49 protein-coding genes, 1 riboswitch and 1 other annotated feature (1 of these 51 cut by a window edge) are annotated in these 57,671 nt (G+C 47.9%); of the genes, 44 read left to right on the top strand and 5 right to left on the bottom strand.

The window, feature by feature from the left end; translation table 11 throughout:
- Nucleotides 1-135 precede the first annotated feature (135 nt).
- The 16 genes from DWY89_RS14600 to DWY89_RS06380 all read left to right on the top strand — a co-directional run bounded on the left by DWY89_RS14600 (nucleotide 136) and on the right by DWY89_RS06380 (nucleotide 17,981).
- A complete protein-coding gene (locus tag DWY89_RS14600) occupies nucleotides 136-369 on the top strand; it encodes a GntR family transcriptional regulator (RefSeq protein ID WP_243022766.1) in 234 nt (77 codons plus the stop codon).
- A 71-nt stretch (nucleotides 370-440) separates the two neighbouring features.
- Nucleotides 441-869 carry a UTRA domain-containing protein gene (locus tag DWY89_RS14595; protein WP_243022764.1) on the top strand — a complete coding sequence of 143 codons (429 nt, stop codon included), beginning with the start codon at nucleotides 441-443 and terminating at the stop codon, nucleotides 867-869.
- A 259-nt stretch (nucleotides 870-1,128) separates the two neighbouring features.
- Nucleotides 1,129-1,986, top strand: coding sequence for a fructoselysine 6-kinase (locus DWY89_RS06445; protein ID WP_022360186.1), 858 nt, complete (start codon nucleotides 1,129-1,131; stop codon nucleotides 1,984-1,986).
- 39 nt (nucleotides 1,987-2,025) lie between these two features.
- Nucleotides 2,026-3,003, top strand: coding sequence for an SIS domain-containing protein (locus tag DWY89_RS06440; protein ID WP_118523858.1), 978 nt, complete (start codon nucleotides 2,026-2,028; stop codon nucleotides 3,001-3,003).
- A gap of 391 nt (nucleotides 3,004-3,394) precedes the next feature.
- Nucleotides 3,395-3,805, top strand: a complete 411-nt coding sequence (locus DWY89_RS06435) for a cupin (protein ID WP_118523857.1) — start codon at nucleotides 3,395-3,397, stop codon at nucleotides 3,803-3,805.
- Nucleotides 3,806-3,836: 31 nt separating this feature from the next.
- Complete coding sequence (locus DWY89_RS06430; protein ID WP_118524489.1) at nucleotides 3,837-5,204, top strand: sodium:glutamate symporter; 1,368 nt, start codon at nucleotides 3,837-3,839, stop codon at nucleotides 5,202-5,204.
- 108 nt (nucleotides 5,205-5,312) lie between these two features.
- Nucleotides 5,313-6,149 carry a sugar phosphate isomerase/epimerase family protein gene (locus DWY89_RS06425; RefSeq protein WP_022360182.1) on the top strand — a complete coding sequence of 279 codons (837 nt, stop codon included), beginning with the start codon at nucleotides 5,313-5,315 and terminating at the stop codon, nucleotides 6,147-6,149.
- A 29-nt stretch (nucleotides 6,150-6,178) separates the two neighbouring features.
- Complete coding sequence (locus DWY89_RS06420) at nucleotides 6,179-7,015, top strand: sugar phosphate isomerase/epimerase family protein (RefSeq protein WP_107001654.1); 837 nt, start codon at nucleotides 6,179-6,181, stop codon at nucleotides 7,013-7,015.
- 14 nt (nucleotides 7,016-7,029) lie between these two features.
- Nucleotides 7,030-7,851: a BtpA/SgcQ family protein gene (locus DWY89_RS06415; RefSeq protein ID WP_107001653.1), complete on the top strand. Its 822-nt coding sequence runs from the start codon at nucleotides 7,030-7,032 to the stop codon at nucleotides 7,849-7,851.
- A gap of 3 nt (nucleotides 7,852-7,854) precedes the next feature.
- Entirely contained in the window at nucleotides 7,855-9,381 is a 1,527-nt protein-coding gene (locus tag DWY89_RS06410) for an FGGY-family carbohydrate kinase (protein WP_118523856.1), read from the top strand.
- A 256-nt stretch (nucleotides 9,382-9,637) separates the two neighbouring features.
- A complete protein-coding gene (gene ruvA, locus DWY89_RS06405) occupies nucleotides 9,638-10,261 on the top strand; it encodes a Holliday junction branch migration protein RuvA (protein ID WP_118524488.1) in 624 nt (207 codons plus the stop codon).
- 158 nt (nucleotides 10,262-10,419) lie between these two features.
- A complete protein-coding gene (gene ruvB, locus DWY89_RS06400; protein ID WP_107001650.1) occupies nucleotides 10,420-11,442 on the top strand; it encodes a Holliday junction branch migration DNA helicase RuvB in 1,023 nt (340 codons plus the stop codon).
- Nucleotides 11,443-11,530: 88 nt separating this feature from the next.
- Nucleotides 11,531-12,751 (top strand): hypothetical protein, encoded by a 1,221-nt coding sequence (locus DWY89_RS14375; protein WP_182434511.1) that lies wholly within the window; start codon nucleotides 11,531-11,533, stop codon nucleotides 12,749-12,751.
- A gap of 13 nt (nucleotides 12,752-12,764) precedes the next feature.
- Complete coding sequence (locus tag DWY89_RS06390) at nucleotides 12,765-15,149, top strand: DUF3656 domain-containing protein (RefSeq protein WP_118523855.1); 2,385 nt, start codon at nucleotides 12,765-12,767, stop codon at nucleotides 15,147-15,149.
- 47 nt (nucleotides 15,150-15,196) lie between these two features.
- Nucleotides 15,197-16,537 carry an FtsW/RodA/SpoVE family cell cycle protein gene (locus tag DWY89_RS06385; protein ID WP_118523854.1) on the top strand — a complete coding sequence of 447 codons (1,341 nt, stop codon included), beginning with the start codon at nucleotides 15,197-15,199 and terminating at the stop codon, nucleotides 16,535-16,537.
- Nucleotides 16,521-17,981 (top strand): penicillin-binding transpeptidase domain-containing protein, encoded by a 1,461-nt coding sequence (locus DWY89_RS06380; RefSeq protein ID WP_118523853.1) that lies wholly within the window; start codon nucleotides 16,521-16,523, stop codon nucleotides 17,979-17,981. The genes DWY89_RS06385 and DWY89_RS06380 overlap by 17 nt, the downstream gene beginning before the upstream one ends.
- A gap of 74 nt (nucleotides 17,982-18,055) precedes the next feature.
- Here DWY89_RS06380 and aroA read toward each other — a convergent pair whose 3' ends face one another.
- Together aroA and DWY89_RS06370 are read right to left on the bottom strand one after the other, a co-directional pair.
- A complete protein-coding gene (aroA, locus tag DWY89_RS06375) occupies nucleotides 18,056-19,333 on the bottom strand; it encodes a 3-phosphoshikimate 1-carboxyvinyltransferase (protein WP_118524495.1) in 1,278 nt (425 codons plus the stop codon).
- Nucleotides 19,334-19,399: 66 nt separating this feature from the next.
- A complete protein-coding gene (locus DWY89_RS06370; protein ID WP_118523852.1) occupies nucleotides 19,400-20,506 on the bottom strand; it encodes a prephenate dehydrogenase in 1,107 nt (368 codons plus the stop codon).
- A gap of 335 nt (nucleotides 20,507-20,841) precedes the next feature.
- Between DWY89_RS06370 and DWY89_RS06365 the strand changes: the two genes are divergently transcribed.
- The 3 genes from DWY89_RS06365 (at nucleotide 20,842) to DWY89_RS06355 (ending at nucleotide 24,778) form a co-directional block, all read left to right on the top strand.
- Entirely contained in the window at nucleotides 20,842-22,932 is a 2,091-nt protein-coding gene (locus DWY89_RS06365; RefSeq protein WP_118467340.1) for an elongation factor G, read from the top strand.
- A 380-nt stretch (nucleotides 22,933-23,312) separates the two neighbouring features.
- Entirely contained in the window at nucleotides 23,313-24,260 is a 948-nt protein-coding gene (locus tag DWY89_RS06360; RefSeq protein ID WP_118523851.1) for a hypothetical protein, read from the top strand.
- Entirely contained in the window at nucleotides 24,257-24,778 is a 522-nt protein-coding gene (locus DWY89_RS06355) for a hypothetical protein (RefSeq protein WP_107001643.1), read from the top strand. The genes DWY89_RS06360 and DWY89_RS06355 overlap by 4 nt, the downstream gene beginning before the upstream one ends.
- 158 nt (nucleotides 24,779-24,936) lie before the next feature.
- Here the strand turns inward: DWY89_RS06355 and DWY89_RS06350 are convergent, their stop codons facing one another.
- Nucleotides 24,937-26,256, bottom strand: a complete 1,320-nt coding sequence (locus tag DWY89_RS06350) for an acetyl-CoA hydrolase/transferase C-terminal domain-containing protein (protein ID WP_022360166.1) — start codon at nucleotides 26,254-26,256, stop codon at nucleotides 24,937-24,939.
- A 393-nt stretch (nucleotides 26,257-26,649) separates the two neighbouring features.
- On the opposite strand from DWY89_RS06350, the gene DWY89_RS06345 reads away from it, so the two are divergent.
- The 6 genes from DWY89_RS06345 to DWY89_RS06320 all read left to right on the top strand — a co-directional run bounded on the left by DWY89_RS06345 (nucleotide 26,650) and on the right by DWY89_RS06320 (nucleotide 35,254).
- On the top strand, nucleotides 26,650-28,005 hold the full coding sequence (locus DWY89_RS06345) for an MATE family efflux transporter (protein WP_118523850.1): 1,356 nt from the start codon (nucleotides 26,650-26,652) through the stop codon (nucleotides 28,003-28,005).
- Nucleotides 28,006-28,035: 30 nt separating this feature from the next.
- A complete protein-coding gene (locus DWY89_RS06340; RefSeq protein WP_118523849.1) occupies nucleotides 28,036-29,094 on the top strand; it encodes an MBL fold metallo-hydrolase in 1,059 nt (352 codons plus the stop codon).
- Between the two features lie 233 nt (nucleotides 29,095-29,327).
- Entirely contained in the window at nucleotides 29,328-29,540 is a 213-nt protein-coding gene (locus tag DWY89_RS06335) for a ferrous iron transport protein A (RefSeq protein WP_022360163.1), read from the top strand.
- A gap of 128 nt (nucleotides 29,541-29,668) precedes the next feature.
- Nucleotides 29,669-29,907, top strand: a binding site (T-box leader).
- 195 nt (nucleotides 29,908-30,102) lie between these two features.
- On the top strand, nucleotides 30,103-32,514 hold the full coding sequence (gene leuS, locus DWY89_RS06330; protein ID WP_022360162.1) for a leucine--tRNA ligase: 2,412 nt from the start codon (nucleotides 30,103-30,105) through the stop codon (nucleotides 32,512-32,514).
- 475 nt (nucleotides 32,515-32,989) lie between these two features.
- A complete protein-coding gene (locus DWY89_RS06325) occupies nucleotides 32,990-33,883 on the top strand; it encodes a hypothetical protein (protein WP_118523848.1) in 894 nt (297 codons plus the stop codon).
- Between the two features lie 474 nt (nucleotides 33,884-34,357).
- Entirely contained in the window at nucleotides 34,358-35,254 is an 897-nt protein-coding gene (locus DWY89_RS06320) for a transposase (protein WP_118523847.1), read from the top strand.
- A gap of 292 nt (nucleotides 35,255-35,546) precedes the next feature.
- On the opposite strand, the gene DWY89_RS06315 is transcribed toward DWY89_RS06320, so the two are convergent.
- Entirely contained in the window at nucleotides 35,547-36,887 is a 1,341-nt protein-coding gene (locus tag DWY89_RS06315) for an MATE family efflux transporter (RefSeq protein ID WP_118523846.1), read from the bottom strand.
- 300 nt (nucleotides 36,888-37,187) lie between these two features.
- Between DWY89_RS06315 and DWY89_RS06310 the strand changes: the two genes are divergently transcribed.
- Both DWY89_RS06310 and DWY89_RS06305 read left to right on the top strand, forming a co-directional pair.
- Complete coding sequence (locus tag DWY89_RS06310; protein WP_243022763.1) at nucleotides 37,188-37,913, top strand: DUF6198 family protein; 726 nt, start codon at nucleotides 37,188-37,190, stop codon at nucleotides 37,911-37,913.
- A gap of 89 nt (nucleotides 37,914-38,002) precedes the next feature.
- Nucleotides 38,003-38,743, top strand: coding sequence for a L,D-transpeptidase family protein (locus DWY89_RS06305; RefSeq protein WP_118523845.1), 741 nt, complete (start codon nucleotides 38,003-38,005; stop codon nucleotides 38,741-38,743).
- A 140-nt stretch (nucleotides 38,744-38,883) separates the two neighbouring features.
- A riboswitch (TPP riboswitch) is annotated at nucleotides 38,884-38,989 on the bottom strand.
- A 44-nt stretch (nucleotides 38,990-39,033) separates the two neighbouring features.
- On the opposite strand, the gene DWY89_RS14590 is transcribed toward DWY89_RS06305, so the two are convergent.
- Nucleotides 39,034-39,834, bottom strand: a complete 801-nt coding sequence (locus tag DWY89_RS14590; protein ID WP_022359240.1) for a hypothetical protein — start codon at nucleotides 39,832-39,834, stop codon at nucleotides 39,034-39,036.
- A 543-nt stretch (nucleotides 39,835-40,377) separates the two neighbouring features.
- On the opposite strand from DWY89_RS14590, the gene DWY89_RS06290 reads away from it, so the two are divergent.
- The 17 genes from DWY89_RS06290 to lon all read left to right on the top strand — a co-directional run.
- The gene (locus DWY89_RS06290; RefSeq protein ID WP_107001617.1) at nucleotides 40,378-42,006 is read left to right on the top strand and encodes a response regulator; all 1,629 of its coding nucleotides are present in this window, start codon (nucleotides 40,378-40,380) and stop codon (nucleotides 42,004-42,006) included.
- Complete coding sequence (locus tag DWY89_RS06285) at nucleotides 42,006-43,805, top strand: sensor histidine kinase (protein ID WP_118523844.1); 1,800 nt, start codon at nucleotides 42,006-42,008, stop codon at nucleotides 43,803-43,805. Before DWY89_RS06290 ends, DWY89_RS06285 begins: the two co-directional genes overlap by 1 nt.
- Nucleotides 43,806-43,824: 19 nt before the next feature.
- Complete coding sequence (locus DWY89_RS06280) at nucleotides 43,825-44,811, top strand: substrate-binding domain-containing protein (RefSeq protein ID WP_182434509.1); 987 nt, start codon at nucleotides 43,825-43,827, stop codon at nucleotides 44,809-44,811.
- A 25-nt stretch (nucleotides 44,812-44,836) separates the two neighbouring features.
- Entirely contained in the window at nucleotides 44,837-45,865 is a 1,029-nt protein-coding gene (locus DWY89_RS06275; protein ID WP_118523843.1) for a galactose ABC transporter substrate-binding protein, read from the top strand.
- 247 nt (nucleotides 45,866-46,112) lie between these two features.
- On the top strand, nucleotides 46,113-47,204 hold the full coding sequence (locus tag DWY89_RS06270) for a substrate-binding domain-containing protein (RefSeq protein WP_181357250.1): 1,092 nt from the start codon (nucleotides 46,113-46,115) through the stop codon (nucleotides 47,202-47,204).
- 112 nt (nucleotides 47,205-47,316) lie between these two features.
- Nucleotides 47,317-48,825 (top strand): sugar ABC transporter ATP-binding protein, encoded by a 1,509-nt coding sequence (locus DWY89_RS06265; RefSeq protein ID WP_107001613.1) that lies wholly within the window; start codon nucleotides 47,317-47,319, stop codon nucleotides 48,823-48,825.
- Between the two features lie 14 nt (nucleotides 48,826-48,839).
- Entirely contained in the window at nucleotides 48,840-49,832 is a 993-nt protein-coding gene (locus tag DWY89_RS06260; RefSeq protein ID WP_107001612.1) for a beta-methylgalactoside transporter, read from the top strand.
- Nucleotides 49,833-50,207: 375 nt separating this feature from the next.
- Nucleotides 50,208-50,495 carry a hypothetical protein gene (locus tag DWY89_RS06255; protein ID WP_243022760.1) on the top strand — a complete coding sequence of 96 codons (288 nt, stop codon included), beginning with the start codon at nucleotides 50,208-50,210 and terminating at the stop codon, nucleotides 50,493-50,495.
- Nucleotides 50,496-50,547: 52 nt separating this feature from the next.
- Nucleotides 50,548-50,820: a hypothetical protein gene (locus DWY89_RS06250; RefSeq protein WP_107001611.1), complete on the top strand. Its 273-nt coding sequence runs from the start codon at nucleotides 50,548-50,550 to the stop codon at nucleotides 50,818-50,820.
- Nucleotides 50,804-51,082: a DUF4160 domain-containing protein gene (locus DWY89_RS06245; RefSeq protein ID WP_107001610.1), complete on the top strand. Its 279-nt coding sequence runs from the start codon at nucleotides 50,804-50,806 to the stop codon at nucleotides 51,080-51,082. Before DWY89_RS06250 ends, DWY89_RS06245 begins: the two co-directional genes overlap by 17 nt.
- Before the next feature lie 36 nt (nucleotides 51,083-51,118).
- Nucleotides 51,119-51,592, top strand: coding sequence for a CYTH domain-containing protein (locus tag DWY89_RS06240; protein ID WP_118467392.1), 474 nt, complete (start codon nucleotides 51,119-51,121; stop codon nucleotides 51,590-51,592).
- A 47-nt stretch (nucleotides 51,593-51,639) separates the two neighbouring features.
- Nucleotides 51,640-52,308, top strand: a complete 669-nt coding sequence (locus DWY89_RS06235; RefSeq protein WP_182426615.1) for a phosphatase PAP2 family protein — start codon at nucleotides 51,640-51,642, stop codon at nucleotides 52,306-52,308.
- 127 nt (nucleotides 52,309-52,435) lie between these two features.
- Nucleotides 52,436-52,990: a DJ-1 family glyoxalase III gene (locus tag DWY89_RS06230; protein WP_118467396.1), complete on the top strand. Its 555-nt coding sequence runs from the start codon at nucleotides 52,436-52,438 to the stop codon at nucleotides 52,988-52,990.
- A 199-nt stretch (nucleotides 52,991-53,189) separates the two neighbouring features.
- The gene (tig, locus tag DWY89_RS06225) at nucleotides 53,190-54,476 is read left to right on the top strand and encodes a trigger factor (protein ID WP_118481874.1); all 1,287 of its coding nucleotides are present in this window, start codon (nucleotides 53,190-53,192) and stop codon (nucleotides 54,474-54,476) included.
- Nucleotides 54,477-54,725: 249 nt separating this feature from the next.
- Nucleotides 54,726-55,307, top strand: coding sequence for an ATP-dependent Clp endopeptidase proteolytic subunit ClpP (gene clpP / locus DWY89_RS06220; RefSeq protein WP_022359226.1), 582 nt, complete (start codon nucleotides 54,726-54,728; stop codon nucleotides 55,305-55,307).
- A 43-nt stretch (nucleotides 55,308-55,350) separates the two neighbouring features.
- A complete protein-coding gene (gene clpX / locus DWY89_RS06215; RefSeq protein ID WP_117795072.1) occupies nucleotides 55,351-56,649 on the top strand; it encodes an ATP-dependent Clp protease ATP-binding subunit ClpX in 1,299 nt (432 codons plus the stop codon).
- A gap of 141 nt (nucleotides 56,650-56,790) precedes the next feature.
- Nucleotides 56,791-57,671: the 5' end (the start) of an endopeptidase La gene (gene lon, locus DWY89_RS06210; RefSeq protein WP_118523865.1), read on the top strand. It continues 1,441 nt past the right edge of the window; the window shows 881 of its 2,322 coding nt (coding positions 1-881); the start codon lies at nucleotides 56,791-56,793; its stop codon lies beyond the right edge, outside the window.

Below are 57,671 nucleotides of genomic sequence, written 5' to 3'. Positions count from 1 at the left end.
TGCCAAGTTTTCGAATAGTCCTGGAAGTAGATTTTCCATTGGCATCAATGTAGGATTGCTTTTTATTTAGATATAGTTTATATTGTTATATAAAGAGTTATATCATTCATGTTATTAGGAACAGGGAGAAAGAGAATGTTAAATAGTAGTGCCGCAGTGCCTCTGTATGTCCAATTAAAAGAAAAAATTGAACAAAAAATAAGTAATGGTGAATATAAACCAGGAGAAAAGCTGCAAACGGAAGGTGAAATGGCAAAATCGTTTGGAGTCAGTATCATTACAGTTCGAAAAGCAGTCAGCGAATTGGTGGAAAAAGGACTTGTAGAAAAAAACAAGGAAAAGGAACATTTGTCTGCCAGCGCAAAGTAACTAAGGATATGAAAAAATTGCAGAGTTTTTCGGAAATGTGTGCTCATATGGGAATGAAGGCCGGAGGACGTATGCTTGAAAACAGGCTGGAACCGGCGAGTGAAAAGATAGCCCGGCTTTTGAATGTGGAAAAAGGCAGCCAGGTTATCTATATATCCAGAGTCCGCTATGCGGATGGTATGCCGATGGCGATTGAGCGTAACTATTTTCCACTTAAATATGCATTTCTTCTGGAAGAACGATTTGAGGACAATTCATTGTTTACATTTTTGAAGGAACACTCTCATACAGCAGTGGCAATTTCAGAAAAATGGATTGAACTTTGCAAGGCGACAGCAGCGGAAGCAGAGCTTTTGCAGATGGCGAAAGGAACTTCGATGCTTTTTATCAAAAGTGTGGCATATACGGCTGAGAAGGAACCCATTTATGTAGGGCATCAGGTGTTTAATGGAGAAAAATGCTCATTTTATGTCTGTGAATCTACAATAGAAATAGAGTAAATTAATTGAAAAGAAAAGGCTGATTCAGGTTAGGAAGCAAGAAAAATTTGCGCTAACAGGAGTCAGCCTTTTCTTTTTATCAGGAACATGGAAACGGAGATGATAGAAATTCCATTACTGGGCACGTATGCGTGAACAGTACCTAGAAAAAAGTGATGTAAAAAAATGCAGAAATCACTTGACAAAATACATACATAAGTATAATATGATATCATAACATTATATAATGATATATAATCAATACAAAGGAGATGAAAAAGTGCGGGTCATTGGAATTGGGGACAATGTGTGCGACAAATATGAACATCTCAGGCTTATGTTTCCGGGAGGTCAGGCTGCAAACTTTGCGGTTTATGCAGGGATGCTGGGGGCAGAGTCAGCTTATATGGGAGTGTTCGGACGGGATGAGGTTGCAGAACATGTGATAGCAACACTCGATGAGCTGCAGGTAGAACACAGCCGGTGCCGTCAGTATGAAGGAGAAAATGGTTATGCGAGGGTTACGCTGGTAGACGGAGACCGTGTCTTTCTCGGAAGCAACAAAGGCGGCGTATTAAAAGAAAATCCGTTAAATCTGGACGTGGAAGATCTGGAGTATATTAAAACATTTGATCATGTGCACACGACCAATAATAGCTATTTTGATGAACAGCTTCCTAAATTGGCAGAACAGGGAATCTCTGTATCGTATGATTTTTCGGGTCAGTGGATCGATGAAGAACGAGTAAAAAAGGTTGCTCCGTATATTACGTATGCGTTTCTTTCATGTGGTTCCGTTTCGAGAGAGGATGCGGAAGAAATTTGTAAGAAAATGTTTCGTGCTGGATGCCCAATGGTAATTGCAACAAGAGGAAGCTATGGAGCAGTTCTATTTGATGGAACGCAGTTTTATGAGCAGCCGCCGCATCTGGTTGAAGCAGTAGATACGCTGGGAGCAGGGGATTCATTTGCAACGGCATTTCTGCTTTCGTTTCTGGAGAGCCGGAAAAAGTATGGCATACAGATGAAAGAAAGCATTTATGAAAAAGAGATAAGGAAAGCACTGGAAGCAGGGGCAGAGTTTTCTTCGAAAACCTGTATGGTTCAGGGGGCTTTTGGACATGGAAAGTCATTTTGACAAATAATTGATACAAAAAAAGAAAAGGAGATCAGAAAGATGGAAAAATCAGTAAAAGAAATTGTAGCAGAGATCAAAGAAAAGATGGACAAACTGGGTGGATTAAAGCATGTGTATTTTGTAGCTTGCGGCGGATCTAAGGCAGCTATTTTCCCAGGGCTGTACCTTCTTCAGAGTGAGGCAAAAACTTTTAGCGCTACTACATATACAAGCAATGAGTTTGTTCATGCAACCCCAAAAGAACTGGATGAGCGATGCGTCGCAGTTATTTGTTCATTAAAGGCAACGCCTGAGACCGTGGAGGCAGTAAAAACAGCCAATGCTGCAGGTGCAGTGACAATCGCTATGACAGGAAATATGCAGACAGGTATGGCAAAAGTTGGACAGTATATTGTGACATATTCAAATGGAGATGATCAGGTATATAGTGATTCTAACCAGGCGAACTCCCTTCGGATTGGTTTTGAGCTGTTAAAACAGTTTGAAAACTGGGAGAATTATGACAAGGCGATGGAAGCATACCGTTACATTGATGAAATTATAGAAGAAGGCAAGAAAAATGTTTTGGCGGATGCAAAAGCCTGGGCAGAAAAATATAAAGATGAACCTGTATTTTACGTGCTGGCATCTGGCTCAAACTATGGAGTTGCATATTCCATGTGCTGCTGTCATTTCATGGAGATGCAGTGGAAGCATGCTGTGTGCCTGCACACGGGTGAGTACTTCCATGGTCCATTTGAAACAACGGATAAGAAGCTTCCGATGATCCTTCTGATGAGTGAGGGAAGAACCCGCGCATTGGATGAACGCTGCTTAAAATTCCTGCGTACTTATGCGGAAAATTATATTGTAATTGATTTTGAAAAATTAAATGGCGGTAAAATCGATAAGAGCGTCGTAGAATTCTTTAATCCGGTTGTTATGATTCCGATTGAGAGATACTATGTTTCCCAGATGGCGGAAGTGCGTGGCCATTCTATGGATGAAAGACGTTATATGTGGAAAGTGGAATACTAAAGATCCTCCAATTAAATATTTTCTTAGACAGACAGCGAGGCCTGACCGTATGGAGCAGACCTCGCTGTTTTGTCTATACGGGTAAGTTAATTTAGAGTGAGCATAGTGTAAGTAAAAAATCAGAACGTTTGGCATCAAAGAATTGCTGAAAAAGATAACAGACAAGTGAAAAAAATTGTGAAAATTGATATGGATGTGTGTGATGAAAAAAGAAAACGTAATAAAAATATGATAGGGAGAGAGGCTGACCCCCTAAAAAAAATATGTAAAATGACAAATTAGCATTGACAATATAATGATATATGATGTATTATAATGACATGACATGAAGTAATTCGCTTGAAACCTGCAGGAACAAGAAGAATTTGAAAAGAAGGTAGGAGGAAATGTCATGAAAGCAGATGTGTTTGAGTATGAAGGGGAAGGTATTCAGTGTGTATATGACAATAAAAAATGGGTCGTATGTATTAAAAACTGGAAGCCTAATAATGATATTGAGAAGATTCAGTATCTGGAAGTGCATCACGCAACCGATGAGCAGTTTATTCTGGTTCAGGGAAAAGCAGTTCTTTTGACAGCGTCCCGCGAGAATGATGCATTTAAGATTGATGTAATTCCGATGGAGCCAAATAAAGTTTACAATGTTTTGCAGGGAACATGGTTTAATACGATCACACAGAAGGATACAAAGCTGATATATGTGCAGGATGCGGGGACGACAACAGAAAACAGCGAATACTGTGATATGACAGAAGTGGAATTGAGTATGGTTAGGGAAAAAGCAAAAATAGCATTGCAGTAGCATCATAAAAAAGAAATGAGGAGGACAAAAGATGGAGTTTAATGCGTATTCCATGTTGGTGGATTTCATGTGGGCAGGTATTTTCCTGTTTGTGGCGAAAATGCTGAGGGAAAAAATCAAGATTCTGCAGAGCCTGTTTGTTCCGGTCAGTCTGCTGGCTGGATTTATCGGGCTTGCGTTAGGACAGAATGGTTTTGGAATTATCAGTTTTTCTTCACAGTTTGGTTCTTATGCAGGTCTGCTGATTATTGCAGTATTTGTATCAATTGGGCTGAGGGGCTTTAATTTTTCAGCTGGTGGCTGGAAAACAAATTTTGATCGGATTGGCAGCTACTACTGCTTCCGCAATATTGGCTGGGCGTTTCAGTATGCAATGCCGATTATTTTTGCAATGGTAGTCCTGAAAATGTTTGCTCCTGATTTAAATCCGGCATTTGGAATGTTGATTCCTGCAGGCTTTCAGGGAGGTCATGGTACAGCAGCAGCACTTGGCGCGACACTCGGCACACTTGGATGGGAAGATGCAACGGATCTGGCGATGACAAGTGCAACGGTGGGTATTTTAACCGGTATTTTTGGTGGAATTATTTTGATCAAACTTGGAACAAAAAGAAACTATACCAAGTTTGTAAAAGATTTCAGCCAGCTTCCTGACGATATGCGCACGGGACTCATTGAAGAAGGAAAACGCCCGGTATTAGGCGAAGAAACCGTTTCACCGATGGCAATTGATCCGCTGGCATGGCATCTTCTTCTGATTCTGATTCCAACCGGTATTGGATATCTTTTAACAAATGTAATTCAGGGAGCAACCGGACTTGGCGTTCCGAGCTTCTCTGTCGGCTTCCTGGTAGCAATTGTATTTCATTTTGTATTAAAAGGAATAAAAGCCGATAAATATGTAGATAACCGCATCATTTCCCGTATGGGAAGCTGTGCAACTGATTTCCTTGTATTTTTCGGTGTGGCATCAATTAAGATTCCGGTTGTTATTGAGTACGCAGTTCCGTTTGGCCTGCTGATGTTATTTGGAATTGTCTGGGTTGTATTCCACTTTACAGTGATTGCGCCGAGACTCTTAAAACAGGAGTGGTTTGAGAGAGGCATCTATGTATATGGTTACTCGACCGGTGTAACAGCAATCGGCATGGCGCTTTTAAGAATTGTAGATCCGGAGAACAAGAGCTGTACACTGGATGATGCAGCAATTGTAACACCGATTGAGTCAATTATTGAAATTTTTGCATTAGCGGCAGTTCCGGTTGCCTGTGTTCAGGGAAACTGGATTGCAGCTGTAACACCAATTTTGATTTACCTGGCAGCGCTTTGCATTGTCCCGGTTGTATTCAAATGGTGGCATAAACATCCAGGTAAAGTATGGGATGAAAGTGAGTCTTAGGGAAAGACAAAAAATGTAAATATAATCTGTAAATAAGCGGGCACTGTGAAATCTGATAGAGCGAAGTTTTTTGCAGTGCCTTTGTGTATAGAGAGGAGGAACAACTGGATGATAAAGATAAGGCGGGAACAGATTGCAGGAATGAATATGCACTATAAATACAGAACTTTGGATTATTTCTTTAAAACGCAGCAGGCTCTCGGAATAAAAAATATAGAGTTTTGGTGTGCAAGACCGCATTTCCTGCTAGATGATTATGGGTTTGAGGATGCGGCTGAATTAAAAAAGAATGCAGCAGATTATGGATTGACAATCGGAGCTTTTTCACCGGAGTGTACGATTTATAATTATGCACTTTGCTGTCATGACGAGACGGCAAGAAAGCATTCAATCGGATATTTTGAAAATGGAATCCGTGCAGCGGCAGAAGCTGGTGCGAAAGTGATGGTACTCAATTGCTGCGGCGGTGCAAGAAATGAAGATCCGAGACGTATTTTTGAACGTGCGGTTCAAACCTTGCGTCGGCTTTCAAAAACTGCTGCGGAAGAGGGGGTTATTCTTGCAGTGGAAACAGTACGGCCAGAAGACGCAACGGTTATTAATATGCTTCCAGAACTAAAAAAACTTTTGGAGTCGGTTAATGAGCCGCAGATACAGGCTGCCCTGAATTTGACGAGTGCTGGAGTGGCAGGAGAGTCGATGAAAGACTGGTTTGAAGCATTTGGAGACAAAATATACCATATCCGTTTTGTGGATGGACGTCCGCAGGGATGCCTTGCATGGGGAGATGGTTTGAGACCGTTAGAGGATCAATTGATTTGTCTGGATCAGTACAAATATAAAGGATTGCTAAGCCTGGCACTGAATGATGCACGCTACCTGGAGGATCCGGCTGCAGCCGATCGGCAGAATATGCGTGAATTGGAACCGTTTATAATGGATTAATGGAGTAATTGTATGAGGAGGAAGCGAAAATGAAAATAGTTGATTTTGATAAACTTTCGGTATTGAATCTTCATTATTGCCAATATACGTTGGATTATTTCCTGGATTGTATGCAGGAACTGGGAATCAAAAATGTAGAATTGCTGGGAGGACATCAAGGACTTTGGCTGGATCCAAAGGAATATCAGGATCCAGAGCCAGTCCGTAAAAAATTACAGGAACACGGTTTGAAGTGTCCGGTATTTACACCACAGAATTGCCGGTTTGGTTACCAATTTGGTGTAAAAGAACCAGAACTGAGAGAAAAAACATTTGGATTTTTTGCAAATGGGATACGTCTGGGGGCTGCGCTGGGGGCAGAGAAGATAGAAGCAAATTCCGGATGGGGTTACTGGGATGAAGCGGAGGAGGATGGATTGAAACGGGCAGCTGAGATGCATCAGAGACTTTGTGAGGTCGCAGAGGAAAATGGCGTGACAATTGTGGCAGAGTCTTTACGGCCGCAGGAATCAAGAATTGGGTATAGTTTGCGGCAAATGAAACAGTTATTTGATTTAGTCGATCATCCGCGCTTTAAAGTTATGATTGATTTGACAGCAATGTCGGTTTCTGGTGAAACGATTCAGCAGTGGTTTGATGTTTTTGGAAAGGAAAACATTGTACATTCACATTTTCAGGATTGTGATCCCTATGGGCATTACATCTGGGGTGAAGGGAAGAGAAACTTAAGAAAAGATTTAGAGGACATGGTAAAAAATGGATATGAGGGATATTTTACGCAGGAACTGACAGCACCGGCGTATTACCTGGATCCATTTCGTTATGACAAAAGAAATGTGCAGAATTTGAGAATGTACATGGAATAGAGGAGAGAAAGAATATGTGGACAGATGAATTATTTCATGTAAAAAAACCGATCATTGCACTGTTGCATTTGCGGGCGCTGCCGGGGGATCCTCTGTATGAAAAAGATGCAACGATGGGAGAGGTAATTAAAAATGCAGCCAGAGAGCTTCAGGCGCTCCAGGAGGGAGGAGTAGATGGAATTTTGATTGCCAATGAATTCAGCCTTCCGTATGAAAAAAAGGTTTCCTACGTAACTGTGGCAGCGATGGGACGGATTGTGGGAGAATTAAAAAAAGAGATAAAAGTTCCATTTGGTGTCAATATTGTTTCTAATCCATTGGCGACGATCGATTTGGCAGCGGCAGTCGAGGCAGATTTTGTAAGAAGTACATTTACGGGTGCCTATATAGGTGAAAATGGAATTACAGATACGAATATTCCAGAAGTCTTGCGTAGAAAAAAAGCACTTGGACTAGATAAAATGAAATTGCTATATAAGGTAAATCCAGAGTCGGATGTATATCTAGCAGAGAGAAGTCTGGAAAAAATAACAAAATCCATGATTTTTCATTGCTTTCCAGATGGTCTGTGTGTTTCTGGAAGTAGTGCTGGTCAGGAAACGGATTCAAGTTTGGTACGCAGGGTCAAGGCAGTTTCTGGATTTGTTCCTGTTTTCTGTAATACAGGGTGTACGAAGGAAAATGTGGTTGAAAAACTTAGTGAATGTGATGGCGCTTGTGTAGGGACTGCTTTTAAGAAAGATGGTAAATTTGAGAACTTTGTTGAAAAACAGAGAGTCATGGAGTTTATGGATGTAGTTAAGGCGTATCGCTGTACAATGAAAGAAGGCGTATAGACGTTGCATTATTTTTTAGGAATTGACGTTGGTACATATTCAAGTAAAGGAGTTCTAACAGATGAGTCTGGAAAGGTGGTAAGTCGGGCAGTTACTCATCACGGAATGGAAAATCCAGAACCTGGTTATTATGAGCAGGACGCGGATAAGGTATGGTGGAATGATTTTTGCATTTTGTCAAAAATGCTCTTACAGCAGAGTGGTGTAGAACCAGAAAAAATTGCTTGTGTAGGGGGAAGCACATTGGGAGCAGATTGCCTTCCAGTTGATAAGGATGGGCATCCTTTACGAAAAGCAATTTTATATGGTATTGATGCACGTTGCGTGGAAGAAATGGAGTATCTCTCACAGTATTATGGCACAGAAAAAGTAAAAAAACTATTTGGACGTCCAATTTGCAGTGGAGATGTGTCTGCTAAAATTTTATGGATAAAAAATCATGAACCAGAGGTATATAGACGCACACACAAGTTTTTGACAGGTTCTTCTTATCTAACATTTAAACTAACTGGAAAATATGTAATAGATACATTTTTGGGGATGGCTTCATTTCGTCCGCTGTATTATCCGGATGGGAGCATCCATAAAGAAATGTGTAAACCGATTTGTATGCCGGAGCAGTTGGCAGAAGGAATGCCGGTTACCCATATTTGTGGAACGGTAACAAAGCAGGCAGCTAAGGAGACAGGACTCAAAGAAGGAACGCCAGTTATTACTGGAACTGGAGATTCAGCAGCTGAGGCAATCAGTGTAGGAGTACTTGCACCAGGCGATCTGATGGTACAGTTTGGATCGTCCTTATTTTTCTATTGTTGTGCAGATCGGCTGATTCAGGATGAGCGAGTGCGCGGAAATCCATTTTTAATTCCAGAAACTTATAGTGTAGCAGCAGGAACTAATAATGGAGGCACACTTCAAAAATGGTATTTGGAACAGTTATTTTCTGAATGCTTGGAAAAGGAAAAAACAGCAGGATTGAATGCATATGAAGAAATGATGAAAGGAATTTCTGAGATTGCACCCGGATCGGATGGTTTGATAACTTTACCCTACTTTGCGGGAGAAAGGACACCGCTGAATGATCCGGACGCAAGAGGAATGATTGTGGGACTTTCATTGAGCCATACAAAAAGGCATTTGTATCGCTCGGCACTGGAAGGAATTGGGTATTCAGTTGCACAGCATATTGACATATTCCGTGAAAATGGTTTGCCTGTAAAACGGATTGCAGCGGCGGGGGGAGGAACGAAAAACGCAGTTTGGATGCAGATGGTGGCGGATATATCAGGAGTATCGTTGGAAACACCAAAGGAAGACATAGGGGCAGCTTATGGAGATGCACTGATGGCAGCGATTGGAGTCGGATTCTACCAAGGTTTTTCAGATTTGCGCCAAGTAATCCAAAAGAAATGTATTTATAAGCCGGATTTAGAGAGGCATGAGTTATACAAGCCGTTTAGAAAGCTATTTGATGAATTATATAGGTGTAATCAGGAAATATTACATAGTTTATCTAAGCATAACAAGTAAATAAAAGATAAGGAAAGGCTTTTTGACTGTAATCATTGATATTACAATTGAAAAGCTTTTTCATTTATAGGTTCCCGATAATGTGTAAAAATGAAATTCAATCAACCGGGCAGAATATATGTTCGAAATTCCGCACTTTCCTTGCAATGAAAACTGTGCTATGGTATACTGAAAAGAAGATTTGGAGGCATTTTGAAGCGTTCTTTTTTTAGTTTGAACCAGATCTTGAACCAGTGAGAAAAGAAAGGAATTTACCGTGATTTCGTATGTAAAAGGCATCCTGGCGGAGAAAGCAAAGGACCGTATCGTGGTCGAGTCCGGCATGATGGGGATCGGGATTTTTGTCCCGATGTCGGTGCTGGAAGTTTTACCGCCGCTCGGGGAAGAGGTAAAGATATATACGCACCTGCAGGTGCGGGAGGATGATATGAGCCTGTACGGCTTTTTAAGCCGTTCGGATCTGGAGATGTTCCGCCAGCTTCTGGGGGTCAACGGCATTGGTCCGAAGGGGGCACTTGGCATCTTGTCGGCGCTGCGTCCGGAGGATCTGCGTCTTGCGGTTATGACTGGGGATGCGAAGGCGATCTCCCGTGCACCGGGCGTTGGGGCAAAGACGGCACAGCGGATCATTCTCGATTTGAAGGATAAAGTACAGGCAGAGGATCTGCTGACACCGCTGTTAGATGGCAGTGCGGCGGTTTCGCCGGCTGCGGGAAACGGGCTTTCAGGCAATGCGGCGAAGGAAGCCGTGGAGGCGCTGGTGGCGCTGGGATATACGAATGCCGAGGCGGTGAAGGCGGTCAAGAGCGCCAATGTGACGGAAGAGATGGATTCCGAGGCGGTATTGAAGGCATCACTGAAATATCTGGCGTTTTTGTAAAACAACCTATGTGTCGGACATTCGAAATTGCTGGATCATAAAAAATAGTGGTGCTTGTGCGTCAGATGAAAATTTGGAATGTGTGGCAGATATGAGAAAATGGAACTGTCATGGCTTAATTGAATGAGAGAGAAAAACAGGAAAGACAGGAAACAAGTATGAGCAGAAGGACGATTACAACCGAGGTGACGGAGGAGGATAAGCGGATTGAGGGAAGTCTCCGCCCGCAGACCTTAGACGAATATATCGGTCAGGAGCGGATCAAATCGACGTTAAAGGTATTTATCCATGCGGCGAAATCCCGCGGCGAGGCGCTTGACCATGTTCTTTTCTATGGACCGCCGGGACTGGGAAAGACGACACTTAGCGGCATTATCGCCAATGAGATGGGAACCCGTATGAAGGTTACTTCCGGTCCGGCAATCGAGAAACCAGGGGAGATTGCGGCGATTCTCAACGGGCTCCAGGAGGGAGACGTCCTCTTTGTGGATGAGATTCACCGCTTAAACCGCCAGGTGGAAGAGGTGCTTTATCCGGCGATGGAAGACTATGCGATCGATATCATGTTGGGAAAAGATTCGACGGCGCGCTCGATTCGTCTGGATCTGCCGAAATTTACGCTGGTAGGCGCGACGACACGCGCGGGGCTTCTGACGGCGCCGCTGCGCGACCGCTTCGGCATCGTGCAGAAGATGGATTTTTATACGCCTGAAGAGCTGCAGACGATTGTCCTGCGGACGGCGGGAGTTCTGAATGTGGAGATTGATAAGACGGGCGCCTATGAGATTGCGAGACGTTCGAGAGGAACGCCGCGTCTGGCAAACCGTCTGTTAAAACGTGTGAGGGACTTTGCACAGGTCAAGTACAACGGCGTGATTACGAAAGAAGTCGCGGATTTTGCACTGGATATCCTTGATGTGGACAAGCTGGGACTTGACAACAACGACCGTGCGATCTTACATATGATTATCGACAAGTTTTCCGGCGGTCCGGTCGGACTGGAGACGCTGGCGGCAGCGCTGGGCGAGGATGCTGGGACACTGGAAGATGTGTATGAGCCATATCTTCTGATGAACGGTCTGCTCAACCGGACTCCGCGTGGGCGGATGGCGACCGAAGCAGCGTATCGGCATCTCGGGTATGCCTGGAATCAAGCAAAAAACGGTATTTCTGAGATTTGATATTTGATTGATTTGAAGGTGGTATTTCTGTGTGGGTGACGTGACAACGTCGAACCATATTTATTATAGATAGAAAGAAGAGAATGCGATGGCAAAACAGTATATAGATGTATTAATTGATGGAAAAGTGTATAGCCTGGGCGGCAGTGAGACGGAAGGATATGTACAGCAGATTGCCACGTATCTGAATGGGAAGATTTTCCAGCTCAAGGCGCAGCCGGGATTTTTGAAAATGCCGGAAGACTACCAGAGTATTATGACTTATCTGAATCTGGCGGATGATTATTTTAAAGAAAAAGAGAGTGCGAAGGCACTTGCATCCGACAAAGAGAGCATGGAAAAAGAGACATATCGTCTGAAACATGAGATGGTCAGCACCCAGATGAAACTCGAGAGTCTCCGCAATGAGCGCACCGTCAGCGAGGAAGAACTGGAGACAGCAAAGAAGGCGGCAAAAGAGGCAGCTGAGCAGGCGGAAGCTGCTAAAAATGAGGTACAGGCGCAGATTGAGCGTGTGAAAAAAGAAGCGCAGGAGCAGATCGAGGCTGTGAAGAAAACAGCACAGGAACAGGTTGAGTCTGCAAGAAAAGAAGCGCAGGGGCAGATCGAGGCTGTGAAGAAAACAGCACAGGAACAGGTTGAGTCTGCAAGAAAAGAAACGCAGGGACAGATCGAGGCTGTGAAGAAAACAGCACAGGAACAGGTTGAGTCTGCAAGAAAAGAAGCGCAGGAGCAGATTGAACGTGCGAAGAGAGAGGTACAGGAGCGCGTGGAATCCGCGGAAAAAGCAGCCCAGGATCGCGCTGCCAGGGCGGAGCAGACAGCCCGGGAGCAGGCAGAAGCTGCAAAGAAAGAGGCATTGGAACAGATTGCGGATGCAAAGAAGGAAGCAAACGATTTCCGTGGAGAAGCAGAGGTTTGGAAGCAGGAGGCAGAAGATCAGCGTCTGGCGGTCGAGTCATCCCAGAGTGAAATCGCTTCTTTGCAGGACAAGCTGGAGATTCTCAAACAACAGCTTGAAGAAGCAAGACAGGCGGCGACAGCTGTGCAGACGGAAAAATCGCAGCTGAAAGCACGTCTGATGCAGACGGAACAGGAAAAACAAAGTGTAAAAGAGCAGCTGAGCCAGCTGGAGCAGGAAAAACAGACGATAAAGAAAGATCTGGAAGAGAGCCTCCAGGAGGCAGGGGCAGCACGTGAGGAACTGGCAGCTGTCCGTCAGGCACAGGTGGAGGCATATATGAAGCGGAAGCCATTTCCCAAGAGACAGGGAACGGTGGAACTGAAAGATGCAATTCTGCGGTTATAATGGGTGAAATGATATGAAAAAAAAGGTGGAAATTCTGGCACCGGCGGGTTCCTTCGATAGCATGAAAGCGGCGGTGGCAGCGGGGGCGGACGCAGTCTATATGGGCGGCAGCCGTTTCGGAGCCAGGGCATATGCGGAAAATCCGGATGAAATGGGGATGCTGGAAGCGATCAACTACGTGCATCTGCATGGGCGCCAGCTTTATATGACGGTCAATACGCTGGTAAAGGAAGACGAGATGGATGACTTATACGACTATCTGCTTCCGTATTACCAGGCGGGACTGGATGCCGTGATCGTGCAGGACATGGGGGTATTTTCTTATATCCGGGAGCATTTTCCGGATTTGCCGGTTCATGCGAGCACACAGATGACGATTACCGGACCGGAGGGCGCGGCGCTTATGACGAGAATGGGCGCGGTCCGCATCGTTACAGCGCGTGAACTTTCATTGGAAGAGATACGCCGCATTTATCAGGAGACGGGCGTGGAGATAGAGAGCTTTGTTCACGGGGCTCTCTGTTACTGTTATTCGGGACAATGCCTGTTCAGCAGCCTGATCGGCGGCAGGAGCGGCAACCGGGGACGATGCGCTCAGACCTGCCGGCTTCCGTTTGATGTCCTTCGGCGGCTGGATGAGAACAACCCGAATGAAAACAAAAACAAAAAGAAAGAAAATGGCGTGTTAAATCCGGGTGATTCCAAGTATGTGCTCAGTCTCAAGGATCTTTGTACGCTGGATATTTTGCCGGATATTCTGGAAGCAGGCGTTTATTCCTTGAAAATCGAGGGGCGCATGAAGAGTCCGCGCTATACGGCAGGCGTGGTGCGCCTGTACCGGAAATATGTAGATTTATATTTAAAGAATGGCAGAAAAGGTTACCGGGTTGACCCGAAAGACCGGAAGGAGCTGCTGGATCTGTTTGACCGCGGCGGTCAGACGTTAGGCTATTATACCGAGCACAATGGACGCGATATGGTGGTCTGCCATGAGAAACCGGCATTCCGCCAGGAAAACCGGGAACTTTACCAGTATCTGAACAAAACGTATGTGGAAGCAGAGGTGAAAGAACCGGTTCAGGGGTTTGCGCGTGTCTGTGAAGGCGAACCGCTGCAGCTGACGCTTCAATACGAAGATCCGCTGACGGGAGAAAGCCGGATGGCAGGCGGAATCGGAGCAGTTGTCCAGACGGCAGTGAAACAGCCGATGAGCAAGGAACGGATTGAGAAACAGCTCGGAAAAACGGGAAATACGCCGTATTATTTTGAAAATCTGGAAGTGGAGACAGGCGGCAGCCCCTTTGTGCCGGTGCAGGAGTTAAATGAACTCCGCCGCTCTGCGTTTGAGCAACTGACCGAGGAGATACTGCGTCCATACCGCCGGGAGATACCGGAAAATAGGGCGTGCGGGACAGGAAAAGGGTGGCAAAATCCGGAAGAAAAGAATCTGGAAGAAAATAACCAGACAGGTTCGGAATCAGAAAAAACCAGCCCGGCTCAGGACGTTGAACTCACAGCGGGTTTACCTGTACAGAGCCAGAAAATGCTGTTTGAGAATAAAAAAGGGAATAAAACAGCTCTGTACCACATCCACGTTTCGGTCGAACACCCGGCACAGTTAAAAGTGGCGTTATCCGTACCGGAAGTCGGAGCCATCTATCTGGATAGTGCTGAATTTGGCGTCGAACAGTGGAACGAATGGGTATCGCGCTGCCATGAGGCAGACAAGCAGTGTCTTTTGGTAATGCCGCATATTTTCCGCGATCGGGCAAAGGAATATTTTGAAACACATCGTTCCAGGCTGGAATCGGCGGGATTTGACGGTCTTGTCATCCGGGCATGGGAAGAGCTGGAACTGGTGCGCGAGTGGAAGATTTCCATCCCGCTTGTGATGGATTATGGTATTTATACGATGAATCACCGGGCGGAGGATTTTGTGCGGGAGATGGCGCCGGAGCTTTCGATGCGTTTTACCCTTCCGGTCGAGCTCAACAGCCGGGAGTTGGAGGCGCGCGACAGCCGGGAACGGGAACTTCTCGTATATGGTTCGATCCCGGTCATGGTAACCGCCCAGTGCATCCGGAAAACAGTGGAAGGATGCAGTAAATGTCCGGAATATCTGTATCTGCGGGATCGCAAAAAGAAGGTATTTCCGGTAAGGAACCAGTGCCGTTTCTGCTGCAATACGATCTACAATTCCAGCCCCCTGTCGCTTTTGAAGGATAAAAAGCAGATAGACCGCCTGCAGCCGGAGGTGCTGCGTCTGGCATTTACGTCGGAGAGTGCGGCACAGACCGGGGAAGTGCTGGATGCCTACGTGAAGACCTTCCTCCATCAGGAACCGGTGGAGCTGGAGGGCGAATTTACAAGAGGTCATTTTAAGAGGGGCGTAGAGTAGCGTGTGTACCGGGAATCTTCCGGGTACACATGAAAAGGAGGATCACCATGATAAATCTTGTGACAACGATGTCCAGGTATCTGATGATATTGCTGATACTGATTTATACATATTACAATTTCCGCTTTTTTTCACTGCCGGATGACGAGTCGAAACTCCGGCTCTGTCGTCTGCAGAATGTACCGCTGTTTTTGATATTTCTTCTGTCGGGTACGATCATTTATCTACAAACCGAGGATGAGGCAGTTGTGCTGTTTTTCGGCGCGCAGCTTGTCTTTTTTGTCCTGTACCAGCTCTTATACCGGCTGTTTTACCGGAATGCGTCGAGACTGTTGCTGAACAACACGTGTATGCTTCTGTGCACCAGTTTTATCATGCTGACGCGCATCTCGATGGACAAGGCGGTCCGCCAGTTTATCATCATGGCAGTTGCGGCGATTATCACAATGATTATACCATATGTGATAGATAGAACCTGGCAGCTCGCTAAGATACCGTGGGTGTACGGCCTGATAGGTCTGGCGCTGCTGCTGGTTGTCTGTGTGATCGGCAATACCAGCTTCGGCGCGCAGCTTTCGATCAGTATCGGCGGATTTTCGTTCCAGCCGTCCGAGTTTGTTAAGATCAGCTTTGTATTCTTCGTGGCGACGATGTTTTACCGCTCAACGGAGTTTAAAAATGTGGCGATCACGACCGGCGTGGCGGCGGCGCACGTGTTGATTCTGGTGTTATCCAAGGATCTGGGAAGTGCGCTGATTTTTTTCCTCGCCTATGTCCTGATGCTGTTTATTGCAACCTCCAACTGGCTGTATCTGGCTGGCGGTCTTGGAAGCGGCTGTGCGGCTGCGATGCTGGCGTATAAGCTGTTTTCGCATGTGCGTGTCCGCGTGGAAGCATGGCAGGATCCGTGGAGTGACATCGCAGGAAAAGGATATCAGGTTACGCAGGCGCTCTTTGCGATCGGCACAGGCGGCTGGTTTGGCATGGGACTTTACCAGGGGATGCCGAAGAAGATACCGGTTGTCGAGAAGGACTTCATTTTTGCGGCGATCTCGGAGGAGCTGGGCGGCATCTATGCGCTCTGTATTCTCCTGATCTGTCTGGGCTGCTTCATGCAGTTCATGCTGATTGCGACCCGGATGCAGGCATTATTTTACAAGCTGATCGCGTTTGGTCTGGGAATTGAGTATGTGGTGCAGGTGTTCCTGACGATCGGCGGCGTGACCAAGTTTATCCCGTCCACCGGTGTGACGCTGCCACTTGTCAGCTACGGAGGCAGTTCGATTCTCAGCACATTTATCCTGTTTGGCGTGATACAGGGACTATATGTCCTGAAACGGAATGAGGAAGAAGAGGAGGAGCAGCAGTTTGATGAGGCAGAAGGATGAAATGGAAAGAACTGAAAATGCGAGAGCGCGTTCAAACCGTCATATTCTGTGGCTGACCTATGGGATTGCGGCGCTCTTTATCGCGATGGCCGTTTATTTTGGCTGGTTTATCCAGTTTAAGAGTGAAAATGTGATCGGCAGCTCTTATAATGCGAGGCTCGATCTCCTCTCAGACCGGGTGACCCGCGGTTCGATTATGAGCAATGATAAAACGGTGCTGGCGCAGACGAACGTTGCAAGTGATGGAAGCGAGAAACGCTATTATCCGTATGATTATCTGTTTGTCCATTCGGTCGGATATTCCGGCAAAAATGGAAAAACAGGTCTGGAGTCGCTGGCGAATTTCTACCTGCTTTCCTCCCATGTGAATCTGATTGAGAAAACGATCAATGAATTTCAGGGGAAGAAAAATCTGGGCGACAATGTGATTACGACGCTCGATGTGGATCTGCAGCAGACGGCATCCGACGCGATCGGAAAACACCGGGGCGCGGTGATCGTCATGGAACCGGATACGGGAAAGATTTTAACGATGGTTTCCCAGCCGAATTTCAATGCGAATCTCGTCGATGAGCGCTGGGCAGAGTTGATATCGCCGGACAATACGAAGGCGCAGTTAGTCAACCGCGCGACGCAGGGCTTATATCCGCCGGGATCGACGTTCAAGATGCTGACGGTGCTGGAATATATGAAAGAGAACCCGAATACCTGGCAGGACTATGTGTATAATTGTAATGGCTCTTACCAGAATGGCGATTATACGATTAAATGTTACCACGGGACGGCACACGGGGCGCAGAACCTGATTCAGGCATTTGCCAATTCCTGCAACGGTGCGTTTGCGGAGATTGGAATGCAGATTAATTCAGAAAAATTCCGGGCGCTGGCAAATCAGATGCTCTTTAATTCGGAGCTTCCGTACACACTTCCGTACAACCAGAGCACGTTTTCGCTCGACGGCAGTTCGGATGACTGGGAAAAGCTTCAGACCGCGATCGGACAGGGAAAAACCCAGATTACGCCGCTGCATAACCTGATGATCGTATCGGCGATCGCCAACGGCGGCACGCTGATGAAGCCATATATGATCGATCATGTTGAAAATGTGGGTGGTCAGACGGTCAAGAAGTTCCTTCCGTCCGCCTATGGAGCCCTGATGTCTGCGAATGACGCACAGTTTCTGACACATCTCATGAGCCAGGTGGTCGAGATTGGTACAGGTTCCGCGATGCGGGGGGCATCCTATACGGTGGCCGGAAAAACCGGTTCCGCCGAGTTTGAGACAGGTAAGGAGACACATTCCTGGTTTGTCGGTTTCGCTCCGGCGGACAAGCCGAAGGTGGCGATCTGCGTGCTGGCAGAAGAGTCCGGTTCCGGCGGTGCGGTCGCTGCGCCGATCGCAAGACAGGTGCTGGATCGGTATTTTGCGAAATATGGGCAGTAGGACAAAAGAAAAGGGCAGGAAAGCGATTTGAAGCTTTTCCTGCCCTTTTTGTCTCAAATATGCATAGTCACATTTTATTTACACAGCCGTTTCAGATCCCCATAGAATCCCGGATAGGAGATGTTCACGCAGTCTGCATCCAGAATTTCGGTCTCGCCGGAAGCGCCGAGTGCGGCAACGGCGAAGGTCATGGCGATGCGGTGATCCTTCTTGCTGTCGATCACAGCACCGTGCAGCGGCTTGCCTCCGTGGATGATCATGCCATCTTCGGTCTCGGTCACATCCGCGCCCATAGCGGTTAAATTCTCTACCATGACAGCAATGCGGTTTGACTCTTTTACCTTCAGTTCCGCGGCATCGCGTATGACGGTGGTTCCCTCGGCATAGCACGCCATCGCAGCGATCACCGGAAGCTCGTCGATGAGAGTCGGGATGATCGCACCCTCGATCGCGGTTCCAGTCAGCTTACCGGAGCGGACGAGCAGGTCGGCGGTCGGTTCGCCGGAGGCGGTGTTTACATTGAGAAGTTCGATGTCCGCGTTCATCGCCTTGCAGACGCGCAGGATGCCGTCGCGGGTCGGGTTGATACCGACATTTTTAATTAAGATTTCTGAATCCGGTACGATGAGTCCGGCTGCGATAAAAAAGGCAGCGGAGGAGATATCGCCCGGAACCTGAATTTTCTGTCCATAGAGCTGTTTTGCCGGCTGTAAAATCGCGGTGGTTCCTTCTGTGTGGATGTCTGCGCCGAATGCGGACAGCATCCGTTCACTGTGATCGCGGGAGATGTACGGTTCGGTCACGCGGGTTTCTCCGTCGGCATACAGACCTGCCAGCAGAATCGAGGATTTGACCTGGGCGGAGGCAACCGGAGAATTATAATGGATGCCGTGCAGCGGTGAGCCGGTGATATGGAGCGGCGCGCAGCCATTTCCATTGACACTCTCGATCTTTGCGCCCATCTGAGAGAGAGGATCGATGATGCGCTTCATCGGACGTTTCTGGATGGAAGCGTCGCCGGTCAGTGTTGTGTCAAATTTCTGGGCCGAGAGAATGCCGGAGATCAGGCGCGTTGTGGTGCCGCTGTTGCCGCAGTCTAAAACGGAGTCTGGGGCAGTCAGCCCGTGCAGTCCACGTCCGTGGACGAGAACGGTCTCGCCCTGATTTTCGATCGAGATTCCCATTTTGGAAAAACAGGAGATCGTGGAGAGACAGTCTGCGCCCTGCAGGAAGCCGTGGATTTCGGTCAGTCCGTCCGCAAGAGCGCCGAACATGACGCTGCGGTGGGAGATGGACTTGTCTCCCGGAACGGTCAGTTCGCCCCGGAGAGAAGATGTATGGGTAAATTTCATTGAGTTCATAGTTGTACCTGCCTAAACATTAATGTTGAAAGTTAAGTTTGAAACATACATTGCAGTCTACGCGAACAGCGTGTAATTGTATTTCTTCAAACGCGCCCACGCCGCTTCCATCGAAGCCTTGTCGTAGAAGCTGATCCGCAGCGCGCCCTCGCCATGCTCACGGTTGTGGCTGATGCCAATATTTTTGATACTGATTCCTTTACCAGAGAGGATCGAGGAAATGATGGAGATAGCACCTGGCTCGTCCACCACGTCGGCGGAGAAGGTGTATTCCGGCTGTATCGATCCTTTTGGAGTTTCTGCAAACGAATTCCGGTAGTCGCGGGAGGACTCAAACAGCTGGTAGATGGCTCTGGACTGGTGGTCGGACAGTTCTTCCCGCAATGTCGTCAGGGAATCAATGTAGCGATCCAGCACCTCAGTGATATTGCCTGTGTTCGTCATGCAGATCTGTTCCCACATGACCGGAGAAGAGGAGGCAATACGGGTGATATCCTTGAAACCTCCGGCAGCCAGCCGTTTCATCATCTGATCCTCGCTGTCGCAGTCGTGTACCAGGTTGACCAGGCTGGAGGCGATGAGGTGCGGCAGATGGCTGATCGCCGCGACAATGAAATCATGACGATGGTAATCCAGCACCAGGGGCAGCGCACCGATCGCCTTTGCCACATCCACCATACGGTCAGTGTGGGAAGCTGGGGTGTGCGGTGTCGGGGTAATGATATAGTATGCATTTTCCAGCAAATGGTCGGTTGAACTCTCGTAGCCGGTCTTTTCCGAGCCAGCCATCGGGTGTCCGCCGACGAAGCAGCTTTCCATGCCAAGCGCGGCAACGGTCTCATGAATGCTGGTCTTGGTGCTTCCGACGTCAGTCACAATCGCGCCTTCCTTTAAGAACGGTCGGATCTGGCGCAGATAGGATTCATTAAATTCAACCGGTGTGCACAGGAAAATGATGTCGCACTCGCTTAAATGCTCGTCCACGCCGTCCAGAATCAGGTCAACAATGCCGTCTGCATGTGCCTGTTCCAATTTTTCGCGGGTCCGCATATAAGCCATGATCTGAATATCCGGGGCACTGCGTTTCAAACCTCTGGCGATAGAGCCGCCGATCAGACCGAGTCCGATGAAACCGGCGGTAAGATGATTAATCGGTGTATTCATAGCAATTACGCTCTCTTTCATAAGTAGTATAGTAAAAAAATGAAACTAGAAATTATTGTAGAATAGAACAAGTCACTTGTCAACGATTTTACGCGTTGAAGTGAAAAAGAAATTTTTTTGCATCTGTTTATTACTAAATTTGCGAAAATGCGATTGATTTCACCGCCTTTGAACAGGGAAATTGTCGCATTTTCAATGCTTTTCAAAATAAAACGAATAAATTTTGTATAAAGGTGTTGTTTTACTTGAAATTTTCTCTATTTTCTTGTACAATATGAACAGAGGTTAAAATACAAGAAGAAAACATCAAAATAAATAGACGGGAGGACTTAACTATGAACGTGTATGGGACAAAACAAATCCGCAATGTAGTGTTACTGGGGCACGGCGGTGCCGGCAAGACAACGGTAGCAGAGGCGCTGGCACTGGTAACAGGTACTACCAAGAGAATGGGAAAAGTTCCAGAAGGAACCACCATCAGCGATTATGATAAAGAAGAAATCAAGAGACAGTTCTCTATCTCCACCACGCTGATTCCGTTGGAGTATCAGGGAGAAGATGGACCGATCAAGATTAACCTGTTAGATACCCCTGGCTATTTTGATTTTGTGGGAGAAGTAGAGGAAGCTATCAGTGTAGCAGATGCAGCAATCATCGTTGTAAACTGCAAGGCTGGCATCGAAGTCGGAACCGAGAAAGCATGGGAACTCTGTGAAGAGTACAACCTGCCGCGCCTGTTCTTCGTTACCAACATGGATGACGATCAGGCAAGCTTCCGTGAGCTGATCTTAAAACTGGAGAAACAGTTTGGCCGTAAGATCGCGCCGTTCCAGGTGCCGATCCGTGAAAATGAAAAATTTGTCGGCTTTGTCAATGCGGTAAAGATGGAAGGCCGCCGTTTCACTCATTTAAGCGAATATGAGAAATGCGAGATTCCGGAGTACACCAAGAAGAACCTCGGCATCATCCGTGATGCGCTGATCGAGGCAGTGGCAGAGACGAGTGAAGAATATATGGAGCGCTATTTCTCCGGTGAAGAATTTACACAGGAAGAGATCGCACAGGCGCTGCGTGAGCACGTAAGTGAGGGCAACATCGTTCCGGTTATGATGGGTTCCGGTGTCAATGCACAGGGCTTCGCATATTTGCTGCAGGCGATCGATAAATACTTCCCGTCACCGGACAAGTTCGAGTGTGTCGGTGTCGATGTATCGACCGCAGAGCGCTTTACCGCTAAATATAATGACGATGTATCCCTGTCGGCACGTGTTTTCAAGACTGTGGTTGACCCGTTCATCGGCAAATACTCCCTGATGAAGATTTGTACCGGTACCTTAAAACCGGATACCGTTATCTACAATGTAAACAAAGATGCTGAAGAGAAAGTTCAGAAAGTATATGTTCTCCGCGGCAAGGATGTCATCGAGGTTCCGGAATTAAAGGCTGGCGATATCGGCGCGGTTGCCAAATTAAACGTTACTCAGACCGGCGATACCATCGCAGTCCGCACGGCTCCGATTGTATACCACAAACCGAAGATTTCTACCCCGTATACCTACATGGCATACGCAGCTAAGACCAAAGGCGATGAGGACAAGATCTCCAGTGCACTGGCGAAGATGATGGACGAAGATCTGACACTCAGAAGCGTCAGCGATACCGAGAACCGTCAGACCTTACTTTACGGCATCGGCGAGCAGCAGCTCGAAGTTGTTGTCAGCAAGCTGCAGGCAAGATATAAAGTAGACATTGTGCTCAGCAAACCGAAATTTGCATTCCGCGAGACACTTCGCAAGAAAGTAGAAGCACAGGGCAAATATAAGAAACAGTCCGGTGGACATGGACAGTACGGCGATGTTAAGATGTCCTTCGAGCCGTCCGGCGATCTGGAGACACCATATGTATTTGAAGAGAAGGTATTTGGCGGTGCCGTTCCAAAGAACTACTTCCCGGCAGTTGAGAAGGGTATTCAGGAATGCGTACAGAAGGGTCCGTTGGCTGGATATCCGGTTGTCGGTGTGAAAGCAACCCTGTTAGATGGTTCCTATCATCCGGTTGACTCCTCCGAGATGGCATTCAAGATGGCAGCGACGCTGGCATTCAAGAAAGCGTTCATGGAAGCGAATCCAGTTCTCCTTGAGCCGATCGCATCTCTGAAAGTAACCGTTCCGGATAAATTCACCGGCGACGTCATGGGCGATCTGAACCGCAGAAGAGGTCGTGTTCTCGGTATGAACTCCAACCATCACGGCAAACAGATCATCGAGGCAGATATCCCGATGTCCGAGCTGTTTGGTTATAACACCGACCTTCGTTCCATGACCGGCGGTATCGGTGAATTCTCCTATGAGTTCAGCCGCTACGAGCAGGCTCCGGGCGATGTACAGAAGAGAGAAGTGGAGGCGAGAGCGGCAGAAGCTGAATAATGGCGGATGAAGTGCTTACCGTTTCGGTCAAAAATATGATATTCTTATATAAATAAGCAGAAAACCGCCGCAGGCGGCTGAGTGGATCGATACCGATTCATCAAGGCTGTCAGCGGCGGCTTTCTCTTTCTGGAAGGTCTTTCGGATCGATATGGTTATAGGCTGTGCTTGAATTGAACAAAGCGCTGCGAATGTTATCGATGGGACAGGCGAGAAGTTAAGGCAGTGAATGCGGATGCCAAATTGCTACGAATTGCGTTCTTTTGCAATTTTCAAAAAGAAGGCTATAAATTGTAAGAAAATAGAAAAGACTACCCACCTGTAAAAAGGTATAATGTTGCAAAGAGAACAACTTATACAGACAGGTGGGTGGCCTTTTTATGATAGAGAAAAATGAGAAAAGCGGGGAACTCATGGAAGTAAAAGAACAGGCAAAAACAGTTCGGAAACATCCGGAGCGGATGATCGTGCGTATCTGGCTGGTGCTGGCGCTTATTTGTCTGCTGGCGGGTCTGATCGCCCAGTATACGTTCCGGCTGAAAGAACCGCTGTTTCTGCACTACAGCCAGTCGGCTTATCTGGGCTGTGGGCTGGACGGAGTAGAAACTTCGGATGTATGGTATACACAGGTAAATTTTGCCTATCTGACGGATGTGACGGATGAGATCTGTGTGAGAGAAATTCGTTTTTCAGAGTTGCCTGAACTTCAAATGCAGGAAATGCGGGAGACAGTCCAGTCAGCGGGACAGTATGCGCTTCATCGCCTGGATGCTACGCTTTCGATTGAAGATCCGCAGCATAACGGGATCCGTCAGTGGAGAATCCTGACGCGGGCGCAGGTGCTCTATTCAGATGGAAACACAGCGGACGTAAAAATTGGTAATCTGGTACTGATTGCAAATCCGGAGGGCGGGAGCGCCCTGGAAAATCCAAGTTCCAGCGCCAATTCAGATGGAACGGCCACACAGGTTTACACCGTTCAGAAAGATGGAACCATCGAAGTAAAAGGCTGCATTGCGTCAGCCGGGGAGATGGAAAATTTTTCGATGACCTTAAATGGAGAGCCTATCCCAGCCCAAAAAGAAGGGGAAGATCCGAAACGGCTGACAGTAAAAACGGGTGATGTCCTGACGTTCCAGAGCCATTGGATTGGCAAAGAGGAAGACCAGTCGCCGCAGGTATTTCATTCAGGAGTTGCAGTGCTTTCATATATCGGCAAAGATGGCGGGGAGCAGGTTCTTTCATTTGAAAATGAATACAGGAAGAGAAGGGAGCTTCGCTTTATTGATGTGTGGAAATATCTGCTGAAAGAGGAGGCATTTAAGTGAAAACGGGAGATCATAAGATTTTAGCCGGTCTGATTCTTGCTTCGATTCATATTAATCTGTTCCATGTGATGCTGCTGCCGCCCTGCATCGGGTTCCTGATTTTATATATCGGGATTCTCCAGAAAGAGCGGCAGGCTGGATTTTTCCAGATGGATGTAAAAGAGATGAGAGTGTACCGGGCAGCAGGGGCGGCGCTTGTGCTGGTGACTGCTTTTTCTAGCTTCCTGTCCATGTTCTGGAGGCGGCCGGACGGAACCATCTGGTCGCTGATTCCCTGTATGCTGGAATATGTGGTGCTCTATGGACTGATGGAAAGCTACACCGCAGGTTCGCCCAGACATTCCTATCACTCCGAACTGTGCTGTGGATATGCTATGGTAATGGGAGCAGCACTGTGTGGGTACGCAGTCAGCCTGATTCTGCATATCGCGCTGTGGCAGCTCTTTGCGTCTATGATTATTTTGGTCTGCCGGTTTATGGTGGTTATGGTTGTTATAGGGGCGAAGAAAGAGGCATAAAAAATAAAAAGCCGTAATCAGATATACTCGCCCATGGGATTAAACTCATGAGCGAAAGTATAAGGTTACGGCTTTTCTATGTTGAAAATTCTGGTTTTCAAATAATCAAAGATAACATGGAATGTTGATGTTTCGGTTCCGATGTATCTTTCCAATTTTTATTTAAAATTCTCCTCCGCATACCGGCGCAGCTCATCACGGAAATCCGGGTGTGCGATGGCGATCATGGCATCCGCTCGTTCTTTTAAGGTAAGCCCGGTCAGTTTTGCGATACCGTACTCGGTCGCCACGTACTGAATCATGGTACGCGGTGCAGATACGGTGCTGCCGCCCGGAATGAACGGTACGATGTTGGATTTTAAGGAGCCATCTTTTTTCTTGTGGGTGGAAGCAAGGCAGATAAAGCCCTTGCCTCCCTCGGAGCGGAATGCGCCCTCCAGGAAATCCATCTGTCCGCCGATACCGGAGAGCTGTCGGGTGCCGGCAGACTCGGCATTTTCCTGTCCCATCAGATCCAGCTCGACACCACCGTTGATACTGATGACATTTTTCATCTCACCGATGCGGTACGGGGAGTGGACGTAATCGACGTCAGCCGGATGGAAGAGCTGCGGCTCATTATCCAGCCAGTCATATAATTCCTGAGAGCCCATGGCAAGGTTCCAGGTAGAATAACCGTTGTCAATTTCCTTCTTCTTGTTGGTCAGCTTGCCAGCCTTATAGAGGGCTAAAAAAGCATCGCTGATGGTGCCGGTGTGGCAGCCGAGGTCGGTTTTGTCGGACTGTGCCAGCATATTGGCAACGGTAAACGGAACGCCGCCGACGCCCAGGGAAAGGACAGCGCCGTCCGGGATCTCCTCAACGACACGTTTGGCAATTTCAATATCAACGGCGCTCGGATCGCGGTAGGTGCGGATCGGAAGCGGCTCATGCTCGCCCTCGACGATGAAATCTGCCTCTGAGAGGTGGACACGGTGGGAACCATCGACGCCCTGTAAGCGCGGGAGGCGCTCATTGATCTCGAAGATGACGGTACGCGCATTCTCAAAGATGGTGCGCCATGCATAGTTGGAAATACCCAGTCCGCAGTAGCCGTCCGCATCCGGTCTGGAAACCGGTACAAAGGCAACATCCACGCGAATGTGGTGGCGGTACATTTCCGGCAGGGAACGCAGCATCATCGGCATAAACTTGCAGAGCCCACGGGTCTGCAGCTTGCGCTCATAATCGCCGATGTGCCAGCTGTAGTAGCTGAATGCTTTCTGCTCCGGGTCGCTTTCGACAACCTCGATGCGCGGGCGGATGACTAAACCGCCGCGGATCTTGACATCGGTCAGCTCATCCCTGCGTGCTGCCAGCGCACGGTCGAGAAGCTCCGGAAATCCAGCACCAAAGCCATAATCCACCCAGTCGCCCGGTTGAACGGCCTTGACGGCGGTCTCAGCACTTACAAATTTGCCTGCGTAATTGTTAGACATAGTAAAAATCCTCCATCGGTATGAAATTCATAATTTTCTAGTTTCCATCATATCCCAGAAAGCGCTTTTTTGCAACTTCCAAAGACAATTCCAAAAGACAATTTTTAAGCTGGGTTTTAAGATAAGTTTAATACGGAAATAGTTGACAAAATAGGTGTTTATGATAAAATTAAGTGTTTATAAATAAGAGTTGATCTTTTACACAGCAGGCAGAAGTGCCTGTATTTTTATGTAATAGGAAATTCCTTGGAATCCCCTATTACACAAAAAGGCACTAACGTGCCAATGATGTGCACTTGCGCGAAGCAGAAACATGTCGCAAGCGACCGCGCTCGGCGCGAGAATGTGACTGTAAAGAATACAACAAATATAGAAAGAGAGGAGTTACGACAAATGAAAACAAATACGGATTTATTTGAAAAAACACCCGTACCGAAGGCGGTCGCAACCATGGCGGTTCCGACTATGATTTCCATGCTGGTGGTTGTTATCTATAACATGGCGGATACATTTTTCATCGGTCAGACGAAGGATCCGCTGCAGGTGGCGGCAGTTTCGCTGGCAACGCCGGTCTTTATGATTTTTATGGCATTAGGCCATCTGTTCGGTATCGGCGGCAGCTCAGCGATATCGAGAGCACTGGGAGAACGCCATAAAGACCGGGCATGTCATATCAGTTCATTCTGCTGCTATGGATCCCTGGGGCTGGGCGTGATAGTGGCTATCCTGTCTGTACTTGGAATGGAAACCATTCTGCATCTCATCGGTGCCAGTGTAAATACGATCGGTTTTGCGAGACAGTACCTGGCGATTATTGCAATCGGCGCGCCGTTTATTATGTTTTCAACTGCATTTGCGAATATTCTGCGGGGAGAAGGCGCATCGAGAGAATCGATGGTCGGAAACCTGTTAGGTACCGTAGTAAATATTATTTTGGATCCGATCATGATCCTGGTGCTTGGCTGGGGAGTGACCGGTGCAGCGCTTGCGACGATCATCGGCAATATTGCGGCCTGTCTTTACTATATTGCTTATTATCTACGGGGAAAATCGACACTGTCGATTCATTTCCGTGATTTTAAGATGGGAGATGGAATCGTTTCCGGCGTGGCAGGGATCGGTATTCCGGCTTCCTTAAATAACATCCTGATGAGCTTTGCCAATATTATCCTGAACCAGGCGCTGGTCGGTTACGGTGACACACCGGTAGCGGCGATGGGGGTTGCGATGAAATCCAATATGCTTGTTGTCCTGCTGCAGATTGGTCTCTGCGTGGGAATCCAGCCGCTGATTGGTTATAATTATGGAGCGCGCAACAAGAAACGCCTGATGTCGGTATTCAAATTTACAGGATTTGTATCGGTTATTATGGGAACGATTCTGACATTGTTTATGATTGTCGCAAGAAAGACAATGATTCAGATGTTTATTAATGATGCGGAAGTTGTCCAGTATGGTATTCAGATGGTGGTTGCGCTCCAGCTTTCTGCGCCATTCCTTGGTATCTTATTCCTCTGCATCAATACGATCCAGGGAATGGGAAAAGCGCTTCCGTCGCTGATTCTTACGATCTGCCGCCAGGGACTGATTTTTATTCCGCTGATTTTCGTGCTGAATGCGATGTTTGGCCTGGATGGAGTTATCTATGCACAGCCGGCGGCTGATTATCTGTCGATTGTGGTGGCGATTTTGATTTGTGCACATCTGTTCCGAACGATGGATCATAGAGAAGAGAAAGCAGAAGGCTGAGAAGATTCAATAGATTCAATAAGGAAAAATATGCTTAAAGAAAATAAAAGAGAAGAAATCACAAAGAACATAGAGAAGAGGGAAGCCCTTGTAGAACAGGTGGCAGATAGAATCTGGCGGATCGGTGTGGAATTGCCGCAGAATCCTTTGCGGGAACTCAACAGTTACCTGATCAAGGGAAAAGAAAACGAGCGTGATCTTCTGATTGACACCGGATTTCGGCGCGAGGAATGCCGGGAGGCGCTGTTTGCCGGGCTTCGGGCACTTGGCAGCAGTCCGGATCGGCTGGATATTCTTCTGACGCACCTGCACTCGGATCACACGGGACTCGCCAGGGAGGCGGCAGGGGCGGACAGCTGCATTTATATCAGCGGAACCGATCTGGCAATCTTAAAGGACGGTTTTACACCAGAGCGTCCGCTTCGCCTGGCGGAGCAATTCCGTGCCGGGGGATTTCCGGAGGATGAAATGAAGAAAACGCAGGCGCTCAATCCGGCAGTCCGCTATAAGCTGGATCGGGTTGATGACCGTTTTGTTCCGATTGAGGCAGGCTGGAAATACACGGTAGGAGATTACACCCTGGAAATGATCTCCGTGCCGGGGCATACGCCGGGCAATGCGATGTTCTGGGCAGAGAAGCAGGGCGTCATGTTCACGGGCGATCATATCCTGTTTGATATATCGCCGAATATTACTTCCTGGCTGGAATCGGAGGATTCATTAGGTGACTATCTCGACAGCCTGCGTCTCGCCAGAAAATATCCGGTCCGCCTTGCCCTACCGGGACACCGGAAGACAGGCGATTATGCGGCGCGCATCGAGGCGCTGCTGGCACACCATGAGCGGCGTCTGGAGGAGACGGAGGCGCTGCTTGCCGAACATCCGGGTATGACGGCATATGAGACGGCTGGAAAGATGCGCTGGAAGATCCGTGCCGCCAGCTGGGAAGAATTTCCACCGTCCCAGAAGTGGTTCGCGGTGGGCGAGTGCATGGCGCATCTGGACTACCTTCGCCTGCGCGGCAGAATCCGCCGGGAGATGGACGGAGAAGTGTGGAGATGGTTCACGGTAACGGCTAAATACTGTTAGAATTAACTAACAATTATTACCATTGACTAACAATAGTCTGACTGTATATAATAATAGTAAAGAAAGCGGTAACTGTTCAGTAGGTCTGCGCATTTACTGCGCTGACTGTACGAAAACATGGACCAGCAGACAAAAATCCCATTGCCGTAGGCAATTTTTAATGGATTTTTGCGCGTGACTGTGAAGGTACTGAACAGTTACAGAAAGCGGAATATCAGTCAGGAGGTCGTTGTATGCAGTCGTTGGCAAAGGTGCAGGCGGGAGAGTCCTGTGAAATCAAGTGGATGTTTGGAAATGCGGATGTGATGAACTTTTTGGAGCGCTATGGAATCAAAGAAGGAAGCCGTATCCGGGTCCTTGGACGTGTGCTGGATGGTCTGATCATCGGAAATGGAAAGGTTCGGCTGGCACTGGGCGATGAAGTGGCAGAGCGGATTCAGGTGTAGGTTTGACGGTGATTGAAAGATTGTCGAAAATGTCATGTATTGAAAGAACGTCGAATCTGTCACGTGCAAGTTTGAGAAGGTCACGTTACTTGACATTTCTTCCCATTTATGCTATTCTACCAGATAGCACAAATGCAATGAACGGAAGTAGTAAGCCGCGAAATTTCTACAGAGAGCTGCCGGATGGTGTGAGGCAGCGGAAGGAAGCCGCCGAACTGGTCCGGGAGCAGCCTGTTGAAAGAAGTGTTTTTGAATACCCGAGTAGACAGAGCCGGTCATCCGCCGTTACAGGACGATGAGGAGCACACGGATTCCGTGTGAAATAGAGTGGTACCGCGCAGTTGGAATTTTCGCCCTGCGTCTCTATACAGGTAATGTAGAGACGCAGGGCGTTTTTGACGTTACCGGATTGAAAGAATGTCCGCAAGGGTTGGATGTTATGCAACTGCCAACGGACCAGTCGATTGCAATAATGAATCATCATTTTAGAGACTGGAGCCGGATTTTGACAGGAAATAGCAAAAAATCAGCGTGGGTTAAGCAGAAAACAGGAGGAACAAAGATGTCACAGTACAATCATACCGCCATTGAGAAAAAATGGCGCGAGAACTGGGAAAAACATCCCATCAATGTAAACGATGGAAAGAAAGAAAAATATTACTGCCTGGATATGTTCCCATATCCGTCCGGAAGTGGTCTGCACGTTGGTCACTGGAGAGGCTACGTTATTTCAGATGTATGGAGCCGTTATCAGCTGCTGCGCGGCAAATACGTGATCCATCCGATGGGCTGGGACGCATTTGGTCTGCCGGCAGAGAACTACGCGATCAAGATGGGCGTACACCCGGCTATCTCGACCGAGTCCAACATTAAAAATATTAAACGTCAGATCAACGAGATCGCAGCCATCTATGACTGGGATATGGAAGTAAATACCACAGATCCGGCATTCTACAAATGGACCCAGTGGATCTTCGTCCAGATGTTCAAAAAAGGCCTGGCATACGAGAAAGAATTCCCGATCAACTGGTGCCCGTCCTGTAAGACAGGTCTGGCAAACGAGGAAGTTGTCAACGGCTGCTGTGAGCGCTGCGGTACCCCGGTTACCAAGAAAAACCTGCGCCAGTGGATGCTCAAGATTACCGCGTACGCAGACCGCCTCTTAAATGATCTGGACAAACTGGACTGGCCGGAGAAGGTTAAAAAGATGCAGACTGACTGGATCGGTAAATCTTACGGTGCAGAGGTTGATTTCGGCGTAGAGGGACGCGATGAGAAGATCACCGTTTACACCACCCGCCCGGACACCCTGTACGGTGCAACTTTCATGGTACTGGCTCCGGAGCACGCGATGGCAAAGAGCCTGGCAACCGATGAGACCCGCGAGGCAGTAGAGAAATACATTTTCGATTCCTCCATGCGTTCCAACGTAGACCGTCTGCAGGATAAGGAAAAGACCGGCGTATTTACCGGAACTTATGCAATCAACCCGATCAACGGTGCGAAGGTTCCGATCTGGCTGTCTGATTATGTATTAGCTGACTACGGTACCGGCGCTATCATGTGCGTACCGGCACACGATGACCGTGACTTCGAGTTTGCAAAGAAATTTAATATTCCGATCATCCAGGTTATCGCAAAAGATGGCAAAGAGATCGAGAACATGACTGAGGCGTATACCGAGGCGTCCGGCACGATGATCAACTCTGGCGAGTGGAATGGTATGGAATCTTCCGTACTGAAAAAAGAAGCGCCGGAAATGATTGAGAAGAGAGGTATCGGTCACAAGAGAGTCAATTATAAGCTGCGTGACTGGGTATTCTCCCGTCAGCGTTACTGGGGCGAGCCGATCCCGATCGTACACTGCCCGAAGTGCGGCAACGTACCGGTTCCGGAGGATCAGCTTCCGTTAAAACTTCCGGAGGTAGAAAGCTATCAGCCGACTGGTACCGGCGAATCCCCGCTGGCAGCCATCGACGAGTGGGTCAACACCACCTGCCCGTGCTGCGGCGCTCCGGCAAAACGTGAGACAAACACCATGCCGCAGTGGGCTGGATCTTCCTGGTACTTCCTGCGCTATGTAGATAACAAGAATGATAAAGAACTGGTATCCCGTGAGAAAGCAGACAAATATCTGCCGGTTGATATGTACATCGGCGGTGTTGAACATGCAGTACTGCATCTGCTGTATTCCCGTTTCTACACCAAGTTCCTGTGCGATATCGGTGTTATTGACTTCGACGAGCCGTTCAAGAAGCTGTTCAACCAGGGTATGATCACTGGTAAGAATGGTATCAAGATGAGTAAGTCGAAAGGCAATGTCGTATCCCCGGACGATCTGGTACGCGACTACGGCTGCGATTCCCTGCGTCTCTATGAGCTTTTCGTAGGACCGCCGGAACTGGATGCAGAGTGGGATGACCGCGGTATCGAGGGCGTATCCCGTTTCCTGAACCGTTTCTACAACCTGGTTATGACCAGCAAGGACAAAGACATCAAAGAGACCAAGGAAATGGTTAAACTGCGCCACAAACTGGTATTCGACATTGAGCAGCGTTTCGAGCAGTTCAGCCTGAATACCGTTATCTCCGGTTTCATGGAGTACAACAACAAGCTCATCGATCTGGCGAAGAAAGAGGGTGGCATCGACAAAGAAACCCTCAAGACCTTCACTATCCTGCTGGCACCGTTCGCACCGCATCTGGGTGAAGAGCTGTGGCAGGAGCTCGGCGGCACCGACAGTGTCTTCCATGCTTCCTGGCCGGAGTGCGATGCAGAGAAGATGAAGGATGACGAGAAAGAGGTAGCCGTTCAGATCAACGGCAGAGTCCGTGCGACCATCACCGTACCGGCAGACATCTCCAAAGAAGATGCCATCGCCGCTGGTAAAGAGGCTATCAAGGACAAGCTGACTGGAAATATCGTAAAAGAAATTTATGTTCCGGGACGGATTGTGAATATTGTTATGAAATAAATTGTGAAAAATCCGGGCGGAATCAAGCGGGATTATTGAGATTGATCCGTTGGACTAAAAAACAGCATCCTGTGTATTTCGAGAAGAAAATACACAGGGTGCTGTTTTTTGCTTTTTGTTTCATAGAAAATTGCGTCCTATGAAACAAAAAAACGCATTAGGAAGCGTTTGAATGCGGGAATCCGATCATCTGGAAAAGAGGGACAGAACAAAATTTTCTAGCGGTAGCATCGGAATAGCCGATCTTTTCTTCACCGCTTCGGGGCTCCTTACATTATGTGCTGTCCGAAAGAACAGCAGAAAAGTTTCGTACCAAGAAGATTTCCCTTGGCTCATCTTCTTGATATTTGCGATAATTATTAATGGAGTCTATTTTATTTGGACATTGAATAGAAGTTTTCCTTTACATACGCTGTATTGGATATATTCAGCATTTTTGATCTGGACATTTCGAATTTTATATTCGGAGTCGTTCATGAACGGACTTTGCTGGATGTGCCGCATCAACTTGATTTTCCAGGTGTTGCTACTTGTTTCTGGTCGTGGCAGATATTTTTATGAAACCTGGGGCGGATCACGTTTTGTGGGAACTGTTAACGACCCGAATCAGTTCGCATTTTTCATTTTTATCATGATGCTGGTGCTTTTTATGGAGTACTGGCGGAAAGCCGTTTATACGGCGAAAGCGCGTATTGGCTTTTGGGGAATGTTTCTGGTAGGTGTGTTCTTGATTGTTAAAGCAAAATCGACCGGAATGTCTGTAGGTTTACTGGTATTTTTTGCTGTGCTTGCATGGCAGTTTTTCTGGGATAAATGTTGTCATTCGAAGCAAAAGAAAGTTTGGTGGTTTGGCGGTGCCGCATTTTTGGTGCTTCTGGCAGTCGGCGTGTATTTGATTTCGCCGGGAGCGGATTTTGATGTTTCCCAGACGGATTATACACTTCTTTCGCGGATTCAACAGAAGATATGGAAGCTGGCGAATGGAAATATCTATGATTTACTTTATGATCGAAGCGCAGAACGACTGGTGTTAGAACCGCAGTATCTGTTATGCGGAGCCGGAGAGGGATTTTTTGAGCGGTTTATTCCATATGATGGATTTGAGGCACTTTTGAGTCCGGGTGTTTTTGATGTGTTTCATGTCAACGAGATTCATTCCAGCTTTTTTGATGTCTGGTTTTCGTATGGATTGATTCCGACTACCTTTTTGGTGTACTGGATTGGAAGAAATGTGATTCGCTGCGACCGGGCACAGCGGGCGGCAGTGCTGGCACTGCTGGCGGAAAGTTTTACGTTGATGAACTGCAGGCAGCCGTTTTTCTGGTTTATCTCAGTCGAGAAGACTCCCACCTCTTCAGGTGGTGAGTAATAGCAAATTTGTCTCAGTGGGAGTCCATTCTCCGACTGAGATAAACGCTCCGCGAGGATGCGCAGTGATTCTGTAAAGAATATGTCAGCTTCGCTGACCAGAATCACGCGCCAAGTCTCACGGACGTTCGACTTGAATATTGTGATGGCAGGGATGTCCGGGAAGAAGAAAAATACGGAATATGAGTAAAAATGGATCAGGGGTGCTTTTCGAGAGAGGAGTACTCCTGATCTGCTAAATGAATATTTGCAAATTTTGATGTATGATTGAGGATTTCTCTTGCATCCTTTGGGGGAATATGATACATTTATCCTATCAAGCATATATTTTTCTTTATCAACTATTCAAATGTATCTAATGTTCTAAATTAATCTAAGAAAATCTTATGCTTATCCAAGTCAACAACAATTGAAGAGCAGGAGATTTTCGATGGATGATGAAGAAATGAAATTCTCCTGTCAGAAGGGAGAATGAATGAGAAATAGGAATTCTGTAAAAGTAAGGCGGGATCACAAGGACACGTTGTTTCGGATGATTTTCAGTACGAGAGAGAGTCTGTTGAGTCTGTATAATGCGGTAAATCATTCACATTATACGGATGCAAAAGAGTTGGAGATCGTGACGCTGGAAAATGCGGTTTATATGAATATGAAAAATGACCAGGCATTTTTGCTGGATATGCAGTTGAATTTGTATGAACACCAGTCAACCTGGAATCCGAATATGCCGCTACGTTTTCTGATTTATGTGACGAAAGAATACCAGATGCTCATTCGGAATCAAACGCTGTATGCGTCAACGCTGGTGGAATTGCCGACCCCACACTTTGTTGTATTTTACAATGGAGAAGAGGAGCGGGAAGCGGAAAGTGTTCTGAAACTGTCACATTCATTCTGCCAGAAGGAAGATGAACCAGAGCTGGAATTGATAGTGAAGGTATTGAATATTAATCTGGATAAAAAACAGAGGATTCTGGAAACTTGCTGCCTGTTGAAAGAGTATATGCTTCTGGTTGACAAGATTCGTAAATATGCGGCAGAGTATAAGGACATAAACTGGGCGGCAGAGCAGGCTGTGACGGAATGTATTGAGGAAAATATACTGGCTGATTTCCTAAGAAAGAATCGAACGGAGGCGATAGAGGTGTGTATTTTCGAATATGATGAGAAACGGGAAAAGGAATTGATTCGGAAGGCAGAGTATGCGGAAGGTAAGAAGGAAGGATTAAGGGAAGGGCAGAAGCAGGGTGAGAAACGGGTGTTTGGAATTTATAGATTATATCGAGATAAATATACAGAAAACCAGATTGCAGAACAGATGAAGATAGATGTGGATGAAGTTAGGAATATTTTGGAAAAGTTTAAGGAATAGGTGCGGCGGTTGGTTATACATATGCGGATTAGCTGGATAACTGGACGGATGCGCTTATGATTGCATACGCAGATTTGCTTACATCCATATCGTGTTTACATACCGTGCACTGGTAGCAGCGGTGTGCGCGTGGAGTGGAATGTGCATGGTAAAAATGGAGTTTGTGTTTTATGGATAGCAGTGTGCTAAAGTTTTAGAAGCAATTTCTATAGATAGAACGCGAAAAAGAGCTCTAAACGAAATAAGGATGGAAGAAATCACCCCCCAAAGTGAATTCTTCCATCCCTTTTCTTTACTCTTTTACAATCCGAAACTCCCTCCATTTTCCACTCCGGTAGCGCATCACAACTACGAAGCAGGCGATCAGCCATGCGGGCGGCATGCTCACATAGTAGCAGCGGAAGCCAACCGGGGTGAGCGCCAGCAGGAAGGAGAGCGCGAGGCGGATGCCCAGGTTGATGAAGCCGGAAGCTGCCGGGATCTTGACATCGCCTGCACCCTGCAGAAAACCGCAGGTGATGTTGGTGATCGTGCTGGTCCAGATGAAGAACATCAGGATGTCGAGATGTTCCTTTGCGCGCCGCAGGGACTCTCCGGTGATGTTGAAGATCTGGAGAAGCGGCCGGTCAAAAAGCAGAACTACGATACTGATGGAGATACTGATCAGGACGCCCATCAGGATGGTGGTGCGGTAGCCGCGGCGGGCACGGTCCAGTTTTTCAGCGCCGATATTCTGTCCGGCGAAGCTGGAAATGGCGACGTTAAAGCTCTGGGACGGGATGTGCGCGAGCTGTTCGACCTTCAGCATGGCAGCGTAGCCCTCGATGCTGGGAGCGCCGAAGGAGTTGATGAGACGCTGCAGGATGAGGAAACCGATCGAATTGACGCCCGTCTGCAGCATGATCGGAATACTCAGGCGCATCAGCAGCGCCCCCTGTCCCTTCCAGGCGTAGAGATAACGCCGTTTCGGCAGCAGATCCGGGAAAATATGCCGCAGATACAGGAAACTGGCGATGGCGGAACCTGCCTGTGCGATCACGGTCGCGGCAGCCGCGCCAGAGACGCCCATATGAAAGATGGAGATAAACACACAGTCCAGCACAATGTTCAGGGCGGCGGAGATCATCAGGAAAATGAGCGCGCCGCGCGAATCCCCGTGTGCCCGCAGGATGCCGTAGGTGACATTGTAGAGCAGCTGGAAAATAATTCCGCCGCTGTAGATCAGAAAGTATGCCATACTGTCGAAACGCATTTCTTCCGGTGCCTGCAAAAAGCCGAAAATAACTGGACGGGCTGCCAGAAAGCAGGCGGCAGTTAAAAATATACTTGCGATCACGGCAATCAGATAGGAGACGGAGATGGATTCCTGTATATCCGTCTCTTTTTTGGCACCGAAATACTGGGCGACTGCGATGTTGACGCCGGCACCGATGGAGGTGCAGATGGCGGTCAGAAGCCAGGTCATGGAGCTGGTCAGTCCGACGGCTCCAAGGGCGGTCGCGCTGATGAGGTTTCCGACGATCACGCTGTCAGCGAGGTTGTACAAAACCTGCAGCAGGTTTGCCCCCATGATGGGCAGGGAAAAGAGCAGGATGGAGGACCATTCCCGCCCTTCGGTCATATCTTTTTTCATATGTATAAAACTCCTTTGATACAGCTAAAATCATGAGTTTAGTGTAGCATAGGGGATGGAAAAAGTAAAGAGAACGGAAAGTGCTGTAAGATAATCTGGTGGCAGCAGAAATTTGTCGTGGGTTCAATGGAGCGCAATGGTAAGATGTAGGCTGTGACTGTAGAATGTAGGCAGGCTGGAATATTTATTTCGTAAGAAAATTGGAAGATTTAGAATACAGGAAGCGCTTGTCAAGTGGAAAGAGGAGGATCTATAATAGAATAGGTTTAACAAATATTAAGAAAAAGAGATGAGGAAATCTTGAATCACAACATGGAAATGACGGAGAAAACGACGGGAAGCGGGGCAGCACGGTGGGGCTTTTATCTGATGGGGCTTCTGATTCTGGCGATGGGGCTTACGCTCAATACGAAAGCTGGACTCGGAGTGTCGCCGATTATTTCACTTTCGTATGCGGCATCCGTGATCTGGAACCGGAATTTTGGTGATATGACCTTTGTCCTGTATGGTATCTTTGTCTTGATTCAGGCGGCGATTCATCTGCGGGAGAAAGGAAAAGCCGGACGCAGCCTGCTTATGAAAGATGCGCTGCAGTTTCCATTGAGTATTGTATTTACAAGATTTCTGAATGTATTTTCAGTGTGCATACCGTCGTTAGAAGAATGCGGATCGGAGGCGTCTGGACTTTTAGGACGCCTGGGAGTGCTGATGCTTGCCCTGATTTTTACAGGCATCGGCGCGGCGATGTCCCTGTCAATGCGGCTGGTGCCAAATCCGGGCGATGGTTTGGTGCAGGTGTTTGCAGACACCTTTGGAATCGGCACGGGTCTGATGAAGAACTGTGTGGATGCGTTTTGCATTGTTCTGTCACTGATTATGGGACTTTTGTTTGCGGGAAAACCGGTGGGAATCGGCATTGGAACGGTCTGTGCTGTCATGCTGGTGGGGCGCGTGATTGCGCTGTTTCATCATATTTTTGGAAAGGCGATGCTGCAGGCGGCTGGACTGGAAAGTGGCAGGAACTGACAGAGTGTGTGGAAAAAGGTGTGCGAAAGATAAAAGCAGCCGATTTTTGAGTGAAATTCAGATACATAAAATAATAGGAGATAAATAAGATGAAATTGAGAATGAAGCGGAAAGCAATGGTAGTATTGGCAGCAGGCATGTTGATGAGTGCGGCAGCTCCGGCGGCTGCGATGGCGGCGGAGAAAGCGACAGGACCGGCGCTTACGGCAAGCTACAACGGGGATGTAAATACACTGGAGGCGGCGAAGGATGCAACGCAGCTGATTGTGGTGATTGGCAACCGCCAGGATCCGGCGAAGAGCCGTCTGGACTGGTATAAACGCGATGCAGATGGAAAACTGGTGCAGGTGATGTCGAAAGAAGCGGTCAGCGGCATGAACGGTATCACGATGCAGAAGCAGGAGGGCGATAAGAAGACGCCGGCGGGGGTGTACCGCTTTACGATGGCATTTGGCCTGAAGGCAAATCCGGGAACGATTCTGTCGTATCACCAGATCGTGGACGGCGATTATTATGTGGATGACGGAAACAGCCAGTATTATAACAAGCTGGCAAATACGAAGCAGGTACAGAAGGACTGGAATTCGGCGGAGGATCTGATGGCGCAGGCGCCGCAGTATAATTATGGCCTGGTACTGGATTATAATCCGGAGTGTACACCGGGAAAGGGATCGGCGATCTTTCTGCATTGCCCGAAGAGCTGGAATAATACGGGAACTTCCGGATGCATCAGTATTCCGGAGGAAGATATGAAACAGGTTGTGTGCCAGGTGGATACCGGGACGAAGATTGTGGTGGTGCAGGATGAGAGCGATTTAGCAAATTACTAATTAGATAGGCTGTGAGAGTCAGATCTCATTTGGGGATTTTTATCTGGAAGCAGATAGGAACCCCCAGATGAGTTTTTTTGTTTCATAGGACATAATTTCCTAATGAAACCCAAAAACGCCGGACAATATCCGGCGCTCAGGTGTCTCAAAATATCTGTCCCTACGTTGGCATTATCCAAATCAGGTTTTGGGTCGGAACTTTTGGTTTCCTCTCAGCCTGCATCACAAGCTTCCCATTATCGAAATGAATTGTAGCATGATTTGGAAAAATAGCAGTGGCAACTCTGGTTTTATGATTTATTTGCCCCGCCCATCTGCCGGCTCAGCATCCGTAGCATTTCCGCCTGCCGTTTCTGCGCTGGGGGCATTTGGTCTGTCAGGATCGAAAAAAGAGTGTCCATTTCTGAGGTTGAGAATTGCGGGGAACCGTTGCTGCCCCGGAGACTCATGAGAAGCGGCAGAAGCTTGTCTTGCGGCGTGTTTCTTGCCTGATCGGCTAACTGTTCCATCTGTTTTATTTTGTCTGGATCCATGGAGCGGAGTCTCGGATCCTGTTTCCAGTTTTGAAATTCCATAGTGTGTGCCTCCTGTCTGTTTGAAGTGGATGTGCCAGATGCACGGTCTGTGGGTTCTTTCTGTCTGCGGGAATATTCGGCTTGCGGGTAAAGGACAGATGCCGGAACTGCATCAGAATTGGGTGAATCATTCTGGATATCTTGCGAAGTCGGAAAGGATGCTGTCTGCGGCATATTTTGCCAGTAGGATTCATAGAGGCGGGAACCTTCGATAAAATTTAAGACCAGATCGATCGAACTTTGCTCTTCCTCTGTGCCATACGGCTTGATCGCTTTCAGCATATCAACCGGCGAATCCTTGTCGCGTTCGCCCACCGAGCAGATTCCGATCTCACCGTCAGCCGGATCAGCAAATAGCTGCATCGTCTTTTCTAGTTCGCGGAATTTCACAAACAGGGAGAAAAAACGCTGTTCCGGGATGTGAATATAGGGAAGCGCCGCCTTGACAAGCTGCATATGTGGGAGTGAGGTCAGGCGGTCTAACTCGGTCATTTTGAGAGAAACATCTTGGCTCACGAAAAAAAACCTCCCAAATCTTTGTCTCAATATATGCAGATGAGAGGAAAAAAAGACGTTTTGGTTCACGGGTAGGCACTTTTGGAACCGAAAAAGAACGGGAATGTTTAAAGAAAAAAAGCTCCGGGACAGGAAAAACCACATATAGTATATTATAAAAAATAAGAAAGAAAAGGATTCAGAACTATGAACACCCGGCTGATCATTGATGGAAATGCCGTTTATGAAATAGATGAAGACTGTCTCGCCTGCCGCGGACGGCGGACCGGATGCAGACGCTGTGTGGAACCGGGTTCCCGCACCCGGGGACGAAGCACGCCTTTACAGAAAATGGAACCTGCCAGTGAAAAATCACAAACTCACAAATAAAGAAAGATGTGGTATAATGTAAAGAAAGAAATTCCCCTCATTCCAGCCTGCCCAGCCACTTCCTCATGAGGTGTCAGGGAAAGCTGGAATGGGGATACCGTAGCAGAGCTCCAGAGTCCTAAGACAAACTGGCTCACAACAACATTGCATCAGGAACTGAAAGGACGAATCCATATGAACCCATATAAAATCATGCTGGTAGATGACGAGGAGGAAGTACGGACAAGCATCATACGCAAAATCGACTGGCAGGATGCCGGATTCGAGGTGATCGGGGATGCGGAGAACGGGAAGGAAGCGCTGGAAAAGATCGAGCAGAATGAGCCGGATGTTGTGCTGACAGACATCCGGATGCCATATATGGACGGGCTGGAGATGGCGGAGAATATACGGCAGAGATATCCGTCCATCAAGATCGTGATTTTTTCTGGTTTTGATGAATTTGAGTACGCCAAAAAGGCGATCAAGCTCAATGTGATCGAATATATTTTAAAGCCGGTCAATGTCGAAGAGCTGACGGCGATTTTAAAGAAAATCAAGAAAAATCTCGATGAGGAGATCGAGCAGAAGCGGAATGTTACCCTGCTTAGGGAAAGTTATATCAAGAGTCTTCCGGCGATCCGGGAACATTTTTTGAATGACCTGATTCACGGCGGCATGGAGGAAGCGCAGATTGAGGAAAAACTGAACGAATATGCGATCGACGTTGCGGGTGCGGTCAAATGGGTGATTGCGGCGATCCATCTGGAACCGGATGAGAAGGTGGACAAGGCAGTTTCGCTGCATCAGCAGCGGGAGCTGATTCCGATTTCCGTCCGCAATCTGATTGAGGAAAAACTGGAAGGGCAGTACCGTTTTATTGTGTTCCACTCTTCCTTTGAGACGATCCTTCTGGTGGCGATCGACAAAGACAATACGCAGACCGGACTGATTGCCCTGCTGGGCGATATCTGCAAGGAGACGAAGAAAATTCTGGAGGTATCGGTTACGATCGGCGTGGGTGAGAGCTGCAGTTCGCTGACGGATTTAAGCCGCCCGTGCCACACGGCACTCAATGCGCTCGGTTACCGTGCGATCACAGGTTCCGGCGGTGTGATCTGCATCGGCGATATGGAGCCGTCCGGGCATGAAAAACTCCGGTTCGACAGCCGGATGGAGTCGGAGCTTATAGCGGCAGTCAAGTTTGGACCGAAGGAAAAGATCCGTTCCGTGATAGACGGGATTGTGAGCCGGATGGAGGATGCGCGGGTGCATTACCGCCAGTATCAGGCGTATGTGCTTGCGATCATCAATGTGCTGACACAGCTCTCCCAGCAGTATGATCTGCGGATCAGCGAGATGTTTGGCGTGGAAAATGATTATTTCGAGATTCTGGGGCGCGTCCAGAAGATGGAGAATGTCCGCCCGTACCTGACCGAGGTGGCGCTCAAGATGAATGCCGGAATGGAAGAAGAGCGGAGCAATACGACAAAAAACGTGATCCGCGAGGCGAAGCAGTACATTCAGGACAATTTTCAAGATCCGGATCTGTCGGTGGAGAAGATCTGCCGCCATCTGCATATGAGCCCGGCGTATTTTTCAACGATGTTTAAGAAGGAGACGGGACAGGCGTACATCGCCTATCTGACCGATGTCCGGCTGGGGCGCGCGGTCGAGCTTCTGATGGCAACTGACGACAAGACGTATATCATCGCGGAAAAGGTCGGCTACCCGGAGCAGAACTATTTCAGTTACGTATTTAAGAAAAAATTCGGTGTTTCCCCGACGCGGTATCGCACGGCACACCGGAGCGGGGAGGCATAATGGGTAAAAAAAGGACGATCTGGAAGAAAAAGCTCTTTGACGACGCCAGCATCCGGTCGATGATCTTTATCTATTTTACGATCACGGCGCTGGCGGCGAGTGTGCTGATCTCCCTGTCGCTGTACCAGAGAATGTCACGGCAGGTCACGGAAGTAGTACAGGAGGAGAGCCAGAACCTGATCGCGCAGGTGGGGCGCTCTGTGGAGTCGTATCTCCGCACGATCATGAAGCTGTCCGACTCGCTTTATTATGGCACGATCAAGAATGCCGATCTGTCGAGCCAGTCGCTTGGAAGTGAATTTACGCTTCTCTACGATAATAATAAGGATAATGTGGAGAATATTGCCCTGTTTTCGGAGGATGGGGCGCTTCTGGAGGCAGTCCCGGCGGTGCGTCTGAAAAATGAGGTGGATGTGACGCAGGAAGAATGGTTCCGGAGCGCCTTAAACCGGACGGAAAACCAGCATTTTTCCCTGCCGCACGTACAGTATGTGTTTGACAATGCGGAAAATCAATACCGATGGGTCATTTCGCTATCGCGGGCGGTCGAACTGACACACGGAACCTCGACCTCGCAGGGCGTCCTTCTGGTCGATATTCGCTATTCGAGCCTGGAACAGCTCTTTGGCGGCATCACGACGGGGCGCGGCGGTTATTTCTATATGATCAGCGGAAATGGCGAGATTCTTTACCACCCGCAGATGCAGCTTCTGGATTCCGGCTGGGTGCAGGAGAACAATGGACAGGCAGCCGGCTATTCGGACGGAAATCATGAGGAGATATTTGCCGGAAAAAAGCGGATGGCGACGGTCAAGACGATCGGCTACACAGGCTGGAAGGTGGTCGGGGTGACGCCGGAAAATGCCGTGTCGCTCAACGCCATCAAAACCCGGCTTTTTATCGTATTTGTCATTGCCCTCATTTTGTGCATTCTGGCTCTGATTAACTCTTATATTTCATCGAGGATCACGAATCCGATCCGCGAGCTGGAAAAATCGGTCGGCGTCCTGGAGGCGGGCAATTTAAGCGCACCGGTGTACATCGGCGGTTCGTATGAGATCCGCCATCTGGGAAAATCGATCAGTGATATGGCGGGTCAGATCCGCCTCCTGATGCAGGATATTGTGCGTGAGCATGAGGCGAAACGCAAGCAGGAGTTTGATACGCTGCAGTCGCAGATCAATCCGCATTTTCTCTATAATACGCTCGATATCATTGTCTGGATGATTGAAAATGAGCAGAAAGCGGAGGCGGTCAAGGTGGTGACGGCGCTGGCGCGGTTCTTCCGTATCAGTTTAAGCCGCGGCAAGAGCTTAATTACCGTGAAGGATGAGCTGGAACATGTCCGGAATTACCTGATGATCCAACAGATGCGGTTTAAAAATAAGTTTACCTACACGATCGAGTCAGATGATGAGGTTTTGGAACTTGCAAGTTTAAAACTGATGCTGCAGCCGCTGGTGGAGAATGCGATCTACCATGGCATGGAATATATGGACGGCGACGGCGAGATCTTCGTGCGCGCCTGGCAGGAGGAAAAAGAGCTGTATCTGGAGGTGCGGGACAACGGGCTTGGCATGACGGAGGAACAGGTCGGGAACCTCTTTATCGATACGGCGCACGTGGCGTCCAAGCGTGGCTCCGGCATCGGGGTACGCAATGTCAATGAGCGGATCAAGCTGTATTTCGGCGCGGAATACGGTCTTTCGATCGAGTCGGAGCCGGATGAGGGAACCGCGGTGAAGATTCATCTTCCGGGAGTGCCCTACGAGAAAGTGCTGGAAGAGAAGAAGGTGTAAAAGTGGGGGAGACAGATCAATGCGATATGGAGTGAGAAAAAAAAGGGAGCTGGTGCTCTGGGGAATCCTGTTTATGGGACTTGTTTTGCTGTATCTTCTTTCCTCCACGGACTGGATTATCAAGGAAAAAGAGGCGGAGGTCTACCCGGTGTCCCTGATTATCAGCGATACTTCGGATGATGATTACGTCAACTTCCGCAAGGGCGTGGATCAGGCGGCGGTTGAGTATAATGTAGATGTCAGCTTTATTACCCTGTATGAAAAGGATAATCTGGCACAGCAGATGGAGCTGGTGCGCCGGGAAGCGGCAGACGGTGCCGGGGCAGTGATACTGGAGCCGGTTGATGAGCTGGAATGCCGTCAATATCTGGAAGAAAATACATATGGAACGCCGATTATCCTGCTGGGCGAATTATCGCCGGATGAGGAGGTCAAGGGGGCGGTTCATATGGACTGGACGGCAGCCGGGAGAAAGCTGGGCGAGGCGATTGCAGCGGAACAGAGTCCCGCTCTCCCTGTCTGGATCTTTGCAGATAACCCATATATCGGCAAGGCGGGGGAGATGAAGCGGGGGCTGACGGAGGTACTGGAAAAACAGGGCTTTTCCTATACCATTGTGCCGCGCGGCACCGATGATACTTATCGTTCCGTCATTGAAAAAACAGTTTATCCGGGCAGCGGCACGGCGGTGGTGGCGGCACTGGATTTCGCCAGTACAGCGGAGGCGGCAGAGATTGTCGGCGGAAGCAGCGTGTACGGAAAATACATTTCCGGGCTGTACGGCGTCGGGATGATGCCGTCCCTGCTGGATCAGCTTGACAAGGGGACAATCCGGGGGCTGGTGGTGACAAACCAGTTTGACGCGGGCTATTTTGCGGTCAAAAAAGCAGTGCAGGCGATTGAAAAAGAGCAGGAGAGAAGCCAGCTTTCATTGGAATCCTACTATATAGAGAAGGATGAGCTGCGCTCGAAGAAATATGAGAAGATGCTGTACCCGATTGATTAAAAATCCGGGAGGGAGTAATAGAAAGATGAAAAAAAATGGAAAAAGCATTCAGATGGCGCTGGCACTTCTGGCAGTGGGCACACTTCTTTTAAATGGATGCAGCGCGGCAAAACCGGCAGAAAAAAAGAGCATCCGTATCGGTGTAACGCTGTACCGGGGCGAGGATGCCTTTATCAACAATATCCGTTCCAGCCTGGAGGAAAAGGCGAAGGAATATGAGCAGCAGACGGGCATTAAGGTCAATCTGGAAATCATGGATCCGAAGGGAAACCAAAATACGCAGAACAGCCAGGTAGATCGTTTCCTTTCCCTGGAATACGATGCGATCTGCGTCAATATGGTGGATCGCTCAGCAGCATCGTATGTCATCAACAAGGCGATGGATGCCGGGACGCCGGTCGTATTTTTCAACCGCGAACCGGTCGAGGAGGACATGAAACGGTGGGAGCACCTCTATTATGTAGGGGAGGACGCGCGGGAATCGGCGGTTCTGCAGGGAGAGCTTCTGGTGGATGCGTATCAGGAAAATCCGGGCAGTCTTGATTTAAATGGGGATGGAACCGTGGGATATGTGATGTTGGAGGGCGAGCGCAGCCATCAGGATTCGCTGATCCGCACAGAGTGGTCGGTGCAGACGATGCGCGACGGAGATATTCCGCTGGAAAAACTGACCGGTGGTTCGGCAAACTGGGATCGGAGCCAGGCAGCGGCGCTGATGGAACAGTGGATCCGCCAGTTCGGGGATGCGATCGAGGTGGTGATCTGCAACAACGATGAGATGGCGCTCGGAGCTGCCGAGGCGCTTGAACGCGCCGGTGACACAAGGGGCGTCAAGGTGGTCGGCATCGACGGAACCCCGCAGGGAATCGAGGGGCTTAAGAGCGGAAAACTGTATGGAACAGTCCAGTGTGACAGCGACGAGTATGCAGAAGTGATTTTTGAGATAGCTGCCGCTGAGGCACTTGGTCAAAATGTACAGGAAAAGGTCGAATTAGAGGAAGGAACCTATTATCAATGCAGTCAGAAAGCGTTGACTGTTGCTGATTTACCATAAAATCCCACAGTTTCACACCGGAAAAACAAGAATATGTGAATAAAATCACAAAGGATCTAAAAAAATTTTATATAAGAACCAAGAAAATTATATGGAAAAGTGTACAAACGATCCGTATAATAAAGGTGTCGATAAGAAAAAATGACGAATCGGCGAAACTGTATAATGTGTGTATGCGGAAAATTTAACTGTTCGGTGGATCCGGACAGCGCAAACGGATACGCAAGTTTAAGGGAGGACAAACATTATGAAACTGAAAAAAGTAGCAGCACTTGGTTTGGCAACTGCAATGGCATTTTCCGTAACTGCTTGCTCCAGCAAACCGGCAGAGACAACTGCAGCGGCAGAAGAGACAACAGCAGCAGCTGACGCAGCAGAGACTGTTAAAGAAGCAATCGAAGGAAAAGATCCGGCAGAAGTTAAAGTTGGTATTTCTATTTACCAGTTCGCTGATAACTTCATGACACTGTATAGAAACGAACTTCAGAAATATTTAGTAGATGAGCTTGGCTTAAAGGCAGAGAACATCTCCATCATGGATGGTAAGAATGACCAGTCCGAGCAGATGAACCAGATCCGTAACTTCGTTACTCAGGGATTTGATGTTATGATCATCAACCTGGTTCAGGCTTCTTCTGAGCCGGATGTAACCAACATCTGCAACGAAGCAGGTATCCCGGTTGTTTACATCAACCGTGAGCCGGATGCTGAGAGAGAGCAGGCTTGGGTTGACGACGGCATCAAAGCTACTTATGTAGGTGCTGATGCTAGACAGTCCGGTACATATCAGGGTGAAGAGATCGCTGAGCTTGAGAACAAGGGTGATGCAGACGGCGACGGCGTTGTTCGTTACATCATGGTTCAGGGTGATCCGGAGAACGTAGATGCTCAGTACAGAACTGAGAAATCCGTTGAGGCTTTAAAGGCAGCTGGCGTAGAGGTTGAAGAGCTGACCAAGCAGCGTGGTGATTGGGATCAGACAAAGGGTCAGGAGATCACTGCTAACGCTCTGTCCCAGTACGGCGACAAGATCGATGTTGTATTCTGCAACAACGATGCTATGGCTCTTGGTGCTCTGCAGGCTATCGAGGCAGCTGGAAGAACTGTAAACAAAGATATCTACCTGGTAGGTGTTGATGCTCTGGTTGAGGTTGTTGAGAACGTTATGAACGACAAGATGACCGGTACCGTATTCAACGATTACTTCGGACAGGCTCATACAGCAGCTGACAAAGCTCTTGATTTCGTAAACGGCAAAGATGTTGACAACGTATACATGGTAGACTATGTAAAGGTTACAACTGAGAACGCTGGCGATATTCTGGAAATGATTAAATAATTGTAGCTGTTCAGAGAAGGACGGTTATGAACATATCACTCCCCTGCAGGGGAGTGAATAAAGTGTCGGGTGTGCAGATGGCACACCCGATTTTATGAAAGGAGAGAATGGGATGGCAGAGTACAGATTGGAGATGCGCGGGGTATCGAAAAGCTTCCCTGGCGTAAAAGCTCTGGACAAGATAAACCTCAAAGTACGTCCCGGCACCGTCCATGCACTGATGGGAGAAAACGGCGCTGGTAAATCCACCTTGATGAAATGTCTCTTTGGTATTTATCATATGGATGAAGGTGAGGTATATCTGGATGGAGAAAAAGTGGAGATCCACAATCCGGATGAAGCCCTTCACAGAGGACTGGCCATGGTACATCAGGAGCTGCAGCCGATACCTGAGAGAACGGTAGCAGAGAATATGTACACCGGTCGTTATCCAACCAAGAAATTTGGTCCGATTCAGGTCATCGACCATAAAAAGATGTTTGAAGAGACAGCAAAATGGCTGGACGATGTTAAGATGCCGTATAACCCGAAGGCAAAACTGGGAACCATGTCCATCGCCCAGATGCAGTCTGTCGAGATTGCCAAGGCTGTATCCTTAAATGCCAGAGTTGTAATTCTGGACGAGCCGACTTCCTCCTTGACGGATAATGAGGTAGAGGCGCTTTTCCGCATTGTCCGTGACCTGAAATCACGAGGCGTATCCCTCATCTATATTTCCCATAAGATGGCGGAGATTCGTGAGATTTGTGATGATATTACCATCATGCGAGACGGCACCTATGTTGGTTCCTGGCATATGGACGAGATTTCGGATGATGAGATCGTCAAACAGATGGTTGGTCGTGAGCTGACCAATATCTATCCTCCGAAGAATGATACAAAAGCCGGAGAGGTACTGCTGGATGTCAGAGGATATTCCAGTATCCATGATCGTTCCTTCCAGGATTGCTCCTTCACCCTTAGAAGAGGCGAGATTCTTGGATTCGGCGGCCTGGTAGGTGCTCAGAGAACGGAACTGATGGAAGGTATCTTCGGTATGCGTCATATTAAATCCGGAGAAGTTTATATTAAGGGTAAGAAAATGAACATTAAGCGTCCGCAGGATGCAATCCGGGGCGGTATCGGTATGATTACCGAGGACCGACGCGGAACTGGTATTCTGGGATGTCTGTCCATTGCAGATAATGTATCAATTTCCTCCCTGGATCAGTATTTACACTATGGTATCAAACTGAATAAGAAGAAGATTGAGCAGCTTGTCAAGGATAACGTGGCAAAGCTTTCAATCAAGACGCCGAGCAGTAAGACACTGATTCAGTCACTTTCAGGCGGTAACCAGCAGAAGGTTCTGATTTCCCGCTGGCTGGCCAACAACCCGGATATCCTCATCATGGATGAGCCGACCCGTGGTATCGACGTTGGTGCCAAGTACGAGATCTACCAGATCATGATTGACCTGGCAAAGCAGGGCAAAGGTATCATCATGATTTCATCTGAGATGCCGGAGCTGATTGGTATGTCGAACCGTATCCTTGTCATGTGTAATGGTCACATTACCGGCGAGGTACAGGGTGAGGAAGCAACTCAGGAGCGTATCATGAGCTACGCGACTAAGTTCTAAAGGAGGAAGAGAGAATGGATAAGAAACAACTGAATGTAAAAGATATATTGATCAATAACGGTATCGTTATTCTGATCCTGTTGATGGTTCTCTTTGTTGGTGTGACAAAACAGAACTTCTTCAGCCGTAGCAACTTTAGCAACATTTCCATCAACGTAGCATGCCGTTTCATCATCGCAGTCGGCGTATCCGGCTGTCTGATTACGAAAGGTACCGACCTTTCTGCAGGACGTCTGGTTGGACTTTCTGCCTGCCTGGCAGGTACTCTGCTCCAGAAGAGTGATTACAGCGGACATTTTGAACTTACCAAAGGATTTGGCGAGCAGAACGTATGGCTGATTCTCCTTATCTGTATTGCTATCTGCTGTGTATTTGGTCTTATCAATGGTATCGTAGTTGCTTACCTGAATGTACCGGCTTTCATCGGTACCCTGGGTATGCAGATGATCGTATACGGTATCAACCTGGTTTACACAAAATCCGTTCCGTTAGGCGGTTATCGTCAGGAGTATACCATCATTGCAAATGGTAACTTCTTCGGTATTCCGTACCTGTTCATCATTGCATTTGTCATCGGCGCGATCATGTGGTTCGTATTTAACTACACCCGCCATGGTAAATATATGTATGCAATCGGCGGCAACGAGGCAGCAGCAGAGGTTGCTGGTGTAAATGTTAAGAAAACCAAGATCATCATCTATGTAACAGCTACTGCACTGTATGCTATCGCAGGTTTCCTTCTGGGAGCTAAATCTGGTGGTGCCGGTGTAAATACCGGTAACGGTTACGAGCTGGAGGCTATTGCAGCTTGTACCATCGGTGGTGTATCTGTAAACGGTGGTATCGGACGTATCTCCGGTGTTATCATCGGTGTACTTGTATTCGAGTTCTTAAAGACCTGCTTACAGTTCCTCGGCATCGACCCGAACTATCAGTATATTGCACAGGGTATCGTTATCGTTGTTGCGATTGCGCTGGATATCCGTAAGTACATTGCGAAGAAGTAATAAGATTAACTGTGTTCTGACGAGAATGTATGTACCATATGAAAAGTCGTCGGGAACCGTACATAAATATTGAAAACAAATCCAAAACTCCCTCTCCATGGATGCATGGCGGGGGAGTTTTTTATATAATGGGAGAATCCGTTGGAATCTCCTATTATATAAACAGCCCTGCCGGGCAGGATTTTTTCTTGTATAAATCTGAAAAGTTGTAATCGGCAGGGGATGGTGGATGAGATGGCGTGCCAGCGCTTGCTTTGACAGTGACGGAAAAATATTTTTGGATTGCCTGAACTTATTTTTATGGATATAATAAGAGAAGAGGCTGTTTCAGAGTGAGCAGCAGAGAAAACAAGCCATATTCTGAAAGGAACAAGGATGAGCGAAAACGAAATGCTGGAAAAGAATGAGATGATAAAAGAAACAGTGAGCGAAAAACTGGAGACGGCGAAAGAAGCGGCAGAGGAGACGGCAGATAAAACTCTGGAGGAACTGGAAGCGGAGAATGAAAAGCTCCGCCGGGAGCTGGAACTCATGAAAGAAAAGACCATCAAAGAGCGCATCTATGACCATGTGCATGTCTCTGTGCGGACGATGGATATTTTTATCGGCGTGATGGTGGTACTGTTTGTGGTGGTTGTGGTGATGGGGATGCTGAATAAGTAGAAAGCAGCCGTGGTTAAAACTGTTTTGAGGATAAATGAGAGGAGGAAGAAAGATGATGTACCCATTTATGACCTTAAATGATGATACGGAAATTACCCATTCTGAAATGCGGGCAGATGGCAGGGTTAAAGTTTATATAGAAACACCCGATGAAAAAGATGGATTTCACAATGCGATATGCTATTTGCCAGATTACAAGTGGGAGAATATAAATGGTTATTCAGATATGGAAATGAGTTATTTCAAGAAACTGATTCGGGAAAATGCACACTTGATTATGGAGTTTTCACAAGAGGGAGGAATTCTGAGTGCCGCAAATTTTTAGGATTGGACCATATATTGTATATTTTTGGTCGAATGAAAATGAGCCGCTGGAACCGGTGCATGTCCATATTGCAGAGGGAAGAGCAACTTCAAATGCGACAAAAGTGTGGATAACCAGTACGGGCAAGGCATTGCTCAGCCACAATTCTTCCAAAATATCAGCCCAAATTTTGAACAGTATGATTCGGGTGATAGAGGCCAACAGTGAAGAAATTATAGAAAAATGGCTTTCTCATTTTGGAGAAATACGGTACTTTTGTTAAGACTTTTTAAGAAATATAAAAAGGACAACTAATTTTATGGAAATCGAACGCAAATATTTAATTAGTCACATTCCATTTGATATAGCCGGATACCCCTTCCACCAGATCGAGCAGGCATATCTAAGCACTGCCCCGGTTGTGCGTGTCCGTCAGGAGGATGACACCTATTATCTGACCTACAAATCCAAAGGACTGATGGCGCGGGAGGAATACAATCTGCCGCTGACGAAGGAATCCTATGAGCATCTCCGCTCGAAGGCTGACGGCAGGATTCTGACGAAAAAGCGTTATCTGATTCCGATGGAAGGAACGGAGTACACGATTGAGCTGGACATTTTTTTAGGTGAATATGAGGGATTGAAGCTGGCGGAGGTTGAATTTCCAAGTGAGGAAGCCGCACATGCCTTTGTGCCGCCGGAATGGTTCGGGCGCGAGGTGACGTTTACGGGCGAGTACCAGAACAGCCGTCTGGCGCTGGCGGAAAACCTGGTATTAAAAACGAAAGAATAAAAACGAAAGAACAATACAAAGGTATATTATTAATGATAAAACAAGTAATGAATTGGATCAAAACGCACCGCTACTGTCTGGCAGGACTCTATATGCTGGTGTTTCTGTCAGGATTTTTTCTGCTGGAGCTGCATGAACCATCGGATGTTCATATTATACACTGTGCGGTCGATGACCTGATACCGTTTAATGAATGGTTTGTACTGCCGTATTTTCTGTGGTACGCGTGGGTGCCGGTGTTTATGCTTTATTTTATGATCAAGGATCGGGAGGCATATCTGCGGCTTTGTTTTGTGATGTTTGCAGGAGCAACCTTTTGCTTATTTGTCTACCTGCTGGCACCAAACGGTTTAAATCTGCGGCAGGAGATCACATCACAGAATTTCTGCGCGCAGATTGTGCGGTTTCTGCGGAGGGTGGATCCGCCGAACAATGTCTGCCCGTCGATCCATGTATCGAGCACTGTGGCGGTGCATCTGACGATCTGCCACGCGGCAAGTGTGCGGAACAAGAAACCGATCCGTACACTTTCGTGGATTGTCACGATTCTGATTTGTCTTTCAACCATGTTCATCAAACAGCATTCGCTGGTCGATGTGCTCTGTGGCTGGATTTTGAGCCTGATTCTTGACGAGGCAGTGAATGTGTGGGTGCTAGTAAAGGCATTTTCAAAAGGAAAAGCTGGAAAAACAACGAATGCGGTTCATGAAGAATAAAAAAGTGAACGAATTGAACAGTTGCAATGATTTTCTGATATCTAAAAAGAAAAAATGATTACTTTGTGGAAAATAAAAAAATTAATATAAAAAGTCTTATAAAAATAAAGAACAGGAGGAAATAATCATGGCTGTAGTATACGCATTTTTAGCAGATGGACTGGAAGAAGTGGAATGTCTGGCGACGGCAGACGTGCTGATCCGCGCGGGTGTGAAGGTAAAACTGGTTTCGATTACGGGTAAAAAAGAGGTGAAGGGCGCACATGGATTTGGCATTCATGCAGACACCCTGCTGCATGAGATTGATCCGATGAAAGCGGATCTTCTGTTCCTTCCGGGCGGTATGCCGGGAACGAAAAATCTGATGGCGTGCAAACCGCTCTGCGATGCACTGGTGCAGTCAGATGCTGCTGGAAAGCGCCTGGCAGCGATCTGTGCGGCTCCGAGCATTCTGGGGCAGCTGGGGCTTTTGAAGGACAGGAAGGCAACCTGCTATCCGGGCTTTGAGGATGCCCTGACCGGTGCGAAGCTGACGGGTGCGGGCGTTGTGACGGACGGCAATATCACAACGGCGCGTGGACTTGGATATGCGCTGGATCTGGGAATTGAGCTGGCATCGCTCTTAGTCGATCGCCCGGTAGCATTACAGGTCAAAGATTCAATTCAGTATGACCAGGTGTAGTTTCAACTAAAAAACACACAGAAAATACATCAAAAATGGCATAAAACCCACCTAAAACCACTCATAAACCCGCAAAAAGTGAACGCAAAATTATATTTTCCGCTAGTATTTAGCACGCAGATATGCTATAATGCTATCTTGAAGTGTAACGCCCGGTAGAATGGCGGTTCACATATAGAAGCAAGGAGGACCCCTTAAAATGAGTTTACAGGTAGAAAAATTAGAGAAGAACATGGCAAAGCTGACCATCGAAGTTCCGGCTGAAGAGTTTGATGCAGCAATCAAAAATGCGTACAACAAGAACAAAAACAAATTCAGCATCCCGGGATTCCGTAAAGGTAAAGCACCGTTAGCTATGCTGGAGAAGATGTATGGCGCTGGCATTTTCTATGAGGATGCAGCAAACGAAGTGATCGACGCATCTTATCCGAAGGCAGCAGAGGAGAGCAAGGAAGAGATTGTTTCCACTCCGGAGATCAAAGTAACTCAGATCGAAAAAGGTAAGGCATTCATCTACGAGGCAACCGTAGCTCTGAAACCGGAAGTAACTCTGGGCGAGTACAAAGGCGTAGAAGTTAAGAAGGCAGAAGCTGTTGTGACAGACGAGGATGTAGAGAACGAGCTGACTGCAGCACGTAAGAAAAACGGCAGACTGATCGACGTAGAAGACGGCGCAATCGAGGACGGCGACAACACGATCATCGACTTCACCGGCTACATTGATGACAAGACATTTGACGGCGGCGCTGGTACAGATTATCCGCTGGTAATCGGTTCCCATTCCTTCATCGAGGGCTTTGAGGATCAGTTAATCGGCAAGAAAAAAGGCGAGACCTGTGACGTAAACGTTACTTTCCCGGCTGAGTACCATGCAGATGAGCTGGCTGGCAAACCGGCTAAGTTCGTTGTAACCATCAAAGAAGTTAAGAGAAACGAGCTTCCGGAGCTGAACGATGAGTTCGCAAGCGAAGTATCTGATTTCGATACTCTGGATGAGTACAAAGCAGACATCCGCAAGAAACTGCAGGAGAAGAAAGAGCAGGATGCTAAAGTAGAGAACGAGAACAACGTAATCGAGAAAGTAATTGAGAATGCTCAGATGGAACTGCCGCAGCCGATGGTTGACACTCAGGCAAGAGAGATGGTAGAGAATTACGCTCGTCGTCTGCAGAGCCAGGGCTTAAACATCAACGATTACATGAAATATACCGGCATGACACCGGAGAAGCTGATGGAGCAGATGCGTCCGGAAGCAGAGAAGAGAATCAAGACCAGACTGGTTCTTGAGAAAGTAGTTGAAGTTGAGAACGTAGAAGTTTCCGATGAGAAGCTTGACGAGCAGATCAACGAGATCGCAGCATCCTACAAACTGGAAGGCGCTAAGCTGAAAGAAATGATGGGTGAGCGCGAGAAAGAGCAGATCCGTGAGGACCTGAAAGTTCAGGCAGCGATCGATTTACTGGTAGAGCAGGCAAAGCTTGCTTAATCAAACCGATAAAAGCGAATACTGAAATAAGGCAGAATTCTATGGTGTCCTAAGGCATCATAGAATTTTGTATTACTGTTCACAGGCAGGCACTTTTGGAACCGAAAGTGCCGTGCGATAACATAGTAGCAGCAGATTTTGCTGATTTGTAATGCGAAGCATCAGCAAAATCCTGTTACAGTTTGCACGCGTGTGAACTATAACAATTTTTGCCATAAACATTCATTCTCAATTATAGGAGGAAGAATCATGAGTTTAGTACCTTATGTCCTTGAATCCACCAGCCGCGGCGAGCGGACGTATGACATTTACTCCCGTTTGCTTAAAGATCGTATCATTTTCCTGGGAGAGGAAGTAAATGATGTGACAGCCAGCCTGGTTGTAGCACAGCTTCTGTTTCTGGAGGCAGAGGATCCGAATAAGGATATCAGCTTATATATCAACAGCCCGGGCGGTTCTGTTACCGCAGGTATGGCGATCTATGACACGATGAATTATATCAAATGTGATGTATCTACCATCTGTCTGGGTATGGCAGCCAGCATGGGCGCATTCCTGCTTTCCGGCGGTACCAAAGGAAAGAGATATGCACTTCCGAACGCAGAAGTGATGATTCACCAGCCATCCGGCGGCGCGAGAGGACAGGCAACCGAGATCCAGATCGTAGCGGAGAATATTCTTCGTACCAAGAAGAAATTAAATGAGATTCTGGCAGCCAATACAGGCCAGCCGTATGACGTGATCGTGCGTGATACAGAGCGTGATAATTACATGACAGCAGAGCAGGCGAAAGAGTATGGTCTGATTGATTGTGTCATTACCAACCACTAATTAGATTTCTGGATGGAATAATAGAAAGGAACAAGGTGGAAGTATGCCAGGCAGAACAGACGACAAAATACGCTGCTCATTTTGCGGCAAGACACAGGATCAGGTTAGAAAACTGATCGCTGGCACAGATAATGTATATATCTGCGATGACTGTATCGAACTCTGCTCGGAGATTCTGGAAGAGGAATTTGCCGATCAGGAAAAAGGACCGGATTTCAGCGGAATCAACCTGCTGAAGCCGAAGGAAATCAAAGAATTTCTCGATGAGTATGTCATCGGACAGGACGACGCCAAGAAGGTGCTCTCCGTAGCGGTTTATAACCATTACAAGAGAGTTATGTCCAAGTCCACGCAGGATGTAGAGCTTCAGAAGAGCAACATCCTGATGCTCGGACCGACCGGTTCCGGTAAGACATACCTGGCGCAGACGCTGGCGAAGATCTTAAATGTACCGTTTGCCATCGCGGATGCGACCACTCTGACCGAGGCTGGATATGTCGGCGAGGATGTAGAGAACATTCTCTTGAAGATCATCCAGGCGGCTGATTACGACGTCAGCAAGGCAGAGTACGGCATCATTTATATTGATGAGATTGATAAAATTACGAAGAAGTCTGAAAATGTATCTATCACCCGCGATGTATCGGGCGAGGGTGTACAGCAGGCGCTTTTAAAGATTCTGGAAGGAACCATTGCCAGTGTTCCGCCGCAGGGCGGCAGAAAGCATCCGCAGCAGGAACTGATTCAGATCGATACGACCAACATCCTGTTCATCTGCGGCGGTGCATTTGACGGTCTGGAGAAGATCATCGACAGCCGTTTAGGTGCCGGTTCCATCGGATTTAACTCCGATATTGTGGATCGCAAGCATCAGGATATCGATGAGCTTCTGAAACAGGTAATGCCGCAGGATCTGACGAAGTTTGGTCTGATTCCGGAGTTTATCGGTCGTGTGCCAATCACGGTATCGCTCCAGACGCTCAATGAGGAGGCGCTGGTCCGCATTTTAAGAGAGCCGAAGAATGCACTGATCAAGCAGTATCAGGCGCTTCTCGATCTGGACGGCGTGAAGCTGGAGTTCACGGATGATGCGCTGATGGCGATCGCCCACATGGCAGTCGAGAGAAAGACGGGAGCCAGAGGACTTCGTTCTATCATGGAGTCCCTGATGATGGATACCATGTATGAGATTCCGTCCGATTCCACGATCGGCATCTGCACGATTACCAAAGACGTAGTCGAGGGAAAGAGTGCGCCGGAGCTGGTATATCGCGACAATACGGTGCCCCGCAAGTCTTTTACAGGACGTTCTAAGAAAGACAGAACCGGCGAGATTGCGTAAATGTAAAGGAAAATAAATGCAGCAGCTTGAGAATGGCGGCTGTTAATGGGGTCTGTGAGATGGCGAACTGCCATAGGCAGACCCCTGTTTTTCTTTTCACAGGAAATAACGATACGTTTGATTAAGAAAGATAAAGGTGTTATGGAAGATAAGAAACTGACAATGCCGATGATCGCGCTGCGCGGACTGACCGTGCTGCCGCAGATGACGGTAAATTTCGATATCATCCGGGATAAATCCATCGCGGCGGTGGAGCAGGCGATGGTGGGCGATCAGCGAGTATTTCTGGCGACGCAGAAGCAGCCGGATGAGGTGATCCCGGATATTGACGGGATTTTTCAGGTAGGAACGATTGGCTACGTGAAACAGCTTGTCAAGATGCCGGGCGGCATGGTGCGCGTCACGGTGGAAGGGCAGGAGAGAGCCGAGCTTCTGGAGATGGAGAAGGGCGAGGCATGCTGCACTGCGATCGTGGAGATTCTGGATCCGGTCGAGGACGATCTGGACACGATTCAGAAAGAGGCGATGCTCCGGATCCTGAAAGAAAAGCTGGAAGAATACGGAAAATTAAATGTGGCAGCGGGACGTGAAGTATTAAGTCCGTTGATCGCACAGCCAGATCTGACCGAATTAATGAACCAGATATCAGCCCAGTTCCCGTGGAACTATGAAGCGCGCCAGTCGGTACTGGAATGCCGGACGCTGACGGAGATGTATGAGACAGAGCTGCAGCTTCTGCTGACGGAATTAGAGGTTTACCGCGTGAAACGCGAGTTTCAGACGAAGGTAAAGGCGGCGCTGGATAAAAATCAGCGTGATTATATTCTGCGGGAGCAGCTGCGTGTGATCCGGGAGGAGCTGGGAGAGGAAAATCCGGTTTCTGATGCGGACGAGATGAAGGAACAGTTGAAGAAGATCAAAGCCAGCGTGGAAGTAAAGGAGCGGATCCGCAAGGAGATCAACCGTTTCCAGAATATGCCGGCTGGCAGCCAGGATGCGAATGTGATCCGGACATATCTGGA

Origin of the sequence: Clostridium sp. AF27-5AA (genome assembly GCF_003478415.1) — a bacterium.
GTDB lineage: Bacteria > Bacillota > Clostridia > Lachnospirales > Lachnospiraceae > Otoolea > Otoolea fessa.
Note: the sequence above shows the minus strand (reverse complement) of the source record. Positions and strands in the feature narration are given on the sequence as shown.

Coding starts and splice junctions, on each gene's coding strand:
- DWY89_RS14600 (WP_243022766.1), top strand. CDS start 136: ATGTTAAATAGTAGTGCCGCAGTGCCTCTGTATGTCCAATTAAAAGAA.
- DWY89_RS14595 (WP_243022764.1), top strand. CDS start 441: ATGCTTGAAAACAGGCTGGAACCGGCGAGTGAAAAGATAGCCCGGCTT.
- DWY89_RS06440 (WP_118523858.1), top strand. CDS start 2,026: ATGGAAAAATCAGTAAAAGAAATTGTAGCAGAGATCAAAGAAAAGATG.
- DWY89_RS06435 (WP_118523857.1), top strand. CDS start 3,395: ATGAAAGCAGATGTGTTTGAGTATGAAGGGGAAGGTATTCAGTGTGTA.
- DWY89_RS06430 (WP_118524489.1), top strand. CDS start 3,837: ATGGAGTTTAATGCGTATTCCATGTTGGTGGATTTCATGTGGGCAGGT.
- DWY89_RS06425 (WP_022360182.1), top strand. CDS start 5,313: ATGATAAAGATAAGGCGGGAACAGATTGCAGGAATGAATATGCACTAT.
- DWY89_RS06420 (WP_107001654.1), top strand. CDS start 6,179: ATGAAAATAGTTGATTTTGATAAACTTTCGGTATTGAATCTTCATTAT.
- DWY89_RS06415 (WP_107001653.1), top strand. CDS start 7,030: ATGTGGACAGATGAATTATTTCATGTAAAAAAACCGATCATTGCACTG.
- ruvB (WP_107001650.1), top strand. CDS start 10,420: ATGAGCAGAAGGACGATTACAACCGAGGTGACGGAGGAGGATAAGCGG.
- DWY89_RS14375 (WP_182434511.1), top strand. CDS start 11,531: ATGGCAAAACAGTATATAGATGTATTAATTGATGGAAAAGTGTATAGC.
- DWY89_RS06390 (WP_118523855.1), top strand. CDS start 12,765: ATGAAAAAAAAGGTGGAAATTCTGGCACCGGCGGGTTCCTTCGATAGC.
- DWY89_RS06385 (WP_118523854.1), top strand. CDS start 15,197: ATGATAAATCTTGTGACAACGATGTCCAGGTATCTGATGATATTGCTG.
- DWY89_RS06380 (WP_118523853.1), top strand. CDS start 16,521: ATGAGGCAGAAGGATGAAATGGAAAGAACTGAAAATGCGAGAGCGCGT.
- aroA (WP_118524495.1), bottom strand. CDS start 19,333: ATGAAATTTACCCATACATCTTCTCTCCGGGGCGAACTGACCGTTCCG.
- DWY89_RS06370 (WP_118523852.1), bottom strand. CDS start 20,506: ATGAATACACCGATTAATCATCTTACCGCCGGTTTCATCGGACTCGGT.
- DWY89_RS06365 (WP_118467340.1), top strand. CDS start 20,842: ATGAACGTGTATGGGACAAAACAAATCCGCAATGTAGTGTTACTGGGG.
- DWY89_RS06360 (WP_118523851.1), top strand. CDS start 23,313: ATGATAGAGAAAAATGAGAAAAGCGGGGAACTCATGGAAGTAAAAGAA.
- DWY89_RS06350 (WP_022360166.1), bottom strand. CDS start 26,256: ATGTCTAACAATTACGCAGGCAAATTTGTAAGTGCTGAGACCGCCGTC.
- DWY89_RS06345 (WP_118523850.1), top strand. CDS start 26,650: ATGAAAACAAATACGGATTTATTTGAAAAAACACCCGTACCGAAGGCG.
- DWY89_RS06340 (WP_118523849.1), top strand. CDS start 28,036: ATGCTTAAAGAAAATAAAAGAGAAGAAATCACAAAGAACATAGAGAAG.
- DWY89_RS06335 (WP_022360163.1), top strand. CDS start 29,328: ATGCAGTCGTTGGCAAAGGTGCAGGCGGGAGAGTCCTGTGAAATCAAG.
- leuS (WP_022360162.1), top strand. CDS start 30,103: ATGTCACAGTACAATCATACCGCCATTGAGAAAAAATGGCGCGAGAAC.
- DWY89_RS06325 (WP_118523848.1), top strand. CDS start 32,990: ATGAACGGACTTTGCTGGATGTGCCGCATCAACTTGATTTTCCAGGTG.
- DWY89_RS06320 (WP_118523847.1), top strand. CDS start 34,358: ATGAGAAATAGGAATTCTGTAAAAGTAAGGCGGGATCACAAGGACACG.
- DWY89_RS06315 (WP_118523846.1), bottom strand. CDS start 36,887: ATGAAAAAAGATATGACCGAAGGGCGGGAATGGTCCTCCATCCTGCTC.
- DWY89_RS06305 (WP_118523845.1), top strand. CDS start 38,003: ATGAAATTGAGAATGAAGCGGAAAGCAATGGTAGTATTGGCAGCAGGC.
- DWY89_RS06290 (WP_107001617.1), top strand. CDS start 40,378: ATGAACCCATATAAAATCATGCTGGTAGATGACGAGGAGGAAGTACGG.
- DWY89_RS06285 (WP_118523844.1), top strand. CDS start 42,006: ATGGGTAAAAAAAGGACGATCTGGAAGAAAAAGCTCTTTGACGACGCC.
- DWY89_RS06280 (WP_182434509.1), top strand. CDS start 43,825: ATGCGATATGGAGTGAGAAAAAAAAGGGAGCTGGTGCTCTGGGGAATC.
- DWY89_RS06275 (WP_118523843.1), top strand. CDS start 44,837: ATGAAAAAAAATGGAAAAAGCATTCAGATGGCGCTGGCACTTCTGGCA.
- DWY89_RS06270 (WP_181357250.1), top strand. CDS start 46,113: ATGAAACTGAAAAAAGTAGCAGCACTTGGTTTGGCAACTGCAATGGCA.
- DWY89_RS06265 (WP_107001613.1), top strand. CDS start 47,317: ATGGCAGAGTACAGATTGGAGATGCGCGGGGTATCGAAAAGCTTCCCT.
- DWY89_RS06260 (WP_107001612.1), top strand. CDS start 48,840: ATGGATAAGAAACAACTGAATGTAAAAGATATATTGATCAATAACGGT.
- DWY89_RS06255 (WP_243022760.1), top strand. CDS start 50,208: ATGAGCGAAAACGAAATGCTGGAAAAGAATGAGATGATAAAAGAAACA.
- DWY89_RS06250 (WP_107001611.1), top strand. CDS start 50,548: ATGATGTACCCATTTATGACCTTAAATGATGATACGGAAATTACCCAT.
- DWY89_RS06240 (WP_118467392.1), top strand. CDS start 51,119: ATGGAAATCGAACGCAAATATTTAATTAGTCACATTCCATTTGATATA.
- DWY89_RS06235 (WP_182426615.1), top strand. CDS start 51,640: ATGAATTGGATCAAAACGCACCGCTACTGTCTGGCAGGACTCTATATG.
- DWY89_RS06230 (WP_118467396.1), top strand. CDS start 52,436: ATGGCTGTAGTATACGCATTTTTAGCAGATGGACTGGAAGAAGTGGAA.
- tig (WP_118481874.1), top strand. CDS start 53,190: ATGAGTTTACAGGTAGAAAAATTAGAGAAGAACATGGCAAAGCTGACC.
- clpP (WP_022359226.1), top strand. CDS start 54,726: ATGAGTTTAGTACCTTATGTCCTTGAATCCACCAGCCGCGGCGAGCGG.
- clpX (WP_117795072.1), top strand. CDS start 55,351: ATGCCAGGCAGAACAGACGACAAAATACGCTGCTCATTTTGCGGCAAG.